Source organism: Trujillonella humicola (assembly GCF_046233715.1).
Taxonomy (GTDB): domain Bacteria; phylum Actinomycetota; class Actinomycetes; order Mycobacteriales; family Geodermatophilaceae; genus Trujillonella; species Trujillonella humicola.
The window spans coordinates 54486-106376 of record NZ_JBJNRJ010000013.1; the positions used below are offsets into that span (position 1 = coordinate 54486).

57 protein-coding genes and 1 pseudogene (1 of these 58 cut by a window edge) are annotated in these 51891 nt (G+C 74.5%); 28 read left to right on the forward strand and 30 right to left on the reverse strand.

All coding sequences use genetic code 11. The features are described from left to right. The 4 genes and pseudogenes from ACK586_RS09425 to ACK586_RS09440 form a co-directional block, all read right to left on the reverse strand. On the reverse strand, nucleotides 1-505 hold the 5' portion of the coding sequence (locus ACK586_RS09425) for a hypothetical protein (RefSeq protein ID WP_409330213.1). 362 nt of this gene lie to the left of the window's left edge; 505 of the gene's 867 nt are visible here — the first part of the coding sequence; it begins with the start codon at nucleotides 503-505; its stop codon lies beyond the left edge, outside the window. After that, complete coding sequence (locus ACK586_RS09430) at nucleotides 397-870, reverse strand: hypothetical protein (protein WP_409330214.1); 474 nt, start codon at nucleotides 868-870, stop codon at nucleotides 397-399. Before ACK586_RS09430 ends, ACK586_RS09425 begins: the two co-directional genes overlap by 109 nt. A 24-nt stretch (nucleotides 871-894) precedes the next feature. Then, nucleotides 895-1518, reverse strand: a complete 624-nt coding sequence (locus ACK586_RS09435) for an iron chelate uptake ABC transporter family permease subunit (protein WP_409330215.1) — start codon at nucleotides 1516-1518, stop codon at nucleotides 895-897. A gap of 22 nt (nucleotides 1519-1540) precedes the next feature. Then, nucleotides 1541-1675: pseudogene (locus ACK586_RS09440) on the reverse strand (metal ABC transporter permease); the annotation flags it as partial. Nucleotides 1676-1827: 152 nt separating this feature from the next. Between ACK586_RS09440 and aztA the strand changes: the two are divergent. Continuing rightward, entirely contained in the window at nucleotides 1828-2418 is a 591-nt protein-coding gene (gene aztA / locus ACK586_RS09445) for a zinc ABC transporter ATP-binding protein AztA (protein ID WP_409330216.1), read from the forward strand. On the opposite strand, the gene ACK586_RS09450 is transcribed toward aztA, so the two are convergent. The 8 genes from ACK586_RS09450 to ACK586_RS09485 form a co-directional block, all read right to left on the reverse strand. Next, nucleotides 2403-4535: a heavy metal translocating P-type ATPase gene (locus tag ACK586_RS09450; protein WP_409330217.1), complete on the reverse strand. Its 2133-nt coding sequence runs from the start codon at nucleotides 4533-4535 to the stop codon at nucleotides 2403-2405. The two genes, aztA and ACK586_RS09450, sit on opposite strands and share 16 nt — an antisense overlap. Next, complete coding sequence (locus tag ACK586_RS09455) at nucleotides 4535-4801, reverse strand: hypothetical protein (protein ID WP_409330218.1); 267 nt, start codon at nucleotides 4799-4801, stop codon at nucleotides 4535-4537. The genes ACK586_RS09450 and ACK586_RS09455 overlap by 1 nt, the downstream gene beginning before the upstream one ends. Nucleotides 4802-4862: 61 nt before the next feature. Continuing rightward, on the reverse strand, nucleotides 4863-5882 hold the full coding sequence (locus ACK586_RS09460) for a metal ABC transporter solute-binding protein, Zn/Mn family (RefSeq protein ID WP_409330219.1): 1020 nt from the start codon (nucleotides 5880-5882) through the stop codon (nucleotides 4863-4865). Nucleotides 5883-5965: 83 nt separating this feature from the next. After that, nucleotides 5966-7585, reverse strand: coding sequence for an ABC-F family ATP-binding cassette domain-containing protein (locus ACK586_RS09465; RefSeq protein ID WP_409330220.1), 1620 nt, complete (start codon nucleotides 7583-7585; stop codon nucleotides 5966-5968). Nucleotides 7586-7617: 32 nt separating this feature from the next. Further along, the gene (locus ACK586_RS09470) at nucleotides 7618-8601 is read right to left on the reverse strand and encodes a zinc-binding dehydrogenase (protein ID WP_409330221.1); all 984 of its coding nucleotides are present in this window, start codon (nucleotides 8599-8601) and stop codon (nucleotides 7618-7620) included. A 34-nt stretch (nucleotides 8602-8635) separates the two neighbouring features. Continuing rightward, nucleotides 8636-8857: a three-helix bundle dimerization domain-containing protein gene (locus ACK586_RS09475; protein WP_409330222.1), complete on the reverse strand. Its 222-nt coding sequence runs from the start codon at nucleotides 8855-8857 to the stop codon at nucleotides 8636-8638. 167 nt (nucleotides 8858-9024) lie between these two features. Next, nucleotides 9025-9150 carry a hypothetical protein gene (locus tag ACK586_RS09480; RefSeq protein WP_409330223.1) on the reverse strand — a complete coding sequence of 42 codons (126 nt, stop codon included), beginning with the start codon at nucleotides 9148-9150 and terminating at the stop codon, nucleotides 9025-9027. A gap of 11 nt (nucleotides 9151-9161) precedes the next feature. Next, nucleotides 9162-9743, reverse strand: coding sequence for a class I SAM-dependent methyltransferase (locus ACK586_RS09485; RefSeq protein WP_409330224.1), 582 nt, complete (start codon nucleotides 9741-9743; stop codon nucleotides 9162-9164). A gap of 64 nt (nucleotides 9744-9807) precedes the next feature. Between ACK586_RS09485 and ACK586_RS09490 the strand changes: the two genes are divergently transcribed. Genes ACK586_RS09490 through ACK586_RS09500 form a run of 3 tightly spaced genes read left to right on the forward strand, consistent with a single transcriptional unit; the run spans nucleotide 9808 to nucleotide 12462 of the window. Beyond that, nucleotides 9808-10353, forward strand: a complete 546-nt coding sequence (locus ACK586_RS09490) for a GNAT family N-acetyltransferase (RefSeq protein WP_409330225.1) — start codon at nucleotides 9808-9810, stop codon at nucleotides 10351-10353. A gap of 35 nt (nucleotides 10354-10388) precedes the next feature. Further along, on the forward strand, nucleotides 10389-11453 hold the full coding sequence (locus ACK586_RS09495; protein ID WP_409330226.1) for a winged helix DNA-binding domain-containing protein: 1065 nt from the start codon (nucleotides 10389-10391) through the stop codon (nucleotides 11451-11453). A gap of 37 nt (nucleotides 11454-11490) precedes the next feature. Continuing rightward, a complete protein-coding gene (locus tag ACK586_RS09500; protein ID WP_409330227.1) occupies nucleotides 11491-12462 on the forward strand; it encodes an aldo/keto reductase in 972 nt (323 codons plus the stop codon). Nucleotides 12463-12498: 36 nt separating this feature from the next. On the opposite strand, the gene ACK586_RS09505 is transcribed toward ACK586_RS09500, so the two are convergent. The 4 genes from ACK586_RS09505 to ACK586_RS09520 form a co-directional block, all read right to left on the reverse strand. Continuing rightward, nucleotides 12499-12984, reverse strand: a complete 486-nt coding sequence (locus ACK586_RS09505) for a hypothetical protein (protein WP_409330228.1) — start codon at nucleotides 12982-12984, stop codon at nucleotides 12499-12501. 157 nt (nucleotides 12985-13141) lie between these two features. After that, nucleotides 13142-13603, reverse strand: coding sequence for a nitroreductase family deazaflavin-dependent oxidoreductase (locus tag ACK586_RS09510; RefSeq protein WP_409330229.1), 462 nt, complete (start codon nucleotides 13601-13603; stop codon nucleotides 13142-13144). A 9-nt stretch (nucleotides 13604-13612) separates the two neighbouring features. Further along, nucleotides 13613-14878 (reverse strand): glutathionylspermidine synthase family protein, encoded by a 1266-nt coding sequence (locus ACK586_RS09515; RefSeq protein ID WP_409330230.1) that lies wholly within the window; start codon nucleotides 14876-14878, stop codon nucleotides 13613-13615. Between the two features lie 10 nt (nucleotides 14879-14888). After that, on the reverse strand, nucleotides 14889-15284 hold the full coding sequence (locus tag ACK586_RS09520) for a hypothetical protein (protein ID WP_409330231.1): 396 nt from the start codon (nucleotides 15282-15284) through the stop codon (nucleotides 14889-14891). 122 nt (nucleotides 15285-15406) lie between these two features. On the opposite strand from ACK586_RS09520, the gene ACK586_RS09525 reads away from it, so the two are divergent. The 4 genes from ACK586_RS09525 to ACK586_RS09540 all read left to right on the forward strand — a co-directional run bounded on the left by ACK586_RS09525 (nucleotide 15407) and on the right by ACK586_RS09540 (nucleotide 19844). After that, nucleotides 15407-17005 carry a helicase HerA-like domain-containing protein gene (locus tag ACK586_RS09525; RefSeq protein WP_409330232.1) on the forward strand — a complete coding sequence of 533 codons (1599 nt, stop codon included), beginning with the start codon at nucleotides 15407-15409 and terminating at the stop codon, nucleotides 17003-17005. 111 nt (nucleotides 17006-17116) lie between these two features. Next, the gene (locus ACK586_RS09530; protein WP_409330233.1) at nucleotides 17117-17965 is read left to right on the forward strand and encodes a formate/nitrite transporter family protein; all 849 of its coding nucleotides are present in this window, start codon (nucleotides 17117-17119) and stop codon (nucleotides 17963-17965) included. Between the two features lie 76 nt (nucleotides 17966-18041). Continuing rightward, nucleotides 18042-18959 carry a KPN_02809 family neutral zinc metallopeptidase gene (gene ypfJ / locus ACK586_RS09535; RefSeq protein ID WP_409330234.1) on the forward strand — a complete coding sequence of 306 codons (918 nt, stop codon included), beginning with the start codon at nucleotides 18042-18044 and terminating at the stop codon, nucleotides 18957-18959. Between the two features lie 81 nt (nucleotides 18960-19040). Continuing rightward, a complete protein-coding gene (locus ACK586_RS09540) occupies nucleotides 19041-19844 on the forward strand; it encodes an enoyl-CoA hydratase/isomerase family protein (RefSeq protein WP_409330235.1) in 804 nt (267 codons plus the stop codon). A gap of 1 nt (nucleotide 19845) precedes the next feature. Here the strand turns inward: ACK586_RS09540 and ACK586_RS09545 are convergent, their stop codons facing one another. After that, a complete protein-coding gene (locus tag ACK586_RS09545; RefSeq protein WP_409330236.1) occupies nucleotides 19846-20721 on the reverse strand; it encodes a siderophore-interacting protein in 876 nt (291 codons plus the stop codon). A 291-nt stretch (nucleotides 20722-21012) separates the two neighbouring features. Between ACK586_RS09545 and ACK586_RS09550 the strand changes: the two genes are divergently transcribed. The 12 genes from ACK586_RS09550 (at nucleotide 21013) to ACK586_RS09605 (ending at nucleotide 29606) form a co-directional block, all read left to right on the forward strand. Further along, nucleotides 21013-21834, forward strand: coding sequence for a V-type ATP synthase subunit E family protein (locus tag ACK586_RS09550; protein WP_409330237.1), 822 nt, complete (start codon nucleotides 21013-21015; stop codon nucleotides 21832-21834). A 3-nt stretch (nucleotides 21835-21837) separates the two neighbouring features. Further along, on the forward strand, nucleotides 21838-22374 hold the full coding sequence (locus tag ACK586_RS09555; protein WP_409330238.1) for a phage holin family protein: 537 nt from the start codon (nucleotides 21838-21840) through the stop codon (nucleotides 22372-22374). Between the two features lie 41 nt (nucleotides 22375-22415). After that, complete coding sequence (locus tag ACK586_RS09560; RefSeq protein ID WP_409330239.1) at nucleotides 22416-23120, forward strand: DUF3618 domain-containing protein; 705 nt, start codon at nucleotides 22416-22418, stop codon at nucleotides 23118-23120. A 48-nt stretch (nucleotides 23121-23168) separates the two neighbouring features. Beyond that, entirely contained in the window at nucleotides 23169-23672 is a 504-nt protein-coding gene (locus ACK586_RS09565; protein ID WP_409330240.1) for a response regulator transcription factor, read from the forward strand. Next, a complete protein-coding gene (locus ACK586_RS09570; RefSeq protein ID WP_409330241.1) occupies nucleotides 23669-24922 on the forward strand; it encodes a sensor histidine kinase in 1254 nt (417 codons plus the stop codon). The genes ACK586_RS09565 and ACK586_RS09570 overlap by 4 nt, the downstream gene beginning before the upstream one ends. A 212-nt stretch (nucleotides 24923-25134) precedes the next feature. Further along, a complete protein-coding gene (locus tag ACK586_RS09575; protein WP_409330242.1) occupies nucleotides 25135-25746 on the forward strand; it encodes a TasA family protein in 612 nt (203 codons plus the stop codon). Between the two features lie 56 nt (nucleotides 25747-25802). After that, a complete protein-coding gene (locus ACK586_RS09580; protein ID WP_409330243.1) occupies nucleotides 25803-26444 on the forward strand; it encodes a signal peptidase I in 642 nt (213 codons plus the stop codon). Next, nucleotides 26441-26614, forward strand: a complete 174-nt coding sequence (locus ACK586_RS09585; protein WP_409330244.1) for a hypothetical protein — start codon at nucleotides 26441-26443, stop codon at nucleotides 26612-26614. The genes ACK586_RS09580 and ACK586_RS09585 overlap by 4 nt, the downstream gene beginning before the upstream one ends. Further along, complete coding sequence (locus ACK586_RS09590) at nucleotides 26608-27264, forward strand: response regulator (RefSeq protein WP_409330245.1); 657 nt, start codon at nucleotides 26608-26610, stop codon at nucleotides 27262-27264. The genes ACK586_RS09585 and ACK586_RS09590 overlap by 7 nt, the downstream gene beginning before the upstream one ends. Nucleotides 27265-27558: 294 nt before the next feature. Further along, nucleotides 27559-28170, forward strand: a complete 612-nt coding sequence (locus ACK586_RS09595) for a TasA family protein (RefSeq protein WP_409330246.1) — start codon at nucleotides 27559-27561, stop codon at nucleotides 28168-28170. A gap of 54 nt (nucleotides 28171-28224) precedes the next feature. Continuing rightward, on the forward strand, nucleotides 28225-28881 hold the full coding sequence (locus ACK586_RS09600) for a signal peptidase I (protein ID WP_409330247.1): 657 nt from the start codon (nucleotides 28225-28227) through the stop codon (nucleotides 28879-28881). A gap of 128 nt (nucleotides 28882-29009) precedes the next feature. Beyond that, nucleotides 29010-29606 carry a hypothetical protein gene (locus ACK586_RS09605; RefSeq protein WP_409330248.1) on the forward strand — a complete coding sequence of 199 codons (597 nt, stop codon included), beginning with the start codon at nucleotides 29010-29012 and terminating at the stop codon, nucleotides 29604-29606. Between the two features lie 60 nt (nucleotides 29607-29666). Here ACK586_RS09605 and ACK586_RS09610 read toward each other — a convergent pair whose 3' ends face one another. Together ACK586_RS09610 and ACK586_RS09615 are read right to left on the reverse strand one after the other, a co-directional pair. Next, entirely contained in the window at nucleotides 29667-30368 is a 702-nt protein-coding gene (locus ACK586_RS09610; protein WP_409330249.1) for a response regulator, read from the reverse strand. 47 nt (nucleotides 30369-30415) lie between these two features. Further along, nucleotides 30416-30982 (reverse strand): methyltransferase, encoded by a 567-nt coding sequence (locus ACK586_RS09615; RefSeq protein WP_409330250.1) that lies wholly within the window; start codon nucleotides 30980-30982, stop codon nucleotides 30416-30418. A 172-nt stretch (nucleotides 30983-31154) separates the two neighbouring features. Here ACK586_RS09615 and ACK586_RS09620 point away from each other — a divergent pair, with 172 nt between their 5' ends. Both ACK586_RS09620 and ACK586_RS09625 read left to right on the forward strand, forming a co-directional pair. Continuing rightward, nucleotides 31155-31445: a flagellar FlbD family protein gene (locus ACK586_RS09620; protein WP_409330251.1), complete on the forward strand. Its 291-nt coding sequence runs from the start codon at nucleotides 31155-31157 to the stop codon at nucleotides 31443-31445. Between the two features lie 52 nt (nucleotides 31446-31497). Continuing rightward, nucleotides 31498-31710 (forward strand): hypothetical protein, encoded by a 213-nt coding sequence (locus ACK586_RS09625; protein WP_409330252.1) that lies wholly within the window; start codon nucleotides 31498-31500, stop codon nucleotides 31708-31710. Here the strand turns inward: ACK586_RS09625 and ACK586_RS09630 are convergent. Continuing rightward, nucleotides 31707-32483: a MerR family transcriptional regulator gene (locus tag ACK586_RS09630; protein ID WP_409330253.1), complete on the reverse strand. Its 777-nt coding sequence runs from the start codon at nucleotides 32481-32483 to the stop codon at nucleotides 31707-31709. The two genes, ACK586_RS09625 and ACK586_RS09630, sit on opposite strands and share 4 nt — an antisense overlap. Nucleotides 32484-32571: 88 nt before the next feature. On the opposite strand from ACK586_RS09630, the gene ACK586_RS09635 reads away from it, so the two are divergent. The 3 genes from ACK586_RS09635 to ACK586_RS09645 are packed head-to-tail and all read left to right on the forward strand — an operon-like array spanning nucleotide 32572 to nucleotide 36172. After that, complete coding sequence (locus ACK586_RS09635) at nucleotides 32572-34413, forward strand: hypothetical protein (protein ID WP_409330254.1); 1842 nt, start codon at nucleotides 32572-32574, stop codon at nucleotides 34411-34413. Further along, nucleotides 34410-34844 (forward strand): cupredoxin domain-containing protein, encoded by a 435-nt coding sequence (locus ACK586_RS09640; RefSeq protein WP_409330255.1) that lies wholly within the window; start codon nucleotides 34410-34412, stop codon nucleotides 34842-34844. The genes ACK586_RS09635 and ACK586_RS09640 overlap by 4 nt, the downstream gene beginning before the upstream one ends. A gap of 8 nt (nucleotides 34845-34852) precedes the next feature. Further along, on the forward strand, nucleotides 34853-36172 hold the full coding sequence (locus ACK586_RS09645; protein WP_409330256.1) for a hypothetical protein: 1320 nt from the start codon (nucleotides 34853-34855) through the stop codon (nucleotides 36170-36172). A gap of 39 nt (nucleotides 36173-36211) precedes the next feature. On the opposite strand, the gene ACK586_RS09650 is transcribed toward ACK586_RS09645, so the two are convergent. The 8 genes from ACK586_RS09650 to ACK586_RS09685 all read right to left on the reverse strand — a co-directional run bounded on the left by ACK586_RS09650 (nucleotide 36212) and on the right by ACK586_RS09685 (nucleotide 44342). Next, nucleotides 36212-37513: an amidohydrolase family protein gene (locus ACK586_RS09650; RefSeq protein ID WP_409330257.1), complete on the reverse strand. Its 1302-nt coding sequence runs from the start codon at nucleotides 37511-37513 to the stop codon at nucleotides 36212-36214. 83 nt (nucleotides 37514-37596) lie between these two features. Then, nucleotides 37597-38154: a hypothetical protein gene (locus ACK586_RS09655; protein ID WP_409330258.1), complete on the reverse strand. Its 558-nt coding sequence runs from the start codon at nucleotides 38152-38154 to the stop codon at nucleotides 37597-37599. Nucleotides 38155-38197: 43 nt separating this feature from the next. Beyond that, nucleotides 38198-38386, reverse strand: coding sequence for a hypothetical protein (locus tag ACK586_RS09660; RefSeq protein WP_409330259.1), 189 nt, complete (start codon nucleotides 38384-38386; stop codon nucleotides 38198-38200). 34 nt (nucleotides 38387-38420) lie between these two features. After that, complete coding sequence (locus ACK586_RS09665; protein ID WP_409330260.1) at nucleotides 38421-40661, reverse strand: putative bifunctional diguanylate cyclase/phosphodiesterase; 2241 nt, start codon at nucleotides 40659-40661, stop codon at nucleotides 38421-38423. 301 nt (nucleotides 40662-40962) lie between these two features. Then, entirely contained in the window at nucleotides 40963-42138 is a 1176-nt protein-coding gene (locus tag ACK586_RS09670; protein ID WP_409330261.1) for a zinc-dependent alcohol dehydrogenase, read from the reverse strand. Continuing rightward, on the reverse strand, nucleotides 42135-42620 hold the full coding sequence (locus ACK586_RS09675; protein WP_409330262.1) for a hypothetical protein: 486 nt from the start codon (nucleotides 42618-42620) through the stop codon (nucleotides 42135-42137). The genes ACK586_RS09670 and ACK586_RS09675 overlap by 4 nt, the downstream gene beginning before the upstream one ends. Then, on the reverse strand, nucleotides 42617-43192 hold the full coding sequence (locus tag ACK586_RS09680; RefSeq protein WP_409330263.1) for a type 1 glutamine amidotransferase domain-containing protein: 576 nt from the start codon (nucleotides 43190-43192) through the stop codon (nucleotides 42617-42619). Before ACK586_RS09680 ends, ACK586_RS09675 begins: the two co-directional genes overlap by 4 nt. Before the next feature lies 1 nt (nucleotide 43193). After that, the gene (locus tag ACK586_RS09685) at nucleotides 43194-44342 is read right to left on the reverse strand and encodes a glutathione-independent formaldehyde dehydrogenase (protein ID WP_409330264.1); all 1149 of its coding nucleotides are present in this window, start codon (nucleotides 44340-44342) and stop codon (nucleotides 43194-43196) included. Between the two features lie 254 nt (nucleotides 44343-44596). Here ACK586_RS09685 and ACK586_RS09690 point away from each other — a divergent pair, with 254 nt between their 5' ends. The 3 genes from ACK586_RS09690 to ACK586_RS09700 all read left to right on the forward strand — a co-directional run bounded on the left by ACK586_RS09690 (nucleotide 44597) and on the right by ACK586_RS09700 (nucleotide 48220). Beyond that, nucleotides 44597-45625, forward strand: a complete 1029-nt coding sequence (locus ACK586_RS09690; protein WP_409330265.1) for a helix-turn-helix transcriptional regulator — start codon at nucleotides 44597-44599, stop codon at nucleotides 45623-45625. A 609-nt stretch (nucleotides 45626-46234) separates the two neighbouring features. Beyond that, nucleotides 46235-46990: a type 1 glutamine amidotransferase domain-containing protein gene (locus ACK586_RS09695; protein ID WP_409330266.1), complete on the forward strand. Its 756-nt coding sequence runs from the start codon at nucleotides 46235-46237 to the stop codon at nucleotides 46988-46990. Nucleotides 46991-47164: 174 nt separating this feature from the next. After that, complete coding sequence (locus ACK586_RS09700; protein ID WP_409330267.1) at nucleotides 47165-48220, forward strand: helix-turn-helix transcriptional regulator; 1056 nt, start codon at nucleotides 47165-47167, stop codon at nucleotides 48218-48220. Nucleotides 48221-48865: 645 nt separating this feature from the next. Here the strand turns inward: ACK586_RS09700 and ACK586_RS09705 are convergent. Further along, entirely contained in the window at nucleotides 48866-49282 is a 417-nt protein-coding gene (locus ACK586_RS09705) for a GntR family transcriptional regulator (RefSeq protein WP_409330268.1), read from the reverse strand. Beyond that, the gene (locus ACK586_RS09710; protein WP_409330269.1) at nucleotides 49275-50186 is read right to left on the reverse strand and encodes an alpha/beta fold hydrolase; all 912 of its coding nucleotides are present in this window, start codon (nucleotides 50184-50186) and stop codon (nucleotides 49275-49277) included. Before ACK586_RS09710 ends, ACK586_RS09705 begins: the two co-directional genes overlap by 8 nt. Between the last annotated feature and the right edge of the window lie 1705 nt (nucleotides 50187-51891).

The window sequence follows — 51891 nt, forward strand, 5'->3', positions numbered from 1 at the left end:
CGGCGGCCACGACGGGCCGGCCGGGCCGGTTGTCGAAGGCGCCGGCGCGCTCCTCGTCGGGCACGGGCTCCGGATAGGGGATGCGCTCGAACTCCAGCCCGTCGTCCGACTCGGTGGCCAGGACGGCGCCGTCGGCGCAGGACACCACCACACCGACCCGCGTCGGGTGCCCGCCGCGCGGCTCGGCACACTCGGCCTCGGCGCCCAGCGGCTCGCCGTCGGCGTCCAGGGCGATCACCGAGTCGGCCGTGGTCGCGACCAGCCGGCGCCCCAGCGGCACCAGGGCACCGTCGTGCGGCTCGCTGCGCACGCGGGTGAGCTCCTCCACCTCCCCCTGCCCGAGGGACGCCCGGTCGAGGACGACGCCGGTCCCGGTGTCGGGCGAGAAGAGGGCGGTCAGCGTCTCCGAGGAGGCCGCCCGGATCCCGCCGTCCCAGTCCAGCGTGCCGGTGACCCGCGCGGGGCCCGGTAGTAGTGCACGTGGTCGCCGTGGTCGACGGTCCACGTGCCGGTGTCGACCACGGTGAGCTCACCGGCCGGCTCCGACGCCGCGAAGACGAAGCGCCCGTCGGTGGCGACCGCGGACACGTCCCCCACCTCTCCCAGCGCGGTGGCCTCCTCGGTCAGCAGGTCCAGGGCGTGCACGGACCCTGCCTCGTCGAGGTAGGCCAGCTGGAGCTGCGGCTCGGGGAGCTCCTCGGCACCGGCGACGTACCCGTGGTCGTCGGCCGGCTCGGTCGACGAGGAAGCGGCGTCGTCGGCTCCGCCGTCGGAGCCGCAGCCGGCGACCAGCAGGACGCCGGCGAGGGCGCCGGCGGCGGCACGGGAGCGGGGACGCCGCCCGGGAGGGCGGCGGGAGGGGCGGGACACGGGAGCTCCTGACATCGAGGGGGATCAGCGCGGGACGGCGGCGCGTGCAGCGACCGAGAGGGCCACCAGGGCGACCGCGCAGGAGGCGATGGAGGCTCCACCGGCGGTGCCGGCGTGCCAGGAGAGGAGGAGGCCGCCGACGACGGCGAGCGCGCCGGCCAGGGCCCCCAGCGCCATGGTCGAGGGCAGCCGGCGGGTCCACTGGCGGGCCGCCGCAGCGGGGGCCAGCAGCAGCGCGACCACGAGGAGGGTGCCCAGCGCCTGGTAGGACACCACCACCGCGGCGCTGACGGCCAGCACCATGACGGCGTGCGCCAGGCGCGGCCGCAGACCGAGCGTGGCAGCGGTGCGCTCGTCGAAGCTCAGGGCCACGAAGGCCCGGTGGAACAGCAGGCACACCGCGCCGAGGACCACGAGGCCGACGGCCAGCAGCACCAGGTCCGAGCGCCGCACGGCGAGCACGTCGCCGAACAGGATCGCGGTGACGTCGGTGGCGAACGACCTGGACCGCGACACGATCAGCACGCCCAGCGCGAGCATGCCGACGAAGAGCAGCCCGATCGCGGTGTCGGACGACAGCCGGGCCCGGCGGGCCACGACGCCGACCCCGATGCTCATGAGGCCGGCACTGACCGCGGCCCCGGCCACCGGGGGGCCAGCCGGTCAGCGTCGCGACCGCGACGCCGGGGAGCATCCCGTGCGACAGCGCCTCCCCCAGGAACGCCATGCCCCGGACGACGACCCAGGTGCCGACGACGGCGCACGTCACCGCGGCGAGGACGCCCCCGAGGAGCGCGCGCTGCATGAACGGGACCGTGAAGGGGTCGAGGAGCCAGGACACCGGGCGAGCGTAACGGGAACGATTCTCGCTCTTGCTAGGGTGGCCCGGTGCCTGCCGCCGCGATCGAGCTCGACGACCTCAGCGTGCGCCGCGGCTAGACCCTGGCGCTCGACGGGGTGTGCGCCCGCCTGCCCGCCTCGGCGGTGACCGCCGTCGTCGGGGCCAACGGCGCGGGCAAGTCGACCCTGCTCGACGTCCTCGCCGGCGTCCTGCGCCCCAGTGCCGGCCGGGTCGACGGGCTGTGCGGACGCACGGTCGCCTACGTCCCCCAGCGCAGCGCCGTGCCCGACCACCTGCCGCTGACCGTCGGGGACACGATCGCCATGGGGCGGTGGCGCGAGCGGGGTCCGTGGCGGCGGCTGCGTGCGGCCGACCGGGCCCTGGTCGCGGAGGCGGCCGGGCACCTGGGCCTCACCGACCTGCTGGTGGCGCCGCTGTCGGGCGTCTCCGGCGGCCAGCGGCAGCGTGCCCTGCTGGCCCAGGGACTGGTCGCGCGGGCCGACGTCCTGCTGGTCGACGAGCCGACCGCCGGGGTGGACGCCGCCACCCAGCAGGCCGTGCTGCAGGCGCTGGCCGCGGAGGCCGGGCGCGGCGCCGTCGTCGTGCACGCCACGCACGAGCCGGCCGCCGTCGAGCGTGTCGACACCGTGCTCGCCCTCACCAGCGGCCGCATCGACGGTGCACTGTCCGGCTACGGGCGGCGGTAGCGCACCAGGCGGGCCGAGTTGCCGGCCACGGCCACGCTCGAGGCGTTGTGCAGGACCGCCGCGAGCACCGGGGACAGCGCTCCCCCGGCGCCGAGCAGCAGCCCGACGCCGTTGACCGCGATGGACAACCCGTAGTTCTGCCGGACCACCTGCAGGGTGCGGCCGCCGAGGTCGCGCAGGTCCAGCAGCCGGCGCAGGTCGTCCCCGACCAGGGCGACGTCGGCGGTCTCCACCGCCACGTCGGTGCCGGAGATCCCCATCGCGATGCCGATGTCCGCGGCGGCCAGGGCCGGCGCGTCGTTGGTCCCGTCCCCCACCACGGCCACCGTGTAGCCGGCAGCCCGGAGCGCGGTGACGACGTCCTGCTTGTCCTCCGGCAGCGACTCCGCGCGCCACTCGTCGATGCCGAGCTCCGCGGCGACGGCGGCGGCAGTGACCGCGTGGTCACCGGTGAGCATGACGATCCGGCGCACCCCGGAGGCCTGCAGAGCCGCCAGCACCTCCGCGGACTCCGGCCGGATCTCGTCGCGCAGGCTCACCAGGCCGACCAGCTCGCCGTCCACCGCGAGCAGCAGCGGGGTCTCCCCCGCCGCCCGCAGATCCGCGAGCCACGTCCGGGCGTCGTCCGCCACCGGCACACCCTCGGCGGCCATCAGCGGCTCGCTGCCGAGCAGCAGCACCCGGCCGTCGGCCTGCGTGCGCATCCCCAGGCCGAGCAGGACCTCGCACTCCTCGTGCGGCGGGATGAAGACGTGCCGCTCCTCGGTGGAGCGGATGACGGCCTGCGCGAGCGGGTGCCGGGAGTGGATCTCCGAGCTGGCGGCGTAGCCGAGCACCTGCTCGGGCGTCCAGCCGTCGGAGAAGGAGACGACGTTGGTGACGACGGGCCGGCCGACGGTGAGCGTGCCCGTCTTGTCGAACACGACGGCGTCCACCCGCCCGGCCGCCTCGAGGTGCGCGCCGCCCTTGACCAGCACGCCGCGGGAGGCGCCGTTGCCGATGGCGGCGCTGACCGCCGTCGGGGTGGACAGGCCGACCGCGCAGGGGCAGGCGATGAGCAGCATGGTCATGGCCCGGCGGACGTCCCCGGTGACCGCCCAGGTCAGCGCGGACAGCGCGAAGGACGCGGGCACGAAGCGCCGGGAGAAGGAGTCGGCGACGGTCTGGATCGGGGCGCGGTCGTCCTGCGCCGCCTCGACGCGGGCGATGATCCGGCCGATCGCGGTGTCGGACCCGGTCGCCGAGGCGCGGACGACGATCCGCCCGCGCAGATTCACCGAGCCGGCGTGGACGTGGGTCCCCGGCGCGACGGCGACGGGCAGCGGCTCGCCGGTGATCGCGGCCTGGTCGACGACGCCCTCGCCCTCGACGACCTCGCCGTCGACGGGGAGCGCCACCTGCTCGTGGACGACGACCAGGTCCCCGACCCGCAGCCGGCCCACGTCCACCTGGACCTCGGTGCCGTCGGGCAGCCGGATCCACGCCGCCGACGCGCTGCCGGCGAGCAGGTCGGCGATCGCCCGGCGGGTGCGGCGCAGGGTGAGGGTCTGCAACCACTCGCCGATGTTGAGCAGCCACAGCACGGTGAGGGCGACGACGTTCTCGCGCAGCAGCAGGCTGGCGACCGTCGCCGCGGTGACCAGCGCGTCCGTGCCGGCCGAGCGCTTGCCCGCCAGCGCCCCCGCCGCACCCTTGACGAAGGGGTAACCGGTGAAGATCGTCAACGCGGTCGCCGCCGCGCGGCCGCGGCCGGTCAGCAGGGGCGGGCGGCCGAAGCCGTAGCGGCGCACCCCCAGCAGCACCAGCGCGGCGCCGCCCACGACGATCCGCACGAGGTCGCCGTTGGCGACGTCGGCCGAGCGCGGCTCCCGGGTCGCGACCGCGTCGGCGGGGGCCGCCACGCCTTTCGCGACCGCGGCGAGGACGGCGTCCCGGTCGGCGTCGGCGGCCAGCCACACGACCACGTGCGCGGTCACCGGGAAGGCCTGGACCGCGAGCACCCCCTCGACCTCGTCGAGGGCGTCCTCGACGGCGACCGCGCGCGACGGCGACCCGGTCAGCTCGCCGACGTGCAGCCGGACGCGCCCGCCGGCGTCGGCGACGACGACCGGCGGCATCAGTGCTCGTGCGTGTGGGCGTCCGTGCCCCGGGCCGGCGGCGGGACCGTCTCGCCCAGGTCGGCATAGGCGCGGGCCCGGCGGGAGGCCACGATCCCCCACCGCGTCGCGCCGACGGCGGCCTTGCGGGGCAGGCTGCCGGGCTCGCTGCCCTCCGCCAGGCGGACCACCAGGACCCCGGCCACCCCGCTGGCGACGGCCCCGGCGGTGCGCCGCAGGACCCGGCCGGTGCCCCGGGCGCGCTCGCGGTTCTTCGACTCGGACACGCTTCTCCTCTTGCCGACCGGCGGGGGCGGCGCCGGGCGCGCCGCCCCCTTTTTCTACGCCTCAGGCCTGGAAGACGGCCGACAGGGCCCGCAACTGGGCCAGCTGCCAGTCGACGAAGGACCCCTCGTCGTCCGGGACGGACTCGGTGACCTCGACGACCGGCACGCCGGCGTCCTCGGCGGTCGACCGCAGCTGCTCGGGCACGCTGCCCTCGGTCTGGCTGTTGTAGATCAGGACGTCGGCCTCGCCGGCCTCCAGGGTCGACTGGAAGGCGGCGACGTCACCGGGCGCCGGGTCGGTCTCGTTGCTCGCCGCGTCGCGGTAGCCCTCGGGCGTGACGTCGGTCAGGCCGATCGCCTCGGCCATGTACTCGAAGACCGACTCGGTGGCCAGGTAGCTGCGCCCCTCCGCGGCGGTCCGCAGGCTCTCGATCTCGTCGAGGTAGGGCTGCATCTCCGCCTCCCAGGCGGCGGCCCGCTCGGCGAAGTAGTCGGCCGCGTCCGGCGAGAGCTCGCTGAGCTCTGCCGTGATCGCGCCGGCGGCCTGCTGCACGTGGTCCGGGGAGTACCAGATGTGCGGGTTGACGCCGCCGTGGCCGTGGCCGTCCTCCTCGGCGTGCTCCTCCTCGTCCCCGTGCTCGTCCTCGGCGTGCTCGCCCTCCTCCTCGGCGTGCTCCTCGGTCTCGATGCCGACGACCTCGGCGAGGTCGAGCACGACGGGGGCCGGGTTCACGTTGCCCGCCGCGTCGGCCGCCCAGTGGTCGTAGTCGGCGCCGTTGAGCACCACGAGCCCGGCCTCCTCGAAGGCCGCGATGTCCCCGGTGGTCGGCTCGAAGTCGTGCGGGTCGACCGCGGTCGAGCTGATCACGGTCGTCACCGTCGCGCAGTCGCCACCCAGCGACTCGACGACGTCGCCCCACTGACCCACGGAGACGACGACGTCGACGACCTCGCCGGGGCAGGCGTCGGCGTCGCCCTCGCTGGTGGTGACCCCGCCGCCCCCGTCCGCCCCGCAGGCGGCGAGGACGAGCGTGGCGGCCCCGGCCAGGGCCAGGACGGCGGTACGGGACTGGCGGCGCATGAGGTACTCCAGAGTGGCAACGGTAATGATTCCCGGTGCCACTATGCCTCATCTGCCGCGGTCGGTGCGACCGCCCCCTCCGCTCAGCGGGCCCGGGCCACCCGTGCCTCGTCGAAGACCGGCTCGGCCGACTCGTACACCCGCCCGTCGGCGCCGAAGACCAGGAACCGGTCGAACGAGCGGGCGAACCAGCGGTCGTGCGTCACCGCGAGCACCGTCCCGTCGAAGGCGGCCAGCGCCTCCTCCAGCGACTCGGCCGAGAGCACGTCGAGGTTGTCGGTCGGCTCGTCGAGCAGCAGCAGGGTCGCCCCCGACAGCTCGAGCATCAGCACCTGGAACCGGGCCTGCTGCCCGCCCGACAGCGTGCGGAAGAGCTGGTCGCCGGACTCGGCCAGTCCGTACCGGCGCAGTGCGGCCATCGCCCGCCCCCGGTCGACGCCGGGCCGTCCGGGCTCGCCGTGCCAGAGCAGGTCCACCGGCGTGCGGTCCAGCCACTCCGGGTGGGCGTGGGTCTGCGCGAACAGCCCGGGGACGACGCGCGCGCCCAGCCGCCAGTCGCCGGTGTGCGCCACCTCCTGCCCGGCCAGCAGCCGCAGGAAGTGCGACTTGCCGGCGCCGTTGGCGCCGAGGACGCCGACCCGGTCGCCGTACCAGAGCTCCACGTCGAACGGCCGCATCAGGCCGGTGAGCTCCAACTGCTCGGCCACGACCGCCCGCACGCCGGTCCGCCCGCCGCGCAGCCGCATCGCCACCTCCTGCTGCGGGGGCCGGTCCGGCGGCGGGCCGGCCGCCTCGAACTTCGCCAGCCGGGTCTGCGCCGCGGAGTACCGGCTGGCCATGTCCGGGGAGTTGGCCGCCTGCTGCTGCAGCGTCCGCACGAGGTCGACCAGCCGCTGGTGCTCCTCCTCCCACCGGCGGCGGACCTCGGCCAGCCGCTCGTGCCGCGCCGTCCGCGCCGCCGGGTAGGTCGCGAAGCCGCCGCCGTGCACCCACGCCGTCCCGCCCTCGACGGTGACCACGCGATCGGCCACCCGGGCCAGCAGCTCCCGGTCGTGGCTGACGAACAGCACCGTCTTGCGGGTCTCCCGCAGCCGCTTCTCCAGCCAGCGCTTGCCGGGGACGTCGAGGTAGTTGTCCGGCTCGTCGAGCAGCAGCACCTCGTCGGGTCCGCGCAGCAGCGCCTCGAGCGCCAGCCGCTTCTGCTCCCCACCGGACAGCGTGGACAGCTCCCGGTACTTGCACCGGTCGTAGGGAACGCCGAGCGCGGCGACGGTCACGGTGTCCCAGGTGACCTCGGCGTCGTACCCGCCGGCGTCCCCCCACGCGCCGAGCGCGTCGGCGTAGGCGAGCTGGGCAGGCTCGTCGTCGGTCTCCATCAGGGTGAGCTCGGCGGCCTCGAGCGCGTCCCAGGCCGCGCGCACGGCGGGCGGCGAGAGGTCGACCAGGAACCGCTGCACGGTCGTGTCGTCGCGCACCGAGCCGATGAACTGGCGCATCACGCCGAGACCGCCCGCGCGGGCGACGGCGCCGTCCTCGGGGACGAGGTCCCCGGCGACGATCCGCAGCAGCGTCGTCTTCCCGGCGCCGTTCTCCCCGACGAGAGCGGCGCGGGCGCCCTCGCCCACCCGGAACGACACGTCGTGCAGCAGCACCCGCCCGTCGGACAGGGTGTGCCGGATCCCGCTGACGTCGACGTAACCCACCCGGACAGTGTCCGGATCCGGGCAACGCGGTGTCAGCCGGTGCGCAGCACCACCTTGCCCGCGGTCCGGCGCTGCTCGAGGTCGGCGTGGGCGCGGGCCGCGTCGGCCAGCGGGTACTCGCTGACCAGCGGCCGCCAGGCACCGGCGGCCACCCGCTCCAGCGCGCGGCCGGCCAGGCCCGGGATGCCGCCGGGCAGCGCGACCATCCGCGGCCCGAGCGACCACCCGGCGGTGATCCCCAGCCGGACGACGTCACCGGTGTCGAACCGCGTCGGGCTGCCCGCCGAGTACCCGAACAGCACCAGCCGCCCGCCGGGGCGCAGCAGCTCCAGCGCGCACCGGCCGACCGCCCCGCCCACGCCGTCGTAGACCAGCGTCACCCCGCCGGTCGCCGCGCGGACCCGCTCGTCCCAGCCGGCTGCGGTGTAGTCGACGACCAGGTCCGCGCCCAGCTCCGCGAGCCGGGCGACCTTGCCCGGACCGCCGGCGGCGGCCACCACGGTGGCGCCGGCCGCCCGGGCCGCCTGTACGAGCAGCCACCCCATCCCGCCGGCCGCCGAGGGCACCAGGACGACGTCGTCCGCGGACGGCGGCTCCAGCTCCAGCACGCCCAGCGCCGTGCGCCCCGTGGCCACGGCGGCGACCGCGTCGGCCCACCCGACCCGCTCGGGCAGGGCGAACAGCTGCCCGTCGACGGCGGTGACGGCCTGCTCGGCGTAACCACCGGGGACCGGCCCGAGGTGGGCGACGACCCGCCGGCCGAGCCAGGCCGGGTCGACGCCGTCCCCGAGCGCGTCGACCACGCCGGCGACCTCCCGCCCCGGGACGGTCGGCAGCGCGGGCAGCGGCAGCGACACCGGACCGGGGTCGCCGCGGCGCAGCGTGGTGTCGACCAGGTGGACCCCGGCGGCCTCGACCGCGATGCGGACCTGCCCCGGTCCGGGTGCCAGGTCGGGCAGCTCGTCGAGGACGAGGCGGTCGGGGGCGCCGAACTCGTGCAGTCGGATGGCTCGCATGCACCCGAGGCAACCGCCTCACGTGCACTCGAGGTCAAGCCGAGCGGGTCTCCGACTCCAGGCGGGCGCGGGCCAGCCGCTCCACCAGCTCGGGGAGCGCGGTGGCCGGTACGCCGCTGAGGTCGCGGCGGCAGCTGCGGACGACGGTGCCGATCACCTGCGGGCGGAGCGTGGAGCGGAACTCGTCGGTGAGCCGCACGACCGCCTGGTCGACCGCGGCGTCGTCGTCCGACGTCCTGGCCAGCACTCGCGTCATCCGTCGTCCTCCCCCTGCCTGCCCGTCACCGGCTCCAGTCCCCCGACCGGCGCGGCCATACGGTGCCTCGCCGTTCCCCGGGGGGCCAGGGACCAAGGGCCCAGGGGCCGGTCGGAGGGCAGCGGCGGCTGCGCGTGTCGCCACCGGCGCGCCGGTGCGGTCCCCCGTCAGCCCAGGACGAGGGAGAGCGCCGTCGCGAGGACCGCGAGCAGCATCGCCAGCACCACGACCGCGGCGACGATCCGCCGGCGCCGCTCGGCGTCGGGCCCGCCCGCGCCACCCATGCCCATCACGGGACGCAACGCTACGTCGCCGGCCGGCGTCCCGACAGCAGCGTGTCCAGCGCGGTCCCGGCCGGCGTCTGCCGGGTCACCTGCTCGAGCCGGTCGACGTCGAGCAGCGCCGCCACGCCGGCGAAGCGCTCGACGCCGTGCAGGATCGCCGGCTCCTGCGGGCCACCCACCCCGCGCTCGACGTTCTCGACGTCGTGACCGAGCACCAGCAGCCGCCCGCCCGGCCGCAGCCAGCCGACGGCACGCGCCAGGAGGTCCTCGAGGTCCGGTGGCGGGAGGTGCAGGTAGGCGACGAGCACGAGGTCCACCGGCCGCTCCGGGCCGGGCCAGGCCAGGACGTCGGCGGCCACCCAGTCCACGCCCTCGGCCCCTGCTCGCCCGCGCCCGCGGGCCAGCCCGGTGGCCGAGAAGTCGACGGCGGTCACCCGCCAGCCGCGGGCGGCCAGCCACAGCGCGTGCCGGCCCTCGCCCGCGGCCAGGTCCACCGCCGTCCCGGGCGGGACGTCGGCGAGCAGCTCGGCGACCAGCGCGTTCGGCTCCCCGGACCACTGCTGCTTCTCGGCGTACCGGGCGTCCCAGGCGTGCGCGTCCACGCCGCCGATCCTGGCAGGGCGCCGCCGCGGTGCGCTCCCGCCCGCCCGGCGGCAGGGTGGTGGGGTGGCCGACCTCCCCCAGGTGCGACTGGCGCCCCTCGAGCCGGAGCTGCTGCTCGCCGTCCTGCCGTGGTTCGACCACCCGGAGGTGCAGCGGCGCCTCGGGGACCGGTCGTGGCCCGAGCGCGAGATGGCGCTGCGGACCGGCGTCCCGCCGTTCGAGGAGTTCCGCGGCCGGCGGGTGCTGCGCACCCACACGTTCGTGGCCGTCGACACCGACGACCGGCCGGTCGCGCAGATCGGCGGCGACGTCTACGACCGGTGGACGACGTGGGACCCCGCGGCCGAGCAGGTGACCGCCACCGACGACCGCCGCAGCATGGGCGCGGCCTACGTCGTCGACCCGGGGCGGTGGGGCCGCGGCTACGGCCGGGCCACGCTGCGCGCGCTGGTCGACGCCCCCGAGACCGCCGACGTCGAGCTCTTCGTGCTCGGCATCGACCCGGGCAACACCGCCAGCCTGCGGGTGGCCGCCGGCGCCGGGTTCACGCCGCTGACCACCGAGCCCGACGCCGAGGACATGGTGTACGTCCAGCTGTCCCGGTCGTAGCGCCGGTCGTCGTCCGCCCGTGGCACCCTGCCGGCGTGACGACCTCCACGCGCGAGCTGGCCCTGCTCCGCCTGGTCGCCCAGCGGCTGGCCGGCCCGCCGGCGGCGGACGCCGCCTCCGCGGTCCGGGAGCTGCTGTGCGCCCAGGGCCAGGGCCTGCCGGGCGCGCTCACCTCGGTGGCGCTGCGGACCCGGGACCGGTCGCTCGACGGGGTGCGGGCCGCGCTCGACGCCGGTGAGGTGGTCCGCTCCTGGCCGATGCGCGGCACCCTGCACCTGGTCCCGGCGCCGGACCTGCGCTGGCTGCTCGAGCTGTGCGGCCCCCGCGTGCTGGCCGGCGCGGCGAAGCGGCGGGCCGGCCTGGGCCTCACCGAGGCCGACGCGGAGCGGGCCCGCGAGCAGGCCGTCACGGCGCTCTCCGGGGGCCGGCGGCTGGGCCGCGCCGAGCTGCTCGCGGCGATCGGCGAGGCCGTCGACGTGAGCGGTCAGCGGGGCTACCACCTGCTCTGGTACGCGGCGCAGACCGGCACCACCTGCATGGGCCCGGTGGACGGCGGTGAGCAGGCCTTCGTCCTGCTCGACGAGTGGGTGCCGCAGCCGCGCCGGCTCTCCGGCGGGGAGGCCCTGGCCGAGCTGGCCCGCCGCTACCTCACCGGCCACGGGCCCGCGTCCGACGCCGACCTGGCCCGCTGGTCCGGGCTGACGCTGCGCGACGTCCGCGCCGGCATCGCCGCCGTCCGGACGGAGCTGGCCGCGGTCGAGGTCGAGGGCCGGGAGCTGCTCATGGCGCCGGACCTGCCCGACCGGCTGGCCGCGTGCCGGGCCGAGGCGGAGGACGCCGTCCTGCTGCTGCCCGGCTTCGACGAGCTGGTGCTCGGCTACGCCGACCGCACGTGCGTGGTGCCGGCGCAGTTCGCCGACCGGATCGTCCCCGGCGGCAACGGGATGTTCCGGCCGACGGTGCTGCACGGCGGCCGGGCGCTGGGGACCTGGCGGTGGAAGGGCAGCGGCGCGAGACGGGTCGTGGCCCCCGAGCCGTTCACCGACCTCCCCGACGCCGTGGCCGCCGCGCTGCCCGGGGTGGCCGCCACGCTGCCCTGACGTGCAGCCGGCCGCGCGCGGGAGTTGGGTGGGGGCCATGGAGTACACCCGTCTGGGCAGCACCGGCCTGCAGGTCTCGCGGATCTGCCTGGGGATGATGAGCTTCGGCGATCCGCAGCGCGGCACCCACCCGTGGAGCCTGCCGGAGGAGGACAGCCGCCGGCTGATCGAGAAGGCGCTGGCCGCCGGCATCACCTTCCTCGACACGGCGAACGTCTACTCGGCCGGCTCCAGCGAGGAGATCACCGGCCGCGCGATCCGCGACTTCACCGACCGCGAGGACGTCGTCCTCGCCACCAAGGTGCACGGCCGGATGCGGCCGGGCCCCAACGGTGCGGGGCTCTCCCGCAAGGCGATCCTCGCCGAGCTCGAGGCCTCGCTGCGGCGGCTGGGCACCGACTACGTCGACCTCTACCAGATCCACCGCTGGGACCCGCACACCCCGATCGAGGAGACCCTCGAGGCGCTGGACTCCGCCGTGCGCTCGGGGAAGGTGCGCTACCTCGGCGCCTCGTCGATGTGGGCCTGGCAGTTCTCCAAGGCGCTGCACCTGGCCGGGGAGCGCGGCTGGCACCGCTTCGTGTCGATGCAGGACCACTACAACCTGCTCAACCGGGAGGAGGAGCGGGAGATGCACCCGCTCTGCGCCGACCAGGGCATCGGCGTCATCCCGTGGAGCCCGCTGGCCCGCGGCCGGCTCACCCGCGACTGGGACGAGGCCACCGCCCGGTCGCAGACCGACGAGTTCGGCAAGCGGCTCTACGACGAGGCCTCGGACCGCGCGGTCGTCGAGCGCGTCGCCGAGGTCGCGGCGGCCCGCGGGGTGCCGCGGGCGCAGGTGGCCCTGGCCTGGGTGCTGAGCAAGCCGGTGGTCTCGGCGCCGATCGTCGGCGTCACCAAGGACGCCCACCTCGACGACGCGGTGGCCGCCGTGGACCTGCGGCTCACCGCCGAGGAGATCGCGCGCCTCGAGGAGCCGTACCGGCCGCACGAGGTCGTCGGCTTCTGATGGAAGGCCCCGGCGCCCCCCGGCACCGGGGCCGGGTCAGCGCGAGAACAGGCGGGCGAGGAAGCCCTTCTTCGCGGGCTCCCATCCGGCGGCGGCGAGCAGGTCGAACAGCGGCTGCTTGATCCGCGAGGTCTCGAACGAGTAGCTCCAGGTGGACCCCTCCTCGCCGTGCGAGTTCGCCCGCAGCGCGATGCCGCCGCCCCACTGCTTGCCGACGCTCTTGCCCCTGAACAGGTCCTTCGAGCCGGAGAAGCCGATCGAGCCGTCGGGGCGGAGGCCGCCGCGCGTCTCGCTCCCGCTCTTGCGCTCGACGAAGTCGTAGGTGCCCGACGTCTCGTCGAGTGTCACGGTGAGCGCGTATTCGATGTCGATCGTCCCGCCGGCCACCAGGTTCGTGTAGCTGACGTCGGCGACGTCCCAGGTGCCGATCACCCGGTTGCCCTCGCAGGTGTAGCGGAACGGCTGGCCGGGCGGGTTCAGCTCGGCGGCGATGCGGGCGCAGGTCTCGGCGATGCTGGGCACGAGGACCACCTCGGGTGAATCGGGGGACCGGACGGCGCCGGAGTGTGGCCCACCCCACCCGGCCGCGCCAGGGACCGGCGCGCGGCGACCCGGCGAGATCTGCACACTCGTCGGCATCAGCCGCTGATGGTGACGAGTGTGCAGATCTCGCGGAGGGTCAGGCCGGGTTGGCCGGCTGCGCGCGCTCGACGACGAACACCGGGATGACCCGGTCGGTCTTCCGCTGGTACTCGGCGTAGGGCGGGTAGGCGGCGACCGCCCGCTCCCACCACTGCGCCTTCTCCTCGCCGGTCACCTCGCGGGCGACGCCGTCCCAGGGCTCGGGACCGTCCTGGACGGTCACCTGGTCGGGATACGCGCGCAGGTTGGCCACCCACGCGGGGTCCCTCGGCGCTCCGCCCTGCGATCCGACCATGGCGTAGGCCCCCGCGTGCTCGACCCGCATCAGCGCCTGCTTGCGGACCTTGCCGCTCTTCGCGCCCCGGGTGCTGAAGATGCACACCGGCAGCCCGGTGTCGCGCAGCGTGTTGGCCTCCCGGCCCCCGGTCGCCTCGTAGCGCTCGACCTGCTCGCGCACCCAGGCCTCGGGGCTCGGCTCGTACTCACCCTCCAACGGCATGACCCGAACCTAGGCCGGTCCGCCGTCCGCGGCGCGGTGGGCGGGCCAGGCAGCGTGGTGGTCGATGGCGTGCGGCACGAAGAAGCTCAGGTTGTCGGTCACCAGCCCGTCGCTCTCCCGGATGCCCAGCCCGGCCGGCTCCCCGTCGACCACCCAGGCGCCGAGCACCGGGTGGTGCGGGCCGTCCACGCCGGGGAAGTCCGGCAGCGGGGCGAACTCCTGGACGACGAAGCCCTCGGTGCCGTAGCGCCCGGGCAGCTCCACCGCGACCTGCCCGTCCCGGACGATCGCCACGTTGGCACCCTCCCGCCCCCACAGCGGCTTGCGCACGTAGGTCCGCCAGGACGCCGGCATCTCGTCGGCGAAGTAGGCGGGCAGCAGCAGCGGGGAGAGCACCGGGTCGCTGCCGAACAGCTGCCACAGCACCGGCAGCAGCGCCTTGGTGCTCCAGAGCATCTTGTAGGGCGGCTCGACCCAGGTCGTGCCGCCCGGGCGGGCGCCGTCGGCGAGGACGGCGGGGCCGAACTCGTCCTCGACGAGCCACTCCCAGGGGTAGAGCTTGAAGACGACGTCGAGGTGGCGGCCCTGCTGGTCGTAGAACCGGCCGTCGCCGTCGTCGAGCACGATGTCCTCGACGACCAGCTCGACCGCCTCGTAACCGGCCTGGACGACGGTGTCCATCAGGTAGGCGACGGTCATCCGGTCCTCACCGGAGGCCTCCTCGCTGGTCCAGGCCAGGTGCACCCGCGGCCGGACGCCGGTGCGCCGCTCCCAGCGCAGGAGGTTGCGCTGCCACGCGGCGACGAGCTTCTCGTGCAGCGCGTTCCACTGGTCGCCACCCTGGCCGGTGAACAGGTGCCAGTTCCACTGGGTGACGGCGGACTCGACCAGGCCGGTGGGGGTGTCGGCGTTGAACTCCAGCAGCTGCGGCGGGCCGGTGCCGTCGTAGCGCAGGTCGAAGCGGCCGTACACGCTGGGCGGCTCGGACTCCCAGGTGCGGCGGATCTCCGGCCGCGCCATCGGCGGGATGCCCATCCGGCCGAACAGGTCGTGCTCGACGACGTGGTCCCCGGCCGCCACGCACATCTCGAACAGCTGCGCGACCCAGCCTTCCAGCCGCTGCACCTCGGCCATCGTGAAGTCGTAGAAGGGGCCCTCGCGCCAGTAGCTGCGCGACTCGCCGCCGGGCAGGTGGGTGCGGTTGTAGACCAGCCCCTGCGCCTCGATCTCGGCTTCCCACCCGGGCCGGACGACGCCGGACTCGATGCGCCTCACCCGGTGCGCCTCAACTGCCCCCGCCGGTGCCCGCGCGCCCGCCGGTCCCCGACCCGATGCCGCCGCTGACCCGGGTCCCGCTGGTCACCTTGCCGCTGGCCGGCAGCCCCGCGTTGCGGCGGGCGGTGGTGTCGCGCGGGTCGATCCGCGTGCCCCCGCCGGGCAGCACCGTGCCGACCGGGAGGCCGCGGCCGAAGGCGCCCAGGTAGAGGAAGAACAGCCCGCCGCCGCGGTAGCCGTCGTCGCAGAAGTCGTCGTCGACGATCTCGCCGTCCTCGTTCGTGCAGTAGGCGACCTGCTCGCCCTCGTCGTCGCCGCCGACGGCGCAGCCGGCGAGGTAGCCGGTGGCCGCGGTCGCCAGCACCGTCGTCGTCAGGGCGCTCTTGACGCGGTTGGAGACCGCCACGGGATCCTCCCCCGGCTCGTGGGACCTGCGCCCCGACAGTAGTCGCCGGCCCTCCTCCCGCTCCGCGCCGCCGGCGGGGCCGGAAGAGGGCCCGCGCGCGGCCGGCGGGTTACCGTCGCCCGGTGAGCGAGCCGACCGATCCGGCGCAGGACGCCGCGGAGCGCATCGCCGCGGGGTACGCGTCCACCGGGCCGGCGGTGGAGCTGGGCGCGGTCGTGCTGGAGGGCCGCCCGCACCCCGGCGCACGCGTGCGGCTGCCGCTGGCGATGCTCACCCGGCACGGTCTCATCGCGGGCGCGACCGGCACGGGCAAGACGAAGACCCTCCAGCTGGTGGCCGAGCAGCTGTCCGCGGCCGGCGTCCCGGTCGTGGTGGCCGACCTCAAGGGCGACCTCGCCGGGCTGGTGCGGCCCGGTGCCGACGGCGACCGCGTGCGGGAACGCGTCGCCGCGACCGGCGACACCTGGACCTCCACCGGCTTCCCGGTGGAGTACCTGGCGCTGGGCGGGCTGGGCACCGGCGTGCCGGTGCGCGCGACGGTGACCGACTTCGGCCCCGTGCTGCTGAGCAAGGTGCTCGGCCTGAACGCTACCCAGGAGAGCTCCCTGGGGCTCGTCTTCCACCACGCCGACGCCGTGGGCCTGCCGCTGCTCGACCTCGCCGACCTGCGCGCCGTCCTGACCTGGCTGACGAGCAAGGCCGGGAAGGCGGAGCTGGAGGGGCTCGGCGGGCTGTCCAAGGCCACCGCGGGCGTCATCCTCCGCCAGCTGGTCGCGCTGGAGGACCTCGGCGGGGACGTCTTCTTCGGCGAGCCGGAGTTCGAGCCCGCCGACCTCCTCCGCACCGCCGCCGACGGCCGCGGGGTGATCAGCGCGGTCGAGCTGCCGGCGATCCAGGACCGGCCGGCGCTGTTCTCGACGTTCCTCATGTGGCTGCTGGCCGAGCTGTTCGAGGAGCTGCCGGAGGTCGGCGACCTCGACCGGCCGCGCCTGGTCTTCTTCCTCGACGAGGCACACCTGCTGTTCACCGGTGCGAGCAGGGCCTTCCTGGAGGCGGTCACCCAGACCGTGCGGCTCATCCGCTCGAAGGGCGTCGGGATCTTCTTCGTGACCCAGAACCCCACCGACGTCCCGCGGGCGGTGCTCGCGCAGCTGGGCAACCGCGTCCAGCACGCGCTGCGGGCGTTCACCCCCGAGGACGCCGACGCACTGGCCAGGACGGTGAAGACGTTCCCGCGCAGCGAGGACTACGACGTCGCCACGCTGCTCACCTCGCTGGGCACCGGCGAGGCCGCCGTCACCGTGCTCTCCGAGCGCGGCGCCCCCACACCGCTGGCCTGGACGGTGCTGCGGGCGCCGCGCTCGCACATGGGGACGGTCGAGCCGGCCGAGCTGGCCGCCGCCGTGGCCGCCTCACCGCTGCTCCCGCGCTACGGCGCGCCCGTGGACCGGGAGTCGGCACGGGAGCTGCTGGCCGCCCGCCTGGCGCCGCCGGCGCCCGTCCCGCAGGCGGAACCCGGGCCGCTGCAGCCGGACCCGCTGCCTCCGCTGCCGAGCCCGTGGCCGGAGATGGACAGCCCGGTGCCGGCGCCGCACCGACGCCGGAACTCCGGTGACGACCTGCTGGAGAAGGCGCTCGGCTCCTTCGCCCGGTCGGTCGGGTCGGCGCTCGGGCGGGAGATCACCCGCGGCCTGTTCGGCACCCGGCGCCGCCGCCGCTGACCGGATCGGCGGCCGGCGCGGCCGGTCCACCGCCGGCAGGCGCAGGCCGGCCGGCGGCGATACCGTCCGCGGCGGTACCGCTTCCGCTCCGCCGCCGTCCCGGAGGCCCGGATGACCGACAAGCAGCCGCCCGAGGTCGCGCAGGCCGCGGCCGAGACCGGGGCGAAGAAGGTGCACCGCAGCTGGGACCGCGTCCTGGTCAGCGCGTTCCTGGCCGGCGCCTACATCTCCTTCGGCGCGCTGGTCGCCATCACGGTCTCGGCCGGGCTGGACCCGCAGACCTGGGGGACGCTGCCGACGCTGTGGACCGGCGCGGCGTTCACCCTCGGCCTGGTGCTCGTGATCGTCGCCGGGTCCGACCTGGCCACGGGCAACATGATGCTGGTGCCGCTGGGCGCCATGCAGGGCCGGATCACGATCGGGGACGTCGGCCGCAACCTGAGCCTGGTGCTGCTGGGCAACCTGCTCGGCGCGCTGTTCGTGGCGTACTTCCTCGCCGTCTCCACCGGCGTCATCGGCGACGCCGACAGCTCCGGCGCGGCCGCCCTGACCTTCGAGCGGCTCGGCCAGATCGCGGAGGGCAAGACGTCGGGCCACACGGCCTGGGAGATCTTCCTGCGCGGCGTGGGCTGCAACTGGCTGGTCTGCCTGGCGGTGTGGATGTCGCTGGCGACGCCGAGCATCGCGGGCAAGATCCTGGCGATCTTCTTCCCGATCATGGCGTTCGTCGCGATGGGCTTCGACCACGTCGTCGCGAACATGTTCTTCCTGCCGGCGGCGGTCTTCGCCGGTGTCGAGGGGATCGGCTGGGACGACACCCTGCTGAACTGGCTGCTCGCCGGCGCGGGCAACCTCGTGGGCGCGGTGATCTTCGTGGCGACGTCCTACTGGTACCTGTTCCTCCGGGACGAACCGGCCCGGGCACCGGCCGACGGCGGGGCGGCCGCCGAGCGCGCATGAGCACTGCCCCGCCGGGGCAGTGCCCCCGGGCCGGAGCACCGTCCCGCGTGCCCGCCGACCGGGAGGACCGCCAGCGATGAGGTACCGGGAGAGCGGCAGCCTGGACACGTCCGGGGTGCAGGACCGCCGCCGGGGCGGGGGCGGCGGGCGCGGCCTGGCCGTCGGCGGTGGTGGGCTGGGACTGGTCGGCGTCCTGGTCCTGGTGCTGTTCCAGGTGCTCGGCGGCGGTGGGGACGGCGGCGGTCCCGGTGCCGCGCTGGGGCAGCTGAGCACCCTCGGCGAGGGCCAGACGGCCGACGACGGCCAGCTCGCCGAGCAGTGCCGGACCGGTGCCGACGCCAACGAGTCGGTCGACTGCGCCGTCGTGGCCGACATCGAGTCCATCCAGGACTACTGGACCGGCGTGCTCGGCGAGCGCTACGAGCCGACGCAGACGGTGTTCTTCTCCGGATCGGTGCAGACCGCGTGCGGCGGGGCCACCAGCGGGTCGGGGCCCTTCTACTGCCCGGCCGACCGGCTCGTGTACATCGACCTGTCCTTCTTCGAGACGCTGCAGCAGCAGTTCGGCGCCGAGGGCGGGCTGTTCGTCAACGCCTACGTGATCGCCCACGAGTACGCCCACCACGTGCAGAACCTGCTCGGCACCAACCGGCAGGTCACCCCCGGGGAGACGGGCCCGCTCAGCGGCACGGTGCGGCTGGAGCTGCAGGCCGACTGCTACGCCGGCGCGTGGGCGAACCACGCCGAGACCGTGCCCGACGACTCCGGCGAGCCGCTCATCGCCGAGATCACCCCGGACGACATCGACCGCGCGCTCGACGCCGCCGGCCGGATCGGCGACGACTTCATCCAGCGGGAGCTCGGCGGGGGCACGGTGGACCAGGACACCTTCAGCCACGGCACGTCGGAGCAGCGGCAGCGCTGGTTCACCACCGGCTACGAGACCGGCGACCCCCGGCAGTGCGACACCTTCGCCACCGACGACCTCGGCTGAAGGCCCCCTCGCCCCCCACACCTCGCAGGCCCCGCGCGGGCCCCTGCAGGAGGGCCGACGCGGGCGCGTGAGGATGTGCCCGTGACCCAGCACTCCACGGCCGAGCACCTCACCCTCACCCCGGACGGCCTCGGTCCCGGCGTCGCCGTCCTCACCGTCGACCGCCCGGCCAAGCGCAACGCGCTCACCGCGGGCATGTGGCGGGACCTGCCGCAGGTGCTCCAGGGACCGGCGGCCGATCCCGCCGTCCGGGTGCTCGTCGTCACCGGCGCCGGCAGCAGCTTCTGCGCCGGGGCCGACATCTCCGACCTGCTCGGCGGGCCGGACGCCGACGACCCGATGGCCGCGCTGCGCCGGGACAACCTCGCCGCGCAGGCCGCGCTCCGGGAGTTCCCCAAGCCGACCGTCGCCATGGTCCGCGGGCACTGCATCGGCGGCGGGGTGGAGCTGGCCACCTGCTGCGACCTGCGCTTCGCCGACGGGACCGCCGTCTTCGGGGTGACCCCCGCCAAGGTCGGCGTCGTCTACACCCCGGAGTCGACCAGGACGCTGCTCGACCTCGTGGGCCCCGGCCTGACCCGCTTCCTGCTGTACAGCGGCGAGCTGGTGGACGCCCCGACCGCCCTGCGCACCGGCCTGGTCGACCGGCTGCTCCCGGCCGGTGAGCTGGAGGACGAGGTCCGCCGCTTCACCGGCGTGCTGGCGTCGCGCTCGGCGCTGACCCAGCGGTCCACCAAGGAGGTCGTGGCCGCGCTGCTCGCCGGCGGCGACGGCCGCCGCGAGGCCGCCCGGTGGTACCCCGAGACCATCGCGGCCGGCGAGCTCGCCGAGGGCGTCGCCGCCTTCGGCGAGCGTCGCGCGCCCGCCTTCCCCTGGCGGGGGTGACTCACACGGGGAGGCTGTCCTCCTCGGCCTCCACCGCGGCGTTCCACTCCGGCTTCTCGGCCTGCCAGCGGTCCTCGGTGCGCCCGATCCGCCAGTAGCCCGAGACCGACAGCAGCTCGCGCGGGACGGCGAGGGTGCCGCGCAGCCACCGGCGCAGCTCGCGCACCGCGCCGGCCTCACCGTGCACGAACGCCTGCGGGGCGCCGTCGGGCAGCGGCGCGCTCAGCACGGCCGCGACCAGGGCGGCGCCGGGAGCGCCGTCCCCGCGGTGCACCCAGGTCAGCTCCGCCCCCTCGGGCAGGTCGATCGCCTGCTCCTCGGCCGCGTCGGCGACCTCGACGAAGGCGAACGCCCGCGCGCCGGCGGGGAGCCGTTCGAGCGAGGCGGCGATCGCCGGCAGCGTGCTCTCGTCACCCACCAGCAGGTGCCAGTCCGCACCTGCGTCGGGGGTGTAGGCCCCGCCGGGCCCGAAGAGGACGACGGCGTCGCCGGGGACGGCCGCGGTGGCCCAGGGCCCGGCCAGCCCCTCGTCGCCGTGGGTGACCACGTCCAGGGTCAGCTCGCCGGCGGCCCGGTCCCAGCGGCGGACGGTGTACGTGCGCGTGGCCGGCCAGAACTCCCGCGGCTGCTCGGCCTGGACGGCGTCGGGGTCGAACGGCGCGGCGTACGGCGCCCCGCGCGGGGGCAGCACGAGCTTGACGTAGGAGTCGGTGTGCACCGGCGCGAACCCGGCCAGCCCCTCGCCCCCGAGGACGACCCGCACCAGGTGCGGCGTGACCCGCTCGGTGCGGACCACGGTGGCCTGGCGGGCGACGCGCCGGCGGCGCGGGGTGGGGTCGGCCATGGCGGCTCTCCAGTCGACGAAGGTGAGGCTCACCTTACTCGGCGCCCGAGTTCGATCACGCCGTCGGCGCTGTTTCGGCCGTAAAGGGGCGGGTACCGGCAGAACCGCAGGCCGGTGGCCCCACTCAGAAACGGTGGGAGAACCGGGCCGGCGCCCACCGCGGGGTCGCCGACCGGCCTCCCACCCCGCGCCCCGGTCGCGGCGACGCGACCGGCTGGAGCCTGACCCGGGTCCGCACGGACGCGGCCGGCCGCGCGCTCCGACCGAGGGTCGCCGAGCGGTCGAGCAGCGCTGAACCACGACCACCATCGCCGAGGAGGACCGATGACCCACTCCATCGACACCCCGTTCCCGCCCCCGCCCCCCACGACGGGGTCGGGCGCCACCAACCCCTCGACCACCCCCTCCACCGGCGGCTCGCCGTCGACGACGGACGTCGCCAAGGACGAGGCGCGCAACGTCGGGCAGACCGCCTCGGAGGGTGCGAGCCAGGTCGCCTCGACCGCCGCCGACCAGGCCAAGGAGGTCGTGCAGGAGACCCGGGCGCAGGCCGAGGACGTGATCGCCCAGGGCCGCGACCAGTTGCGCCAGCAGGTCGTGTCCCAGCAGCAGAAGGCCGGGCAGAGCCTGGCCGGCCTCGCGGACGCGCTGCGCGGCATGGCCGCGGGCAACGCCCCCGCACCCGGGCCGGCCGCCGACCTGGTGCGGCAGGGTGCGGGCACCCTCCAGCAGTTCGCCGACGCCCTGCAGAACCGCCAGCCGGCCGACCTGCTCGACGACATCCGCTCCTTCGCCCGCCGCAGGCCGGGCACCTTCCTGCTCGGCGCGGCGCTGGCCGGTGTCGTCGCCGGACGGCTGACCAGCGGTGTCAAGGCCGCGCACACCGACTCCGGCCCCGGCTCCAGCGGCACCCACCGCGCCCCGGCCAACTACGTCGACCCGGCACCGGCCTACTCCGGCTACGAGACGACCGGCCCCTACTCCGAGGCCACCACCGGCTACGGGACCGAGACCTACGGGACGACGGGCGGCGCGCCCGTCCCGCCGCCGCCGTACGGCACGGTGCCGCCGGCCGGCGGCCCGGTCTCGCCGACCACCCCGGCGGGCTGGGACGACCCGGCCCGCCGTCCCGGTGGGGTGGTCTGAGCCATGTCGACCCCCTACTCGGGCGCCACGCCGGTGGGCAGCTCGCCCGGCTACGGCGAACCCCAGGCCAACTACGCCGTGAACCCCGAGCAGTACGGGGCGCACTCCGGGGCCCCGGTCTCCGGGGACATGGGCACGCCGACCACGGTGGAGGGCCGCCCCGACGTCGAGGGCACCTCGGTCGGCCAGCTGATGGGCGAGGTCGCCAAGGACCTGTCCACCCTGATGCGCCAGGAGCTCGAGCTCGCCAAGGTCGAGGTCAAGGCCGAGGCGACGAAGGCCGGCAGGGGCGCCGGGCTGATGGGCGCCGCCGGCTTCGCCGGCTACATGGTGCTGCTGTTCCTCTCCATCGCCCTCTGGTGGGCGCTCTACCACCTGGTGGGGCACAGCTGGTCGGCCCTGATCGTCGCCGTCCTCTGGGGCATCGTCGGCGCCGTCGCCTTCGTGCTGGGCAAGAAGCAGCTCCAGCGGGTCAACCCGAAGCCCGAGCGCACCGTGGACACCCTCTCGCAGGTGCCCGGCGCCCTGAAGCCCAACTGACCAGCGGCCCCCGGCCCCCACACACCCTGGAGAGACCAGAGATGACCACGAGCAACGACCCGGACGTCATCCGCCGGCAGATCGAGGAGACCCGGCGCGAGCTCAGCTACGACGTCGACGCCCTCAACGAGAAGGTCAACCCCGCGCGGGTCATGGACCGGCGGGTCACCGCGGCCAAGGGCCGCTTCACCCGAGCCAAGGAGAAGGTGATGGGTTCCGCCTACGACACCACCTCGTCGGCCCAGTACCACGCCCAGAACGCGATGGGCACGGTCCAGGGGACAGCGTCCGACACCGCGGGCTCGGTGCAGAGCGCCGCGTCCAGCGCGGCGGACACCGTCCAGGGCGCGGCGCAGCAGGCGGCCTCGGCCGTCCAGCAGGCCCCGGACACGATCGTCCGCCAGACCCAGGGCAACCCCCTGGCCGCCGGGCTGATCGCCTTCGGTGTCGGCTGGCTGGTGTCCAGCCTGCTGCCGGCCACCGAGAAGGAGCAGCAGCTGGCCCAGCAGGCCGAGACCGCGCTGCGGGAGAACAAGGACACCCTGCTCGCCCCGGCCAAGCAGGCGGCGCAGGAGATCGGCGAGGAGCTCAAGCCGGTCGCCCAGCACGCCGTCGAGGAGGTCAAGGCGACCGCCACCGACGCGGCGCAGACCGTCAAGCAGGAGGGCCAGTCGGCCGCGCAGGACGTCCAGGGCCAGGCCCAGCAGTCCAAGCAGACGGTGCAGAGCCAGTCCTCCAGCTCCTGACCCACCGGTCCACAGCGCGCCCCGCCGGGTTCCCCTGCGGGGCGCGCTGTGCGTCTGCGGCGCGTCACCTGGACGGGTGAGGACGGCGGCGCGGAGCTGCAGGCGCGCCCCCGGGACGCCGACGTCGACGGTGGAGGACCACCGACCGACGGGAGCACCACCGTGGAGCAGACGGCACCCCGCGTGCTCGTCGCCGACGACGAGGACGACATCCGGGGACTGGTCCGGGTCGCGGTCCGGCGGGCCGGGTGCACCGTGGTCGCCGAGGTGGCCGACGGCGCGTCGGCCCTCGCCGCCGCCCGCGAGCAGGTGCCCGACCTGGCGGTGCTCGACGTCTCGATGCCCGGGGCCACCGGCCTGGAGGTCTGCGCCGCGCTGCGCGCCGAGCCGGCCACCGCCGGCGTCCGCGTCCTGCTGCTGTCGGCCGGCGCCTCCGCCGAGGACGTCGCCCGAGGTCTCGCCGCCGGCGCCGACGGCTACCTGGCCAAGCCCTTCACCGTCGCCGGGCTCGTCGAACGCGTCCGCGAGCTGACCGCGCGGGTTCGGGCGTGACCGCGGTCGAGGCGGCGCCGGCCGAGGAGGTGGCGCTGCTGCGGGCCGAGGTCGCCCGGCTGACCGACGAGCGGGACCGGCTGCGCGACCGGATGCAGCACCGCGACGTCGAGCTCGAGGTCGCCACCCGGATGCTCGCCGCGCGCGCCCGGACCATGACCAGCGTCATCGACGCCGTGACCGAGCAGTCGATCATCGGCACCGACGTCGACGGCGTCGTCCGCGTCTGGAACCCCGGCGCGGAGAAGCTGCTCGGTGTGCCGCGGGCCGAGGTCGTCCGCCGCCGCCGGATCACCGACTTCCACCTGCCCGGGGAGCTGGCCGAGGCCGGCGGCGGGCTGGCCGCGCTCGTGCGGGTGGCTCAGGCCGAGGGCCGCGACGTCCGGGACTGGACGTACGTGACGGCCACGGGCGAGGAGCGCACCGTCTCGGTGGCCGTGACCCCCCGGACCGACGACTCCGGTGGGCACGCGGGGTGGAACTTCGTCGGCACGGACATGACCGAGGTCCGCGCGAGCGAGCGGCTCAAGGACCAGTTCGTCAGCCTGATCAGCCACGAGCTGCGCACCCCGCTCAGCTCGATCCTCGGCTACCTCGAGCTGGTCCTGGACGACCCCGACCAGCCGCTCACCGAGGAGCAGCGCTCCTACCTGGGCACCGTCGAGCGCAACGCCCAGCGGCTGCTGCGGCTGGTTGGCGACCTGCTCTTCACCGCGCAGGTCGAGGCCGGCCGCTTCACCCTGCAGCCCGGGGACGTCGACCTGGCCGGCGTGCTGGGGGCCGCCGAGGAGACCGCGCGCGTCGCCGCCGCGGCCGGGGAGGTCCGTCTCCTGCTCGACCTGCCCGCCGGCCCGGTCGTCGTCCGCGGGGACGCCGTCCGGCTGGGGCAGGCGTGCGACAACCTCGTCTCCAACGCGGTGAAGTTCACCCCGGCCGGCGGGCGGGTCACCCTCGCGCTGCGCGCGGGCTGGCAGGACGCCGACGGGACGTTCACCGAGCTCGAGCGCTCAGGGGCGGAACCCGTCGCGCGGATCGCGGTCAGCGACACCGGCTATGGCATCCCCGCCGCCGAGCTCGACCAGCTCTTCACGACGTTCTTCCGCGCCTCCACCGCCCGCCGGCACGCGGTCACGGGGGTGGGCCTGGGCCTGTCGATCACCCGGGCCATCACCACCGCGCACGGCGGCACGATCGACGTCACCAGCACCGAGGGCCACGGGACCACCTTCACGCTGACCCTCCCCCGCTGACCCCCGTCCCGCCGAAATAGCCACTCCGGCGGGCCGCCGACGCGGCCATGTCCGCCGAAGTGGCCACTTCGGCGGGAAGTCGGCGCGGCGAGGCGGCGGGAGCATTGCGGAAGCCTTGCGGAACGCGGGCGGGTGCCCTGCGGTTCGCGGCTCAGAGTCGTTCCTGCCAGCCGGGACACCCCGCCCCGGCCCACCCCGCAGGAGAGACCACCATGGCCACCACCGCCAAGTCCCGCACCGCCCGCAAGATCGTCGGCTCGCTCGGCGTCCTCGGCGCCGCCGCCGCCGTCGCCGGCCTGGGCACCTTCGGCACCTTCACCGACTCCACCACGCCGATCACCACCCAGGTGGCGTCGGGCACCGTCGACATCGACCTGACCAACCCCGGCTACGCCATCCCGGCCACCACCTCCGGCTTCGTCCCGGGCGACTCGCTGACCCGCGCGGTCACCCTGACCAACAGCGGCACCTCGGCCCTGTCCTCGGTGACGCTGTCCACCACCGCCACCGTCTCGAGCATCCTCACCACGAACACCACCAACGGCCTGCAGCTGGGCGTCCGGTCCTGCAGCCAGCCGTGGACCCAGGGCGGCACCTCCGCCGCGCCGGTCTACACCTGCGGCGGCACGGTCACCGACCTCGGCACCACCCCGGTCGTCGGCAACCGCACCCTGGCCGGCATGAACAGCCTGAACCCCGGCGGCACCGACCACCTGACCTTCACCATCAGCCTGCCCACCGCCGCCGACAACGCCTTCCAGGGCAAGTCCTCGACGCTCAGCCTCGTCTTCACCGGCACCCAGCGCGCCGCCGCCGCCCGCTGATCCCGCAGCACCGCCGACAGCCGACGACCCGACGACGAGACCGCCGGAGACCTGTCATGACCGCCGTCCTCCCCGCTCCGCGGGCAGCACTGGCGCCGCCCACGGGCGGGCCCGTGCCCGGCCCGGCCCGCAGCCGGCGCCGCCCGGTCCGCGCGCTCCTCCGCTTCACCGGCCGCTGGTCGCTGCGCATGCTGGTGAGCACCGCCGTCCTGGCCTTCCTCGGCCTGGCCGTCGGCCCGCACGTCCTGGACTACCGCACGATGACCATGCTCACCGCGAGCATGGCGCCGGGCATCGAGCCCGGGGACGTCGTGGTCAGCACCCCGCTCGACGTCGAGGACGTCACCGAGGGGATGGTGATCACCTACCACATCCCGATCGACGACCACCGCGTCGTCACCCACCGCGTCATCGACGTCCAGCACGCGGCCGACGGCACCGTCTCGGTGCAGACGAAGGGCGACGCCAACGACGCGGCCGACCCGTGGACCGCCGTGCTCACCGGCGACACCGCCTACCAGGTGCAGGCCGTCGTCCCGGAGATCGGGCACGTCATCACCGCGCTGCGCAACCCGACCCTCAGCACGCTGTTCGTGCAGCTGGTGCCGGTCGCGCTGGGTGTCTGGATGCTCGTGGGCATCTGGCGGCCCACCCGCGGCGACGACCGCGACGACATCACCCCGGAGGCGATCCGGTGAGGCCCTCGACCGCTCGCTCGCTGACCGTGCCGGGCCTGTTGCTCGCGCTGGTCCTGACCAGCACCCTGCCGGCGTGGGCCGGCGCCGCCTCCGACCGCCCGGCCGACCCGGCGACCGTCTGCGCGGTCGACGCGGCCGCCGGGGAGCCCTCGGGAGGTCCCCGGTGCTGACCGCCCTGGTGGTGGGCGCCGGCGCCGACCGGGACCGGCTCGCCGCTCTGCTCGGCACGGCCGGCTGGCTCGTCCGCGAGACCGGCGACGTCCGCAAGGCCCTGCGCCTGGCCCGCACCACCGACCTCGACCTCGTCGTGGCCGACCTCGACCTGGCCGGTGGCGACGGTCCGGCCCTGCTGCGCCGGATGCGGCTGGCCGGGAGCCGCGCCCACCTGGTCGGCACCACCCGCACGATGACCGCCGCGGTGCGGGAGGCCGGGAGCGCCGCGGGGGCGCTCGCCGTCCTGCCCGCCCCCGTGGACCCGCAGGCGCTGCTGCGCTTCGTGCTCGGCCGGCTCACCGAGGCTCCCGCGCAGCGTCCCGTCGAGGAGCACGGCGGGGACGACGGGGTGGACGCCGCCCTCGCCGCCCGGCTCCAGGACCTCTACGCCGGCGCCCTGCCCGACCGGCTGTCGGCGATCGACGCCGGGGCCCGGGCCGGGGACGCACCGGCGCTGGCCTCGGCCTCCACCACGCTGGCCGGCACCAGCGCCCAGCTGGGGCACCCGGAGGTCGCCGAGCTGTGCCGGGCCATCGCGGCCGACGCCCGCCGGGGAGTCCTCGCGCACGAGCTCGTCGACCGGCTGCTGGACCTCGCCACCGGCTGACGTCCCGCCGACATGGCCACGTCGGCGGGCCGCCGACGCCGCCACGACCACCGAAGTAGCCACTTCGGCGGGCCGCCGACGCCGCCACGACCACCGAAGTAGCCACTTCGGCGGGCCGCCGACGCGGCCATGTCCGCCGAAGTGGCCACTTCGGCGGGAAGTCGGCGCGGTGAGGCGGGGCGAGCATTGCGGAAGCCTTGCGGAACGCGGGCGGGTGCCCTGCGGTTCGCGGCTCAGAGTCGTTCCTGCCAGCCGGGACACCCCGCCCCGGCCCACCCCGCAGGAGAGACCACCATGGCCACCACCGCCAAGTCCCGCACCGCCCGCAAGATCGTCGGCTCGCTCGGCGTCCTCGGCGCCACCGCCGCCGTCGCCGGCCTGGGCACCTTCGGCACCTTCACCGACTCCACCACGCCGATCACCACCCAGGTGGCGTCGGGCACCGTCGACATCGACCTGACCAACCCCGGCTACGCCATCCCGGCCACCACCTCCGGCTTCGTCCCGGGCGACTCGCTGACCCGCGCGGTCACCCTGACCAACAGCGGCACCTCGGCCCTGTCCTCGGTGACGCTGTCCACCACCGCCACCGTCTCGAGCATCCTCACCACGAACACCACCAACGGCCTGCAGCTGGGCGTCCGGTCCTGCAGCCAGCCGTGGACCCAGGGCGGCACCTCCGCCGCGCCTGTCTACACCTGCGGCGGCACGGTCACCGACCTCGGCACCACCCCGGTCGTCGGCAACCGCACCCTGGCCGGCATGAACAGCCTGAACCCCGGCGGCACCGACCACCTGACCTTCACCATCAGCCTGCCCACCGCCGCCGACAACGCCTTCCAGGGCAAGTCCTCGACGCTCAGCCTCGTCTTCACCGGCACCCAGCGCGCCGCCGCCGCCCGCTGACGCCCACCGACGCCCCCTGACGCGACGTCCCGCCGAGATCCTGGAGACCACGCCATGACCGCCGTCCTCCCCGCCCGCGCCCCGGAGGCAGCCGCCGCGCCGGCTCCGGCCGCGCAGGCCCCCGCGACCGCCCGCCCCGGCCTGCTGCGCCGCGCCGTCCGGTTCGCCGGACGCTGGTCCCTGCGGGGCCTCGTGGCCACGGCGGTCGTCGCGCTGCTCGGCCTGGCCATCGGCCCGCACGTCCTGGACTACCGGACGATGACCATGCTCACCGGCAGCATGGCGCCGGGCATCGAGCCCGGGGACGTCGTGGTCTCCGTCCCGATGGACGTCGCCGACGTCGAGGTCGGCATGGTCATCAGCTACCACATCCCGATCGACGACCACCGCGTCGTCACCCACCGCGTCATCGACGTCCAGCGTTCGGCCGACGGCACCGTCTCGGTGCAGACGAAGGGTGACGCCAACGACGCGGCCGACCCGTGGACGGCGGTCCTCAGCGGCGACACCGCCTACCGGATGGTGGCCGTGGTCCCCGAGGTCGGCAACGCCATCGCCGCGCTGCGCGACCCGCTGGTCAACAAGGTCCTGGTGTACGGCGCCCCGGCGCTGCTGGCCGGCTGGATGCTCCTCGCGATCTGGCGGCCGGTCCGCGACGAGGACGCCGGCCCCGGCACCGACGCCGCCACCGGCGAGCCGTCCCGCGCCTGACCGCCGGATCTTGCGGATCCCTTGCGGGAGACGCGAGGGGATCCCGCGGTCGCCCCAGCAGAGTCGTCCCTGTCGCCGGCACCCCCCGCCGCCCGACCACCCGAGCACCAGAGAGAGGAGACCGAGCCATGACCCGCACCCGCCGCTGCGTGCTCCTGCTCGTCCTCACCGTCGCCGCCCTCATCGGCGCTTCCCTGCCGGCCAACGCCCTGTTCAGCGACAGCGCCGCGACCGCCGTGCAGCCGGCCATCGGCACCCTCACCGTCCAGGGCCCGACGAACGTCCGGGTCGAGACCTCCTGCGTGACCACGACGACGACCATCCGCCGGGTCTTCGACAGCTCCACGAACGCGCAGCTGAGCTACCAGGAGACGCGGACCACGGCGAACTCCAACAGCAACGTCGAGAGCGACACCACGGTGCGCACCGACAACAGCCCGACGTGGGGGCAGTACACCCTCACGCGGACGATCAAGGACACCTGGCTCACCGCCACGGCCCGGTGGAACCGGAGCAACAGCCCCGGCATCACCGGCTACCAGATGACGGCGTTCCTCAACGGCGGCGTCGCGGTGCCGATCGGCACGGCCGCGGCGTCGGCCAACAACTACTCCGACGGTTACGACGCCAGCGTCGTCGACCTCGGCGCCCGGCTGTCGATGGTCACACTGACCAGCTACGGCTGGACGGCGTCGGGAAACCTGAGCAACGTCGTCACCTGCTGAGCGCCGACGGCAGCGGGCCCGGACCTCGGTCGAGGTCCGGGCCCGCTGACGTCTGCGGTCTCAGGCGACGAGGCGGTAGCCCACGCCGCGGACGGTCTTGATCTCCGGCGTGCTCAGCCCGGCGGCCTGCAGCTTGCGGCGCAGGTTGGACATGTGCGCCTCGACCAGGCGCACGCTGCCCTCCCAGTCGGTCTGCCAGACCTCGCGCAGCAGCGTCTCGCGCTGGAGCACCCGGCCCGGCCGCGAGGCCAGCGCCGCCAGCAGGTCGAACTCGGTGCGGGTCAGGTCGACCACGGCGCCGTCGACGCGGACCTCGCGGCTGTCCTCGTCCACCTCGAGCTCGGCCAGCCGGCGCACCGACTCCTCCACCGGCGCGGCGGGGGCGGCCGGGGCGACACGGGGACGACGCAGCATCACCTGCACCCGGGCGACCAGCTCGCGCGGGGAGAACGGCTTGGACATGTACCCGTCGGCGCCGACGGCCAGGCCGACCAGCAGATCGACCTCCTCGGCGCGCGCGGTCAGCATCAGCACGTAGCACTCGGACTCGGCGCGGATCTGGCGGCACACCTCGGTGCCGTCGGCGTCAGGCAGGCCGAGGTCGAGGACGACGACGTCGGGGGCCGACCGGCGGACCTCGGCGAGCGCCTCGGCACCGGTCCCCACCGCGCGCACGTCCATCCCGGCCCGGCCCAGCACGGTGACGACGAGCTCGCGGATCTCCTCGGTGTCCTCGACGACCAGCACGGACTGCTCGGCCACGACGTGTTCCTCCCGTCCCGGTGGATGCGGTGGTGGCGCGGGCCGCGTCACCTGACCGGGTGATCGGCCCCGCCGGGTTCCCGCTTGACCGGCGCCGTGGCGGCCTCCCCCCTTCGGGTGAGCACGACCGCTGCCGTGGGGAGGGGTGCGGTGTCCCCGTGGCGGAGCGCGGAGACGGCGAGACCGCGCGGCCCGGCGAGCGTGCCGACCGCCGCGGCGACGCCGTCCTCGGCGCCGGGCCGCATCACCGAGAACCCGGCGACGACCCGCCCGCCCGGGGCGAGCACCCGGGCCACGACGTCCCACTCCGGAGCCGGCGGAGTCCAGAAGGCCCGGACGTCGACGGCGACGACCACGTCGAACGGCCGCTCACCGAGGTCGGCGTCGAGCAGGGGCACCGCCTGCAGCCGGACCCGACCGGCCGCGAGCGCGGCCCGGTTCCGCCGGGCGGCGGCGGCCACCATCGTCGCCGACCGGTCGACGGCGACCACCTCGCACCCGTGGCCGGCCAGCAGGTCCACCAGCACCCCGTGACCGCAGCCGACCTCGAGCACCCGCTCCCCCGCCCGGGCCGCGACGACCCCGGCCACCCACGCCAGCCGCTGCGACGGCACCCCTCACCGCCTCCCGGACAACGGCGTCGCCCCGCGGGGGTGAGCGGGGTCACCCGGCCGGGCGGGTTCGGTGCCGGCTCGGCTCAAGGACCGACGCCGGCACGTCGATCCCTTCCCTGCCCACGGAAGGGCGCCATCGGGGTGCGAGGCCCCGCCCAGCAGGAGGACCGCCATGATCGGTCTCACGCGTCGCACGGGTGAACCGTGCCGGATCGACCCCGCGGCGATCCAGCGGGTCGAGACGACGCCGGACACCGTGGTGTTCCTCGTGGACGGCACGCACGTGTCGGTCCGCGAGACCGTCGAGCAGGTGCTGCTGCGCGTCCGCGAGGCCCGGGCCGGCGACATCGTCGCCTGCTACGAGCTCGACCGCGGCCGGACCGCCGACCCGCACGCCCTGCAGGACATGCTCGCCGAGATCGCGGAGATCCGCGGGTGCCGGGTGGCCGGCCAGACGTACTGAGGGCCCGGGCTCCCCGGTTGACACGTGACATCGTCCGGTGTCACATGGTGTCGTGGAAGGAACCGCCGACGCCGTCCTCGCGATGGACGGGCTCGGTCTCGTGGCGACGGCCGGGTTCTTCGTGCCCGCGGCGGTGCTGGTCGCCGTGGTGGTCGGCGCAGTGGTGCGCGACCGCCGCCTCACCGTCCGCGAGAACGCCCGGCTCGACGGCTCGCACGAGCGACTCGACCCCGGCCCGGACCGACCGGGGCCGGCCCGGGACTAGCTCCGCCCGCGCTGCTCGATCCCCTGCAACACCTCGGTCAGCGCGTCCTGGACGCGCGCCGCCATCTCCGTGCGGAACCCGGCCAGCAGCGCCTGCGCCGCAGCCGGCTGCAGCCGGTTTACCAGCCCCCGGACCCGCTCCAGCTCCTCACCCGGCGGCACCCCGTCGAGCTGGGCCCGCCAGCCGGTCTCGAGGAACATGGACACGTAGATGTCGGCGACGGCCCGCACGTGCTCGACGACCCGGGCCTGTGCCGCGATGAGGATCGACGGCGGCACCCCCAGCTCGACGACCTGCAGGCCCGCGGTGAGCAGCGAGGGGTCGAGCACCCGGAGCATCCCGTCGTCCTGCCGTTCCAGCAGACCCAGCTGCACGAGCTCCTCGACGACCCGCGCGTCCGGCGCCACCCCGGCCCGCGCGGCGAGGTCCTCGGGCGAGATCACCTCGGATTCCGGCGGCAGCCACGGGGACAGCAGCGCCCGGTGCAGCGCCAGCGTGGCGGAGCTGGCCGCCTCCGGGGCATGCGCCAGCGTCCGCTCGATCATCGTCAGCGGGTAGCCCTCGGCCAGCATCTCGCGCACCAGCAGCAGCCGAGCCACGTGCTGGCGCCCGTAGTACCCGGTCCGGCCGACCAGCCGCGGCGGGGGCAGCAGGCCCCGGGCGGCGTAGGCACGGACGTTGCGGACGGTCATCCCGACGCGCGCGGCGAGCTCGTCGACCGTGAGCTCGCGGTCGACCTCCTCCTCGGGCACGCCCGGCGCACCGACGGACACCTCCCCCACCTCCTCCTGAGGGGTCCACGGTAGCGCCGGGCTCCATGTATCACTTGTCGATGTCACATAGCAGGTGTTCCATACCTGCGTGCCGACGACACCGTCCACCGCTCTCGCCGCCGCCGAGACCCGCCCCGCCGGGGGTGCCGCCCTGGGCGAGGTGGCCCTGGCTACCGGCATCGGCGTGCTGCTCACCGTCGTGCTGCTCGGGCTGGTGTACCTGCACCGCACCCGGCGCACGACCGTCCTCAGCCGGGTCGGCGGCCGCCTCGGGCGGGCGACCGGCGTGCCGGACTGGGTGGCGCTGCCGACCGTCCTCACGACCCTGTCGCTGCTCCTCGCCCTGCTCGGCATGCTGTGGGACATCGCCCTGCACATCGGGGTGGGCCGCGACGAGGGACCGCTGGCCAACCCGGCGCACTACCTCATCCTGTTCGGCCTGTTCGGCGTCTTCGCCGGCGGCGTGCTGGCCTGCGCGATGCCCCTGGACGTGACACCGGGGCCGGCCGCCGTCCGCTTCGTCCGGGGCTGGGACGTCCCCGTCGGCGGCATCCTGCTCACGGCCGCGGGCTTCTACGCCCTGCTCGGCTTCCCCCTCGACGACGTCTGGCACCGGTTGTTCGGCCAGGACGTCACGCTGTGGGGACCCACCCACCTGATGCTCATCGGGGGCGCCGGCCTGTCGATCGTGGGCCTGCTGGTCCTGGAGATGGAGGGCCACGGCGGTCGGGCGCACGGGGACGGGGAGGTCGGCCGAACGGGCCGGTTCCTGCGCCAGGGCTCGGCGATGGGCGGCCTGCTGCTGGGCCTGTCGGTCTTCCAGGGCGAGTTCGACTTCGACGTCCCGCAGTTCCGCCTGGTCCTCGAGCCGTTCCTGATCGCCGGCGCCGCCGGACTGGCCCTGGTGGCCGCCCGGATGTGGATGGGGAGGGGCGGCGCGCTGATGGCCGCGGCGTTCTTCCTGGTCGTCCGGGGCCTCATCGCCGTCGTCGTCGGGCCGGTGTTCGGGGAGATCACGCCGGGCTTCCCGCTCTACCTCGGCTCGGCGCTCGTCGTCGAGCTGCTCGCCCTGACCTGGCCGCCGACCCGGCGCCCGCTGCTCTTCGGCGGGGTCGCCGGCGGGCTCATCGGCACGGTCGGCACGCCGACGGAGTGGGGGTGGACGCAGGTCTCCCAGACGCTGTCGTGGACCGGCGACGTCCTGGTCGAGGGCACGCTCATGGCCGTGCTCGCCGGCGTGGCCGGTGGCCTGCTCGGCACGCTGCTCGCCCTCGGCCTGCGCAGCCGGCTGCCGCGTCCGGCGATCGCCCGCACGGTCGTCGTCACCTCGGTGCTGGCCCTGGGCGCCGGCGTCGCCAACGGGCTGGTCGCCACGGTCCCCGACGACGTCGAGGCCACCTTCACCATCACCGACGTCACCACCGACCCGCGCACGGCCGACATCCAGGTGCAGCTGCGCCCGGCCGGTGCGGTCGACGACCCGGCGTGGGTGCAGATCACCGCCTGGCAGGGCGACGGCCTGGTCGTCGAGGACCTCGAGCGCACCGCCGAGGGCACCTACCGGACGACCGGGCCGGTGCCGCTGCACGGCACCTGGAAGACGCTGCTGCGCGTCCACGACGGACGCCAGCTCTACGCCGTGCCGATCTACCTGCCCGAGGACCCGGCCATCCCGGCCGAGGAGATCCCGGCCGAGGACGGTGTGACCCGCAGCGCGATCCCGGAGATCGACGTCCTGCAGCGGGAGCTGAAGGAGGCCGGGGGCGGGCTGTGGCTGGTCTCGAACCTCGTCGTCCTCGCCTGCACCCTGGCCCTGATCGCGGGCATCTCGTGGGGCGTGGGGCGCTACTCCCGGCGCGGGAGCGCGGACGAGCGGTTCCCCGACACCCCGGTCGAGGGGCCGGTGCCCAGCGGGGCGGGCCGCCGGTGAGCGCCCGGACCGGGGTGGCGGCCGGGCTCGCCGCCACCGTCCTGCTGCTGGCCGGCTGCGCAGGCACCTCGCCGGGTGAGGCCGCGTCTCCGGGGAGCAGCGCCGCGCCGTCGGCTCCGGCCGCCGGCGGGTCGCCGGAACGGTCCCCCGCCGCGTCGCCGGCCCCCTCCGGCACCCAGCTGGCCGTCGAGGTGACCGGCGGGCAGGTCTCCGGCGACACCGGCCGGGTGCCCGTCGGACTGGGTGAGCAGGTGACGCTGACGGTCACCGGCGACACCCCCGACGAGCTGCACCTGCACGGCTACGACCTCACCGCCCAGCTGGTGCCCGGGGAGCCGGCGGTGCTCACCTTCGTCGCCGACATTGCCGGGGTGTTCGAGGTGGAGCTGCACGACTCCGGGGCGCTGCTGCTGAGCCTCCAGGTGGGCTGACGCCGGCCGTGCACGCCTCCGCCGGGGCGGTGCTGGCGCACGGCGTCGGCTCGCGCACCGATCTCCCGCTGCCGCTCGGCCTGGCCCTGTACGGCGCCGGGGCGGCGATCCTCGTCGGCTTCGTCGTCCTGCTGCTGCTCTGGCGCAGCCCGCGGCTGGGCGACGGCCGGTCGGGCCGGCCGCTGCCGTCGTGGCTGCAGCGGGCCGCCGACTCCGCCGCCGTCCGGCGGACCCTGCAGGCGGTGGCGCTCGCCGTCGCCGTCCTGGTCGCAGCGGCGGCGGTGCTGGGCCCGGAGGAGACGCGGCGCAACCTCGCGCCCTGGGCGCTGTACGTGACGTTCTGGGTCGGGCTCGTGCCGGCGAGCCTGCTCCTCGGGCCGGTGTGGCGGGTGCTCAACCCGCTGCGGCTGCTCTCCCGGCTGCTGCGCCCGCTCGTCGGGCCACCGCGCGGGGCCGCGCGGCTGCCGGCGCTGGGCCTGTGGCCGGCGGCGGCGTCGCTGCTGGCGTTCGTGTGGCTGGAGCTGGTGCCGGCCGGACGGTCGGACCCGGACGTCGTCGCGGCCTGGCTCGCCGGCTACGCCGCGGTGCACGTCGGCGCCTCGCTGTGGTTCGGCGAGGAGTGGTTCGCCGCCGGCGACGGCTTCGAGGTCTACTCCACGCTGCTCGGCCGGCTGTCGGTGCTCGCCCGGCGCGGCGACGGCCGGCTGGTGCTGCGCTCGCCGCTGACCAACGCGATGACGACGCCGGCTACGCCGGGGCTCGCCGCGGTCGTGATGGTGCTGCTCGGCTCGACGGCCTTCGACGGGCTGACCCGCACCGTCTGGTGGCAGGAGGGTCCCGGCGCGGCGGACGGCGTCGGGTCCGGCACGCTCGGGCTGGCCGCGATGGTGGTCCTGGTGTCGCTGCTGTACCTGGCCGGCACGCGGCTGTCCGGGCGGCTGAGCCGGCTGCCGCTGGGTCCGCAGCCGCGGCTGTTCGCCGCCACCGTGGTGCCGATCGCGCTCGGGTACACCGTGGCGCACTACTTCAGCCTGTTCGTCCTCGACGGGCAGACCACCTGGATCGTGGCGAGCAACCCCTTCGGCGCGGCCGGCGTGGACCTGTTCGGCACCTACGCCAACGTCGTCGACCTGCGCGCGGTGTCGGCCGACCTCATCGCCTGGGTGCAGGTGGGCGCCGTCGTCGCCGGCCACGTCGTCGGCGTGCTGCTGGCGCACGAGCAGGCGCTGCGGCTGGCCCCGCGCGCGCCGGCGTCGGACCAGCTGCCGCTGGTCGTCGTGATGGTGCTGTTCACCGTCGGCGGGCTGGGCCTGCTGTTCGGCTTCTGAGCCCGGCCGGGGGTGCGCCCCGGCCGGGCTCCGGCGGGGTCAGCCGCGGCCGTCGGCGGCCTGCCGCATCCGCTGCATGGCCTGCATCTGGGCGAGGATGTCGGTGTGCTCGCCCTCGAGGGCGCGCGGCGTGGTGTCGACGTCGGTGGCGCGGGCGCGCAGCGCGCCCACCGTGCACTCCTCGCGGGACCGGTGCTCGAACGGGTCGAACCGGTAGAAGCGGCAGGCGTTCTCCCAGGTGATCTCGTGGATCTCGTCGTCGGGGAGCCCCACCTGGTCGAGGGACTTCACGAGCGTCTCCGGCGACTGGGGCCAGGTGGAGTCCGAGTGCGGGTAGTCGCACTCCCAGGCGATGTGGTCGACGCCGATGTGGTGGCGCATCTCCAGGCCGACGGTGTCCTCGATGAAGCAGGTCAGCACCCGCTCGCGGAACACCTGGCTCGGCAGCTCGTCGCCGAAGTCCTGGCCGGTCCACAGGTGGTGCTTCTGGTAGATGACGTCGGCCCGCTCCAGCCAGTAGGGCACCCAGCCGATGCCGGCCTCGGCGAGGGCGAAGCGCAGCGTCGGGAACTTGCGCAGGATCGGCGACCACAGCAGCTCGCTGGCGAAGATGCCGGTGGCGAAGGGCATCGTGTGGATCATGACGTCGAAGGGGGACCGCGGCATGAAGTTGGGCTGCGCGCCGAAGTGGAAGACCATCGCCGAGTCGGTCTCCTCGCAGGCCTGGTAGGCCGCGTCCCACTCGTCGCCGTGGATGTCGGGCATGCCGTTGAAGCGGTGCGGCTCCGGGTGGAACGAGATGGCGTGGCAGCCCTTCTCGGCGACCCGGCGGATCTCGGCGGCCATGAACTCCGGGCCGACCGCGAAGCCGGACAGCGCCAGCGGGATGAACCGCCCGGGGTGGGAGCCGCACCACTCGTCGATGTGCCAGTCGTTGTAGGCGCGCAGGATCGCCGCGGCGAAGTCCTTGTCGCTGTTGGTGACGAAGAACTGCCCGCCCAGCCCCGGCCACGAGGAGAAGTTCAGGCTGGCGAGGATCCCGTTGGCGTCCATGTCGCGGACCCGCTCGTGCACGTCGTAGGCGCCGGGCCGCACCTCCTCGAAGGTGTCCGGGTCGTGCCCCCAGTCCTCCTTGGGCCGGCCGACGACGGCGTTGAGCCCGAACGTGCGGATCTCCTGCCCCTCGATGAGCCACGCGTCGGTGCCGTCGTCGCGACGCACCACCTTGGGCGCCCGGTCCTTGTACCTGGCCGGCACGTGGTCGCGGATGTAGTCGGTCATGGACGGCGGCTCGACGATGTGGTCGTCGACGCTCACCAGGACCAGGTCGTCGAGGCGCATGGCAGCTCTCCTGTCGGGCGGGGCGGGGCCTGGCGCGGAGTGAGGCAGGCGTCACACTCCGCCGACAACGGCCGTCCGCCGGCTCAGACGCCGACGCCGAGCTCCGACTCCAGCGCGCGGCGGCGCCGGAGGTCCGCGGCGCGGGTGCGGGCGAGCTCCAGCAGGTCCGCCGACAACCGCGTCGTCTCCTCCGCGGCCTCGGCGCGCAGTGCGGCCAGGTGCGCCTCCACCGCGTCGACCGCGCGGGCGGCCCACGCGCGCACGGTCGTGGCGTCGACGTCGTGGGTGAAGTTCTCCGGCAGCCGCAGCACCGGACCGGCGTCGGCGCGGTGCGCCCAGTCCCCCACGGGCGGGTCGGCCAGGGGCGGGCGGCTCGCCCGGGTGGCGAAGAAGCGGCCGTCGCCGGTGAAGGGGACGCAGACGGTCACGGTCAGCCGGGCCGCCGTCCCCGCGACGAACCCGGCCTCCTCGCGGCGCAGCCGCGGGAGGTCCGGCGCCGAGGCCCGCAGGACCTCATCGACGCGGCGGACCGAATCGCCGAGCTCGCCGTCCAGGGACCACTGCAGCGCCTGCGCCGTCAGGGCCGTGCGGCGCCGGGAGGTCTCGTCGGCGAACCGGCCGACCGTGAACAGCTGCGACATCCCGCCATCCTGCCCGAGCGGCCGGGCGGCTGGTCGCGGACAGCTACTCGCGCACGACCCAGACCTCGGCCGGGCCCTCGGGGGTGTCGCGGACCTGCACGGGCTCGAACCGCTCGTACACCCCGTACCAATGCGGGCCGGAGTACACGAGGACGGCGGACTTGAGCTCCTCGGCCGCCACGTCGTCCACCTGGCCGTGGCGCGGCCCGCCCCAGTGGAAGACCAACGGCATGGGTCGACCGTAGTCCTTCCGCCCGAAGCGATGATCACCCCGGTCGGGACGACGCAGGGCGCCCTCCGGGCCCCGGTCGCCGCGTCCCGGCGCGGCGCGACCGGGCCGCACCAGCTCCTGCTACCTCGTCGGCGACGACGTCCCCCCGGGGGGCCCGCGCCACGGTCGGGTGCAGGCCGGTCCGCCAGCGGAAGGACGCCTCGGCCGGGAGCGTCAGGGGCAGGCGCTCGGGCGCGGAGGGCCGGGCGAGCAGGTACCCGCTGGCCGAGTCCACCCCGAGGGCGCTGAGCGCGGTCAGCTGCGGCAGCGTCTCGACCCCCTCCGCGATGACGTGCGCACCGATGGCCCGCGCCAGGGTCACGATGCCGGCCACCAACGCCTCGCCGCGGGCTGTCGCGAGGTCGTGGACGAAGGACTTGTCCACCTTGATGACGTCGACCGGGAACTCGCGCAGGCGGGCCAGCGAGCTGTAGCCAGTCCCGAAGTCGTCGATGGCGATCGCCACCCCCAGCTCGCGGATCCGCTGCAGCACCTCCCCCGCCCAGGAGCAGTCGGCGAGCGCCGACTCCGTCACCTCGATCCCCAGGCGGTGGGCGGGCAGCCCGGCACGGTCCAGCCGCGCGGCGAGCCGGGCGGGGAACCCGCGGTCGGCCAGCTGCCGCGGGGACACGTTGACCCAGACCCGCAGCTGCGGGAGGTGCGCCCACCGGCCGGCGTGCTCGAGGGCCCGGTCGAGGACCAGCTCCCCGATGCGGTGGATCAGCCCCGTCTCCTCGGCGACCGGGATGAACTCCTGCGGTCCGACGAGCCCACGGACCGGATGCCGCCACCGGACCAGCGCCTCCACGTGGCAGATCCGCTCGACCCGGAGGTCGAAGGCGGGCTGGTACTCCACCAGCAGCTCGTCCCGGTCCAGGGCGTTGCGGAGGTCGCTCTCGATCTCGACGCGGCGCACCGACTCCACGTGCATGTGCTCGTCGAACCAGACGGCCCGTGCCCGTCCGGTGTCCTTGGCGCGGTAGAGCGCCGCGTCGGCTTCCCGGAGCAGGATGTCCAGACCGGCCGGACCGGTCGCCGTGGCCAGGCCGACGCTGACGGTGACGAGCAGGCGCGCACCCACCTCGACCGGCTCCTGGCTCGCCTCGATGACCTCGTCGGCGAACCGGCCGGCCTCCTCGGTGGAGCGGTCCACCAGGACCACCACGAACTCGTCGCCGCCGAAGCGGGCCACCAGGTCGCCCGGCCCGGCCAGGGACGCGAGCCGCCGTGCGAACCGGCGCAGCAGGCGGTCCCCGACACCGTGGCCCAGGCTGTCGTTGACGAGCGTGAACCGGTCCAGGTCGATGAAGGCGACGGTGAGACGGGCATCCGGCTCTCCGCCGAGGGTCCGGGCCACCTCCTGGCGTATCCCGGCGCGGCTGAGCAGGCCGGTCAGCTCGTCGTGCGTGGCCCGGTGGGCCAGGTCGCGCTGCGCGCGTTCAGCGGCCGCCCGGGCCGCCCGCTCGGCGGCCAGCAGCCGTTCCCGCTCGTGCTCCATGGCCCGCCGCCGGGAGATGTCCCGGAAGTAGATGGCGATGCCGCCCCGGCGCAGGGGGTACACGCGGGCCTCGCACCACAGGTCCGCCTCGTCGTAGCACGCCTCGAGGGTGGCGGCCCGTCCGGTGCGCGCGACCTGGCGGTAGGTCCGCTCGAACTCCGTGCCGAGCAGTGCGGGGAACCGGGCCCAGATGTCCTCGCCCACGATCTCGTCACGCGAGACGCCCAGCCGGGCCTCGGCCGGCGCGTTGATGTACGTCATCCGCCAGTCGGCGTCGACGCCGATGTACATGTCGCTGATGGACTCGAGGCTGTCGGCGAGCTCGGCCGCCGTCCGCGTGGTGGCCTCCGCCCGGACCGCCTCGGCCTCCGCCGTGCTCACGTCCCGGAACGACACGTATGCCCGTGGCGAGTCCCCGTCGAGGAACGTGGCGGTGGTGACCTCGGCCGGAAAGGTGGACCCGTCGCTGCGGCGCAACCGGAGCACCCCGCGGAACCTGCCCTCCCTGGCCCGGGTCTCGAGCGCCTCGACCCACCGGGGGTCACGCCGGTCTACGATCCCGTCCCGGCCGAGCTCGACCAGCTCCAGCTCCGTCCGGCCCAGCAGCTCGCAGGCCCGCGCGTTCCCGCCGAGGGTGCGCCCGTCGGCCGAGGTGATGAGCACCCCGTCGAGACCGTGGACGAACAGCGCCTCGTAGACGCTGCTGCGCAGCGTCGACGGCGCCGGCTCGAGGATCACATCGGCGTATCGGCGGATCGACGGTTCCGGTTGACCGTGTTCCGCAATTCGGGTGAGCCGCTTCGCCCTGCACCCGGACGCCCAGGCGCCCGTCCTTGTGACGTCATGGGTGCCGGCCGAGTGGCTCACGGCCGCCGTGGACGGCGGCGCCACGACAGGATCGTGGGTCGTGGCCCCGCCTCCGCCGTGGTGCTGCCCGGTGCGCCGCTCAGGCGGCAGCGGCGCACCGGTCGGGCGATGGACCGGTGCCGGTGGTCATCGGCCGGCACCGCGCCCGTCCGCCCGTCCGCCCGTCGTGGCATCAGCCACCCGGACGGAACACGGCACGGACGCACCCGTCCTCCTTCTCCTTGAACATCCGGTAGCCCTTCGGACCGTCGTCGAGCGGCATCACGTGGGTGGCGAGGTGCTCGGTCCGCAGCTCGTCCCGGCTCATGTGCTCGAGGATGTCCGGGACGTAGCGGTGCCCGTGCTGCTGGGCGCCGCGCAGGGTCAGCGCCTTGTTCATCACCGCGCCGAGGGGGAACTTGTCCACCAGGCCGGCGAAGACGCCCAGGGTGAAGACCGTCCCGCCCTTGCGGCAGGCGTAGATCGCCTCGCGCACCGCCGTGGGCCGGTCGGTCTGCAGCCGCATCTGCTGCTTGACCTGGTCGTAGAGGTACTGCGGGCCCGGACTGTGCGCCTCCATGCCGACCGCCTCGATGCAGACGTCCGGTCCCCGGCCACCGGTCATCTCGCGCAGCTCGGCGGGGACGTCGGCCTGCTCGTAGTCGAGGGTCTCCGCCCCGATGTGCGTGCGGACCTGCTCCAACCGGTTGTCGAGGCGATCGATGACGACGACCCGCTCGGCGCCCATGAGCATGGCCGCGCGGGCCGCCATCTGGCCGACTCCCCCGGCACCCCACACCGCGACGACGTCCCCCGGCCGGACCTCGGCCTGGTGCGCCCCGGTCCAGCCGGTGGGCGCGGCGTCGGAGGCGAACAGCGCCCGCTCGTCGGAGACGCCGTCGGGGATCGTGAACGCCCCGTTGTCGGCATAGGGCACCCGGATGTAGGGCGCGTGACTGCCCGCCCAGCCACCCGTCGCGTGCGAGTACCCGAAGCAGCCGCCGATGGACTGCCCCCACAGCGCCTCGGTGATCCCCGGGTTGGGATTGCCGTTGTCGCACAGCGACCACAGGTCGTGCTTGCAGTACCAGCACTGCCCGCAGCCGATGAAGGAGACGACGACCACGCGGTCGCCGACCTGGTGCTTGGTCACGCCGGAGCCGACCTCGGCGACGGTGCCCATGAACTCGTGCCCGAGCACGTCACCGGCGCGCATCGCGGGGATGTAGCCGCCGACGAGGTGCAGGTCCGAGCCACAGGTCACCGACAGGCCGACCTCGAGGATGATGTCGTGGTCGTTGAGGATCTTCGGCTCCGGGACGTCCTCGACGCCCACGTCGTTGACGCCTCGCCAGGTCACCGCCTTCATCGCACACCTGCCTTCGGGGCCACCTTGGTCCACGCCTCGAGGAGCGCGCCGCCGGGGGTCGCCGTCCGCTTGCCGTGCGGCGCGGGATCCACCGCCAGCACCTCGCCCACCTCGATGAGCTGCTTGGCCTTGCGCAGCGCGGACCGCAGGTCGGCCTGCGGGTCGCTGCCGCCGAGCCGGCCGAGGGCGCTGCCGGAAGGCTGGTCTCGCAGCCGGGCGCCGAGCTCGGTGCCCTTGCCGCCCGCGGCCGCCCGGATGCGGACCTCGATCCGGTCGCCGAACTCGGCCAGGGGTGCGGGCAGCTGCACGGTGTCCACGTCGGACGGCTCCCGGTAGACGGTCACGAAGAGCCACCCGGACGCCGGCCGGCCCGCACCGGCCGGCCTTGCCGCGGACGGATCGATGGCCGACCGCACCTGGCGGACGACGGTTCCGCCGGCCCGGGCGGCGAAGGACGCCACGTTCCCCAGGGAGGAGGTCATGCCCGACCTCCCGCGGCCGCGGTCTGGGGGGCCTTGGCGAACTCCTGCACGATGCGCTCGCAGAACGCCGGCAGGTCGTCCGGCGACCGGCTCGTGGTGATGTTGCCGTCGGTGACGACCTCCTCGTCCACCACCTCCGCCCCCGCGTTGCGCAGGTCCGTGCGCACGCTCGGCCAGGAGGTCAGCCGGCGGCCGCGGGCGACGCCGGCCTCGACGAGGTTCCACGGGCCGTGGCAGATGGAGGCGACCGGCTTCCCGGACTCGACGAACTCCCGGACGAACCGCACCGCTGTGCCGTCCATCCTCAGCTTGTCCGGGTTGACCGTGCCGCCCGGCAGCAGCAGCGCGTCGTACTCGTCCACCGACGCCGCGCCGACCAGCCGGTCGACCCCGAAGGTGCCGGCGTCCTCCAGGTCGTTGTCCCGTGCCTGGATCTCGCCGTCGTGGATCGACAGCACGTCGGTCCGCCCACCGGCGTCCTCCAGGGCTCGGCGGGGCTGCTCGAGCTCGACGCGCTCCACCCCGTCGGCCGCCAGGATCGCGACCCGCCGTCCGTTCAGCTCCCCGGCCACGTCACGCACCCGCCGGGTGGAGGACGACCTTGGTCCAGCCGTCGTCCCGCTTGTCGAAGTGCTCGTAGGCCTCCGGCGCGCGGTCGAGGGGCAGGTGGTGACTGACGATGAACGACGGCTCGGCCTTGCCCCCGGCGATGAGGTCGCGCAGCTGCCGGTTGTACCTCTTGACCGGCGCCTGACCGCTGCCGATGTGCTGGCCCTTGAACCAGTGCATGCCGAAGTCGAAGGCGAGCTTGCCCTGCTTGGCCAGCTCGTCGGGCGCGCCCGGATCCTGCGGGATGAACACCCCGACGACGCCGATCGTGCCGGTGAAGCGCACCGAGGCGACCAGCCGGTTCATCGTCAGGTTCGCCCGCTCCTGCCCGTCGGGCTCGTGGGCCTGGTAGCCGACGCACTCGCAGCCGTTGTCCGCGCCCAGCCCCATCGTCTCCTCCAGCACGGCCTGCACCGGGTCGACCTTCGAGTCGTCGATGGTGATCGCGCCGATGGACTCGGCCAGCTTGAGCCGGTCCGGGTGCCGGTCGACGACCATCACCTTGCCGGCCCCGCGGATGGTCGCCGAGAGCGCGGCCATCAGCCCGACCGGTCCGGCGCCGTAGATGACGGTCTGGTCGCCGGGCTTCACGCCGGCCATCTCGGTGGCGCGGTAGCCGGTCGGGAAGATGTCGGCGAGCATCACGTAGTCGGCCTGGCGCTGCTCGGCGTCCTCACCCAGCCGCAGGCAGTTGAAGTCACCCCAGGGCACGCGCAGCAGCTCGGCCTGTCCCCCCGCCCACGGGCCCATGTCGGCGAAGCCGTACGCGGCGCCGGCCATCGAGGGCTCCGGCTGCGCGGTCAGGCAGTAGTTCGTGAGCTGGCGCTCGCAGTTCTTGCAGTGCCCGCAGGCGATGTTGAACGGCAGGACGACCCACTCGCCCACCTTCACCTTGTCGACCCCGTCGCCGACCTCGACCACCTGGCCCATGTTCTCGTGGCCGAACCAGCGGCCGGTCTCGAAGTCGGTCCGGCCCTCGTACATGTGCAGGTCGGAGCCGCAGATGTTCGTCGAGGTGATCCGCACCAGGACGTCGGTCGACCGCTCGATCCGCGCGTCCGGTACGTCCTTGACGCTGACCTGGCGGGGTCCGTCGTACACGACTGCCTTCACGGTGCCTCCTCGTCCGGTGGTCCCCGCCCCTGCGGTGTCGGGACCTCGATTGCACCCGGCGACGGGGGGCGCCCGGTATCGGCAGACATGCCGATACCGGGGCGGTCGGCTTCTCCCGGTGAGCAGCAGGAGCACACCCTGGCCGTCGCCGGAGTCCAGCGGATCGGTCGCTCTGCCGATGCCGGACGCCCGGACGCGCCAGCACCCTGGACGTCCGAGCGGCCTGTGAGCCGCATGCGAGAGGGCGTGCCGCGATGAGTGAGACGAAACCAGAGCGCCAGGCGCTGTGGCCGGAGGTCGCGGAGGTCGCGGCGTCCACCGCCACCGTGCAGGAACGCGCGGCCGAGCACCTGCAGAAGCTCGAGCGGATCCTGCCCTTCGACGCCGGCTGGCTCGCCGTGCGCGACCCCGAGCGGCACATCCACGTCCCGGTGGCCACCACCGGTCCGGCCGAGGCCCTCGTCGCCTACTTCGGCCGTCCGGAGGCCGACGAGGAGGTGGACCTGCTGGGTCTGAACCGGCGGCGCCTGCCGATGCTGGACAGCGAGATCCCGATACCGCTGACCGAGGTCCGCGCCTGGGCCGAGCACCTGCTCCCGGCCGGATTCCGCCAGGGCCTGGCGGCCGCGCTGTTCACGACGAGCGGACGGCACGTCGGCTTCCTCAGCCTGCTCTCCGCCGATCCCTCGCGGCCGAGCCCGGCCGACCGCCGGGTCGTCGCCGCCGTCACCACGGCGATCGCCGACGAGCTGGACCGGACCCGGGACATCGCGGAGACCGCCCGGATCGTCGCGAACGCCGGCGCGGGCGTCGTGCTCACCCGGGGAGGCGACGTGCTGCCGCTGCCGGGTCTGCCGGACGACCCCCTGCTGGCGCCGGGCTCACGAACCCCCCGGGTCGCCGCCGACGAGTTGGCCGACAGCGGCGCGTACGTCGCGTTCCTCGCGCCCCTACCCGGTGCCGGCGGAGACCGGCTGGTCCGGGTCACCGCGCTGGACTTCGCCCGGCCGGACCTCGACCACCTCTCGGCCGCGGTGCTCCTGTCCCCACCGGGCGACCTGCACGGCCTCACCCTCCTCGACCTCAGGGTCCTGGGCCTTGTGGTCGAGGGTGTCACCGGCGTCCCGGCCCTCGCGGGGGCGCTCCACGTGGCCGTCGACGCGGTGGCCGACTCCCTGGGCCGGAGCCTGGTCGCCCTGGGGACCAGCGACCTCACGGCCGCCACGGTGCGCGCCCTGCGCAACGGGTTGCGCATCCCCTCAGGAGTGACGGGGCCGACCTGAGCGGATCCGTCGGACAGCCCGGGAGCGGTCGCGCTGGCTCCGGCGCTGCTCGGGGCAGCGACCGGTCCTACAGCATGTCGAGCGGGACCTTCCCGGACGGCGGGGGGAAGAGCCGTCGTGGTAGAGGTGCAGGTCGGAGCCGCAGATCGCGGCGAGCTGCACCCGGACGATGGCGTCGTTGGGGTGCTCGATCTCGGGCCGGTCCTTTTCCTCCATCCTGACCTTGTACGGGCCTCGGTACACCATCGCTCGCATCGGATCCCCTCCTGGGGCGTGCGCCCCCGGGCTCGTGAGGCACCACGGGTGCCCAGCGGCCGGCTCTGCTCACCGGCCTCCTGACTCTGCGCCGACGGCCCGGCCCCAGCCAGCCCACACCCGGGCTCACCGCGGGGCTCCGCCGAAAGATCCGTAGATCTGCCGATGCTCCCGGTCCCCCGATCTCGTCCGGGCGCGCCGGTTCGCCGAGGACGTGTCCGACCGGCGGGTGCGGGTACTCCGCTCACCGCTGAGCAGTCGGCACCGGTGCAACGCACCGCCGTGGCGCCCCGATGGAGCTCCCCGCCCCAGGAGCGGTCCGTCGCCGTTGCGCCATGAGCGACAGGGAGACCCATGCCCACCCGACGACGACTTCGAGGCCGCAGGCTCGCCGCCCTGGTGGCCGACGGCTTCGAGAAGGTCGAGCTGATCGTCCCCCTGCGAGCGCTGAAGAAGGCCGGCGCCGAGGTGGACATCGTGTCCCTGCGGCGCGGCCGGATCCGCGGGGTGAACCTGCACATGCCGGCCAGCCGGGTCCGCGTGGACAAGACGGTCGGCGAAGCCGATCCCGGCGACTACGACGGCCTGCTGCTGCCGGGTGGGTTCATCAACCCCGACCTCCTCCGGCAGTCCGCCCCGGCACGGGAGTTCGTCCGCGCATTCGCCACCAGCGACAAGCCCATCGCCACGCTCTGCCATGGGCCGTGGGTGCTCGCCTCGGCGGGCCTCGTGGACGGACGGACCCTCACCTCCTGGCCCGGCACCCGCGACGACCTGGTGAACGCGGGTGCCACCTGGCTCGACCAGGAGCTCGTCCGGGACGGGAACCTCATCACCAGCAGGGGGCCCCAGGACATGGCCGCCTTCGTCCCCGGGATGCTCGATGCCTTCGCGACGACGTCGCCGGAGCCGGCGAGGACGGCACCGCGTCGGGAGTCCGACGGGCAACGCGAGGCGCCCGTCGGCTGGGCCCTCGCCGCGCTGCGGTGGTCGCCGAAACCGTCGGTCGCCGCGGTGCTGGCCATCGGCCTGGCCGCGGCCGCCCAGCGCGCCCTGGGTGCCCCGAGCGGGCAGAGCCGGCGGACCCGGGCGTCGGGTCGTGCCGGGTGACGCCCGCGAGCCCGCGCAGGCGGTCGGATAGGCGATGCCTACGGGCCGCGAGATTTCTCGTCACGGCCACCGGCACCGGAGCGCCTCGGCTCCGGTAGACATGTGCTCTGCCCGGTATGGGGGAACGGTGAGACGAGCCGCCCTGCCCCGCCGAGCCGTGGCGCGGGGGAACCGATGACGCAGATGCCCCTCCTCGAGCTGGCCGAGATCGCGGCCTCCACCGGCCCCCTGCTCGACCGCTCGCAGGACATGCTCGAGGCTCTTCGCCGCATCGTGCCGTTCGACGCCGCATGGCTGGCGCTCGCCGACCCGATGGGCAGCAGCTACACCACGATCGCGAGTACCGCCTTCGGTGAGAGCACCTTGCGGTACCTGAACGGTCCCGCCATGGCGCACGACATCGAGGTGACCCATACCGATCCCGCACGCCCGCCGCTGAGCCCGTCCGACCTGCCCTACCCAGCCGCGGACCTGCCGACATGGGCCGAGTGCTTCATCCCCGCGGGCTTCCACGAGGCCCTGGGGGTCGCGCTGTTCGGGGAAGGGCAGCGCCACGTCGGGCACCTGGCGCTGCTCTTCGGCAGCAAGGAGCCGCCGCCACTGGCCATGCGGCGTCGGCTGCACTACCTCACCCCCATCCTGGCGCGCGGGTCGGATCCGTTCCGTTCGCCGGCCGCCGCGGCGCAGATGGTGCGGGGGGCGACCGCCGGGGCGGTGCTGTGCCGCGAGGGCGCCACCCGTCCCCTGCCGGGCCTCGACGGCGACGCCCTGCTCACCGCGGGATCGCCCGTCGTCACCCTCGCCCACTCGTGCCTCGATGACGGCCACGTGTACGGGTCCTTCCTCTGGCCGCGTGGCGGCCGCCACGCCCCGGACGGGCACGTCCGCGTGACCGTCCTGGCCGGTACCGACGAGGCACCGGCGAGCGTGCTGGGAACGGTGGTCCTGTCCCCCGTGGCCGACCTGCGCGGGCTGACACCGCGCGAGCTGGAGGTGCTCGGGTTGCTCGTCGACGGGTGCTCCAACCAGCAGATCGCCCGCGCGCTGGTCGTGACCCCGCGGACCGTGGCAGCGCACCTGGAGCACATCCTCGCCAAGCTCGACGCGCCCACGCGGACGCTCGCCGCGGTGCGGGCCGAGCGCGAAGGCCTCTACGTGCCCTCCACCTCGTCGCCCTGCCGCGCACCGACGGGCACGACGGCCGGCACACCGCCCCGACGCTGCCGCTGAGCGGGAACATCCATCCGCGGGCGGTCATGGAGCTGCCTGGCCACAGCGCACAGGGTGATCAGAGACGACCCAGGGCGCCCACCGAATCGGTGAGCGCCCTGGTCATCGGGGTGGAGCTGAGGGGACTCGAACCCCTGACCCCCACACTGCCAGGCCGTCGTGATCGCGTTCGCAGAGGTCCGTCCATGTCCTGAAACACTGTCTGACCTGCTGTTTCGTCGTGATCCGGAACAGCGGCGGGCACCGGCGAACGACCACGAAATCACCGCAACTGCAACCAGAGCTGCAACCAGCCTGGGCCGGTGGATCAGCGGCGGGCCGCCGGCGTGAGCTCGTGCATGCCGTAACTGTTGTCGTCGGGGTTGACGGCGACGCCCGGCGCGACAAGCTCGTGGTGCGGTCGAGTACGTCGGCCGACAGCCGCCGGCCGATCGACCACCCCACCGGGCGGTTCGACGGATCTGCACGTCCTGGACCGATCGACGCATCGGGGACCGGGAGCGTCACCCCACTGCCAGGCGTGCTTGAGGGGGTTCGTGGACGTGCGTAGAAGTGCAAACGCGCATACCAGAACGACGTGCGGTCTTGAGGAGACTGCCAAACTCGCCACCGCTCACCGGGCGCAAACTCCGCGGGCGGTGCGGTTCAGCTCCTGGATCTCGAGGTACCCGCTGACGACCGCTGGCTGAGGTGGCCCCCGCCGGGCGGTTGGACCGCCCCTCCCCCGTTCGCGGAGCCCGCGGCGAGGGCAACCGCCCAGCGCTTCGTCCCCGGAAGCCTGCGGACGAGGCCCTCGGCAGCCAGCCGGGCGTATGCCCGTGTGACGGTGGTGGGATCGATGTTCCAGGCCGACGCAAGGCTCCGCGCCGACGGCAGCGCCGTCCCGGACGCTAGGCACCGGGACCGAATCTCGTCGGCCAGCCGACGCCGCACACACTCGAACATCGGCACGTGCCCGTCGGGCACGCACAGCTCCGTCTCACCTGCTGTCAGCCGCGGACCGCCCTGGCGCCTCACGTCAGCGATGCCGAGGTTGGAGGCGCTCCTTTCGGTCTCACCCATCGAGGAAGCGCAGCAAGGCGTCGTTCACGACGGACGGAGCCTCCTGCTGCAGCCAGTGATTGGCGCCCGGCACCGTGACCACGGCCCTGAGATCCGTGACAACGCCGTCCATCACGGAGGGCGGCATGAACGACGCGACCGGGTCCTCGGCTCCAGCTAGGAACATGGCGGGCGCGTCGATGGTCCGGCCGTGGTACGGCGCGAGCAGTTCCCAGTTCCGATCGAAGTTCCGGTACCAGTTCAATCCGCCGGTGAAGCCGCGACGAGTGAGCGCCTCCACGAAGACGGCGTGCTCATCGGCCGTCTGGAACGCCGGGTGACGCGGGATCGGGGCGTCCGCCCAACCGGACCTGTCGGTGACCCAGCCTCCGTGCAGCGCACGAGGCACATCGGCGGCGAAGGCCGCGTCGGCGACGCCCGGCTGCTGGAGCCACAGCATGTAGAAGTCGTCACCCACCATCTGGCGGAAGAACTGCATGGGAGGAGCCGGCGTCCGAGGTGTGTAAGGCACGCTCAGCGCGACGATCCCGCGCACGCGCTCGGAGTGCAGCAGCGCCGTGTGCCAGGCGACGTAGGCACCGAAGTCGTGACCCACGAGGGTGGCCTGCTTCAGCCCCAGCGCATCGAGCACCCCCACGACATCGCCCGTGAGACGCATGACGTCGGTGTGCTCGATGTCGGCGGGTCCCATGGTTCGGCCATAGCCGCGTTGGTCGAAGGCGATCGCCTGCCGGCCGCTCGCTGCGATGGCCGGCAGCTGGTGACGCCACGAGAACCACAGTTCCGGAAAGCCGTGGAGGAAGACCACGGGATCTCCCGCGCCCAGGGTCACCACATGCACGTCGAGGTCCCCGACGTCGATCTGACGGTGGACCGGACCATCACCCGTTGACGACAGGGACATCGAACCTCCAGGAGCACACCAAGGCGGAATCAGCGGATGAGCCGGCCCGAGTCGACCGGCAGCGCGACCCCGGTGACGTAGCGAGCCGCTGGTGGAACGAGGACTTGGCAGGCGTTGCTCCTGTCGATCCGCTCCGGCCCCGAGGGATCGAGAGCACGCGCACTGTGGGCTGCGGACCGGCGAGGTCCTCACGCGCCGGGGAGTCCGCGTCGGCGGGGAACAGGTCGTGCGGAGGCTGGTGCGGCACCCGGGCCGTGTCCACCGGCGTCGGCAAGACCAGGGTCAACGGATGCTGGGCGACCTCTCGGCAGTCCACGGCCTCGGCGGCTCGGACGGTCTTGGGCACGTCCTCCAGCGTGGCGAGCGACCACGGACCGGTCGTGACGGTGGCAGAGTCGCCCGCCATCGCGCTCGTCTCAGACCTTCTGGAGCGGGCGAAACGGCGGGCACGCTGCCGACCACGCCACACCGGTGTGCGGCCACCGCTCGTCGACCTCGCCCGACGATGTGCGCTCCACTGCTCGACTCAGCCTCACACCCGTCCACCGAGAAAGGTTCGTACACGGTTGATTGTGGCGGACGTTAGCTCGGTCGTACATGGCGGTCAAGGCGGGTCTGAACCGAGGCGCCGGAGTCCGAAGCGCAGACCGCACACGGCGGACCAGGTCTGGCCGGCGTAGCGCGAGACATCCCGACCAAGGGCGCAGCTCGCACCCTCGGTGATTCGTGACGAAGGACGTGGATCCCCCGACGGCCGCCGTTCGACGAGCGTCCAGCCGAGGGCCTCTAGGTCGCGAACGACCTCGGCCTCGCTGGCCCACACGGGACCCCGCCAGCATCAACTCGGAAGTCGCGTAGGCCCGGTTGTCGGCGCGTGTTCGAGTAGGGCGCGTTGAACCGCCACTCCCGCGGCGGCCGCCGCCGCGAGGTCGATCTGGTGGTGCCGATGCAGAAGGCGACGACGACCGACAGCTCCGGGCGGCTGCGCAGGACCTGGGCGGCCACCTGGGTTGTGGACCAGATGCCCAGTACGTCCACGCCGTCGACGGCGGCGATCGGGTCGGCTTCGTCCAGCCCCCCTCCCGCAGCGACTCGACCTCGTAGCCGGCGGCTTCCAGCAGGCCCGCCCCGACGGGGTCGATGCTCTCCGGCGACAGGGCTCCCAGCACGAACCGAACCTCCGCGACCGCAGGACCGCTGACGACGGGCACCGGCCCGCGGCGCCGACGTGCCCAGGGATCCGCGCGTACTCCCCGGTCGGAACGGACGCGCGCCGGGCCGCGCGTGGCCCGTCACCACCATGTCCTCCGAGCACCTCTCTCGGACCCGGGGCGCCTCCGTCTCCGGCGGACCCGAGGCGTCGCCCGCCTGGGTCGTACACGGACGAATGACGTGGCCCGCACACATCTCGACCGTGTGTGCTAGAAATCACCCCGATAGGTCGTACACGGACAAGTTTCACCCGTCTCCTCAGCGGTCTCGACCGCTCGCGGTAGAGAACATCCTCGTTTCTGTCCCCCACCATCCGGAGTTCTGTCTAGTGAGAGTCACTCGAACTTCCCTGGTCCTCGCCATCGTCGGGGTGCTCCTAGGCCCTGTTTGATAAGTCGCGGAGATAGATGTTGATGTTGGTGATCTCGACGGTGGCGTCGTAGCGGACGGCGAGCTTGTCGTACCGGGTGGCGAAGGCGCGGTTCTGCTTGTG

What these genes read in the sequence shown, in the direction of transcription:
- ACK586_RS09580 (WP_409330243.1), top strand. Translation starts at nt 25,803, where the DNA reads ATGACCGCCGTCCTCCCCGCTCCGCGGGCAGCACTGGCGCCGCCCACG.
- ACK586_RS09605 (WP_409330248.1), top strand. Translation starts at nt 29,010, where the DNA reads ATGACCCGCACCCGCCGCTGCGTGCTCCTGCTCGTCCTCACCGTCGCC.
- ACK586_RS09595 (WP_409330246.1), top strand. Translation starts at nt 27,559, where the DNA reads ATGGCCACCACCGCCAAGTCCCGCACCGCCCGCAAGATCGTCGGCTCG.
- ACK586_RS09470 (WP_409330221.1), bottom strand. Translation starts at nt 8,601, where the DNA reads ATGCGAGCCATCCGACTGCACGAGTTCGGCGCCCCCGACCGCCTCGTC.
- ACK586_RS09675 (WP_409330262.1), bottom strand. Translation starts at nt 42,620, where the DNA reads ATGACCTCCTCCCTGGGGAACGTGGCGTCCTTCGCCGCCCGGGCCGGC.
- ACK586_RS09530 (WP_409330233.1), top strand. Translation starts at nt 17,117, where the DNA reads ATGACCGACAAGCAGCCGCCCGAGGTCGCGCAGGCCGCGGCCGAGACC.
- ACK586_RS09660 (WP_409330259.1), bottom strand. Translation starts at nt 38,386, where the DNA reads ATGCCGTTGGTCTTCCACTGGGGCGGGCCGCGCCACGGCCAGGTGGAC.
- ACK586_RS09575 (WP_409330242.1), top strand. Translation starts at nt 25,135, where the DNA reads ATGGCCACCACCGCCAAGTCCCGCACCGCCCGCAAGATCGTCGGCTCG.
- ACK586_RS09460 (WP_409330219.1), bottom strand. Translation starts at nt 5,882, where the DNA reads ATGCGCCGCCAGTCCCGTACCGCCGTCCTGGCCCTGGCCGGGGCCGCC.
- ACK586_RS09560 (WP_409330239.1), top strand. Translation starts at nt 22,416, where the DNA reads ATGACCACGAGCAACGACCCGGACGTCATCCGCCGGCAGATCGAGGAG.
- ACK586_RS09655 (WP_409330258.1), bottom strand. Translation starts at nt 38,154, where the DNA reads ATGTCGCAGCTGTTCACGGTCGGCCGGTTCGCCGACGAGACCTCCCGG.
- ACK586_RS09500 (WP_409330227.1), top strand. Translation starts at nt 11,491, where the DNA reads ATGGAGTACACCCGTCTGGGCAGCACCGGCCTGCAGGTCTCGCGGATC.
- ACK586_RS09670 (WP_409330261.1), bottom strand. Translation starts at nt 42,138, where the DNA reads ATGAAGGCGGTGACCTGGCGAGGCGTCAACGACGTGGGCGTCGAGGAC.
- ACK586_RS09550 (WP_409330237.1), top strand. Translation starts at nt 21,013, where the DNA reads ATGACCCACTCCATCGACACCCCGTTCCCGCCCCCGCCCCCCACGACG.
- ACK586_RS09475 (WP_409330222.1), bottom strand. Translation starts at nt 8,857, where the DNA reads ATGACGCGAGTGCTGGCCAGGACGTCGGACGACGACGCCGCGGTCGAC.
- ACK586_RS09510 (WP_409330229.1), bottom strand. Translation starts at nt 13,603, where the DNA reads ATGCCGTTGGAGGGTGAGTACGAGCCGAGCCCCGAGGCCTGGGTGCGC.
- ypfJ (WP_409330234.1), top strand. Translation starts at nt 18,042, where the DNA reads ATGAGGTACCGGGAGAGCGGCAGCCTGGACACGTCCGGGGTGCAGGAC.
- ACK586_RS09600 (WP_409330247.1), top strand. Translation starts at nt 28,225, where the DNA reads ATGACCGCCGTCCTCCCCGCCCGCGCCCCGGAGGCAGCCGCCGCGCCG.
- ACK586_RS09650 (WP_409330257.1), bottom strand. Translation starts at nt 37,513, where the DNA reads ATGCGCCTCGACGACCTGGTCCTGGTGAGCGTCGACGACCACATCGTC.
- ACK586_RS09705 (WP_409330268.1), bottom strand. Translation starts at nt 49,282, where the DNA reads ATGGGTGAGACCGAAAGGAGCGCCTCCAACCTCGGCATCGCTGACGTG.
- ACK586_RS09690 (WP_409330265.1), top strand. Translation starts at nt 44,597, where the DNA reads ATGAGTGAGACGAAACCAGAGCGCCAGGCGCTGTGGCCGGAGGTCGCG.
- ACK586_RS09450 (WP_409330217.1), bottom strand. Translation starts at nt 4,535, where the DNA reads ATGCCGCCGGTCGTCGTCGCCGACGCCGGCGGGCGCGTCCGGCTGCAC.
- ACK586_RS09555 (WP_409330238.1), top strand. Translation starts at nt 21,838, where the DNA reads ATGTCGACCCCCTACTCGGGCGCCACGCCGGTGGGCAGCTCGCCCGGC.
- ACK586_RS09695 (WP_409330266.1), top strand. Translation starts at nt 46,235, where the DNA reads ATGCCCACCCGACGACGACTTCGAGGCCGCAGGCTCGCCGCCCTGGTG.
- ACK586_RS09700 (WP_409330267.1), top strand. Translation starts at nt 47,165, where the DNA reads ATGACGCAGATGCCCCTCCTCGAGCTGGCCGAGATCGCGGCCTCCACC.
- ACK586_RS09710 (WP_409330269.1), bottom strand. Translation starts at nt 50,186, where the DNA reads ATGTCCCTGTCGTCAACGGGTGATGGTCCGGTCCACCGTCAGATCGAC.
- ACK586_RS09620 (WP_409330251.1), top strand. Translation starts at nt 31,155, where the DNA reads ATGATCGGTCTCACGCGTCGCACGGGTGAACCGTGCCGGATCGACCCC.